Below are 55,970 nucleotides of genomic sequence, written 5' to 3'. Positions count from 1 at the left end.
GTCGTCGACGCCCGGCACCGCGCTGTCGACGTGGGCCGGGCGGGCCTGCCAGCCGGGGTGACCGAGCGGCAGGTCGGCCGCCGCCATCACGACCCCGGCCGTGCCCGCCCACCGGACGGCGGCGAGCTCGGGCGAGAAGTCGGCGAACGGGTAGAACCCGACCGGTCCGTCGTCGTCACCGCCCCTGCGCGGGTCGGCCCCGCGCGCGGCGGCCAGCGCCACGGGCGCGACCGTCTCCGGGTTGGCGAGCCAGGGCAGCCACTCCCCCAGCTCGTCGGGCAGCTCGATCAGCACGAGGTCGGGCTGGTAGGCCTCGAGCAACGCCGGCACGGCGGCCGCCACCACGGGTGAGTGGTGGCGGACGCCGATCAGGTACGGCTCCTCGCAGGCGGCGAGCGCGTCGACCGCCCCGGTCACATCAGGCGTGGAGGGCGTCACGCTGCTCCCACAGCTGCTTCCACATGCGCCCGCCCTCGGTGGCCCGCCGCCGCAGCGGCCCGTCCCAGTACGCCAGCAGGCGGGCCTGGTCGGACTCGTCGTCCTTGCGGACCACGCCGAGCAGGTGACCCGGTAGCAGCGACAGCGGGTCCCTGCCCGGCAGGTAGGCCGTGGCCAGGCCGATGGACGCCGCGACGGCGACGGCCTCGGCCGTACTCATCACCGTGGACGGTCGCTCCACCTGCCAGCCCTCGACGGACCGGCCGGTGCGCAGGTCACGGAACACGGTGACGAGCGTCTCGAGGACGGCGTCGTCGACCTCGAAGGCCGCGCCGACGCGCTCCACGGAGGTGCGGGCCTGCCGGCGGACCAGGGCGATCTCGGCGTCGAGGTCGGCGATGGGCGGTACGACCTCGAAGTTGAACCGGCGCTTGAGCGCCGCGGACATCTCCGAGACGCCCCGGTCGCGCAGGTTGGCCGTGGCGATGACGGTGAACCCGGGCGCGGCGTAGGCGACGGCGTCGTCGATGCCGGCCAGCTCGGGCATGGCCATCCGCCGGTCGGAGAGCACGGAGACCAGCGCGTCCTGCACCTCGGGCAGGCAGCGGGTGACCTCCTCGACGCGGGCCACCGCGCCGGCCGTCATGGCGGCGAGCACCGGGGAGGCGACCAGCGCCTCGCGGCTGGGCCCCTTGGCCAGCAGCAGCGCGTAGTTCCAGCCGTAGCGCAACTGGTCCTCGGTGGTGCCGGCGGTGCCCTGCACGGTCAGGCCGCTGGTGCCGCACACGGCGGCGGCCAGCAGCTCCGACAGCATCGACTTGGCCGTGCCGGGCTCGCCGACGAGCAGCAGGCCGCGCTCGCCCGCGAGCGTCACCACGCACCGCTCGACGAGCGCGCGCTCGCCGACGAACTTCGGCTCGATGACCTGCTTGGCCTTGCCGGCGCCGTCGACCGGCTTGCCCTGCGAGCCGGCGATGAAGGTGACCACCGCGCGCGGGGTGAGCCGCCAGCCCGGCGGGCGCGGCCCGGTGTCGGCCGCCGCCAGGAACTCCAGCTCCTCGGCGAAGCGGTGTTCCGGCGGGTCGATCTGCCGTGCGGTCGTGGTCATCGTGCCTCCGACAGGGAGTGGTAACGCGGGGGATCGCCGGCGACGACCCGGGCCCAGGCGGCCCGGAACAGCTCCGGCACGGTGGTGGTGACGAGGATGCGTCCGCCGGGCAGACTACCGTCGGCGCCCAAGCCGGTCTTCCACGCCTCGATGGGCAGATCGGGAGCCTTGACCGCCAGCCAGCCACCGGGCAGGAACACGCTGCGCCCGGCCCGTTCGCGCCTGGCCCCGACGACCAGGTCGGTGGCGGCCAGGGCCTTACGGGCGGCCGCCAGCCGGGCGGGCTTCCAGCCGTTCCACTCGGCGACGCGCTTGTCGGTCGGGTCGGGAAGAGCGAGGAGCTGCAGATAGTACGCCGCGGCGTCGGTATCCAGGCCGTACCCGGACGCGACGGCCGCCACCAGGTCGGGGACGCTCGCCGTCGGGTCCTGGGGGAACCGCCCGGCTGGCAGCGACTCGTTCCCGAGCGCGGCCATCGTCGCGGCGAACCCGTCGCTCAGCAGCAGCCGTAGGCAGGCGGCCAGCGACGCGTCCACGAACGCCAACGCGGGATCGTCCACTCCGGACAGCGCGGCGGGCCGTAGGTGGTAGTTGGCCTCGTCCTCGTAGCGCTGGCCCTCGACCAGCGCCGCCATGCCGGGCGGGACCTTCTCGCGCTCGTGCTCCTCGGCGCCGACCAGGAGCTTCCCGTTGCGCAGCCGCTCGCGGACGAGTTCGTACGCGGTCGGCAGGAATGCGCGCACCGGGTCGCCGGCCGGCAGCCGGTACGCCAGCCAGGGCAGCGCGACCGCGACGGCGAGGAGGTGTTCCTCCTCGAACGGCGCGCCGGACGGCGCCCTGGTGGTGACGCTCCAGTCGTCGGGCTCGGACACGCCGTCGGTGTGCAGCCAGTCGGCCGGGGTCGGCCGGGCGATGGCGCGGATCGTCGCGGCGCCGTCGTCCAGCATCCGGTCGGCCTCGACGAGCAGCTCGTCGGCGATGGGCGTCACCACGCCGAACCGCTCGATCCACTGCCGGGCGACCCCGTCGGCGTCGGGGCCCGCGCGCCACAGGTCGGCCGGGTCGGCCGGCATGGCCGCGTCGAGCAGCGCCAACCGGTCCGCGGCGGCCAACTGCCGCAGCGCGTCGCGGGCCATCCGCAGGGTGTCCACCTTGAGCCCGAGCCGGGCCCGGTCCTCCGGCGTGAGGAAGTTGTTCTCCCACGTGTTGAGGCCGGGCAGGCCGGCGAGCAGCAGGGCCGCCTCCGAAGGGCTCATGCCGGTAGCCGCCGCGAGCCGGTCGAACGCGTCGGTCGGCAGCGGGGCCGAGCCGTGGCGTTCCAACAGGTCGACGGCGGCGGCCAGCCGGGCCGGGTCGCCCCAGCCGGTGAGCGTCCGCGCGGCCTTCACGACGACCCCGTCCGGCACGGCGAAGGTCCCCGTGGGGCTGAACTCGATGGCGGTGCGCACCAGCTTTTTCTGGTCGCGCTTGGGGCTTGACAGGACGACGAACGTGGACGTTCCGGTGTGCACGACCGCGCCGCGCCTGCCGTCCACCAGGTCGACCGGGCAGGTGACACTGAGGACGCGCAGCCGCGCGTCCGTTCCGGCGTACCCGAAGCCGGCCACGACGCGCAGCACGTCCAGCAGGGCCGTGCGGTCCACGTCCGGCGTGAGCGGCGACGCCGCCCGGACGACGAGGGCACCGGACCACGGCAACGCCCAGGCCCACGCGGTGGCGGCCACCGGCAGGTCATCGCCCGCGCCCGACCCGGCGGTCAGCAGCGCCGCGACCGACGCGGCCTGCTCGGCCATCGTGGCGGTGCCGGTGCGGTGGTGGTGACCCTCGGTCGCGCCGAGGTCGCTGAGGACCCGGATCAGCTCCGATTCGATCACCGGCGGCGCCACGGTCCGACCCGCGACGGTCGCGGGCGAGGTCGCCGGCTCCGCGGACGGATCCGGGCGCTCGGCCAGCAGGTCGGCCAGGCTCTGCTGGACCCGCCGGGTGCGCTCGGCCACGGTCACCGACGCGGCGACCGCCTCGGCCAACTTCCGGTCCGTGATCTCGCCGAGCAGCTCGCCGACGACCTTGCGCGCCGCCTCCGGTACACCCTTGGGCTTCGCCCCGGCGCAGGCGGCCAGCAGTCGCCCGGCCAGGGCGGCGTCGACCCCGCGCAGCGCCTTGGAGCCCGCCTCGTCGACCGGTCGCAGCGCGTGCCAGAACGTGGGCGCCGGCAGGCCGGGACCGATCGGCCAGCGGGCGGCGGGCTGGCGCCCGTCGACGTCCCACAGCGTGACGGTGTTGTCGGCGTAGGTCGCCGGGCGGATCCGGTCGTCGCCGGGCACCTGGAACGCGCCGACGAACTCGTCGTCGTTGTCGACCGGTGCCCACGTCACCGACCGGCCGTCGATCCCGGTGCCCGTGAAGGTGCCGTCGGCGTGCCGGATGACCCGCCAGCCGACCAGGCCGTCGCGCCAGCCCAGCGGGGAGCCGGCGAACGCCTCCGGCGCCGGGCGCAGGTGACTCCACCGAACATGGAGGCTGTCGCCGGCGGCAAGCTCGACGTCGAGGAACGCCGGCAGGCTCCGCCGCCCGGGCGCGCCCGTCGCCGGGTCGTACTCGCGCCAGAACTCGATGTCGTCGTCACCATCATCCAGACGCCAGTACGTGACGCCGTCGCTGACGACGAACTCGTGGTCGGGATCCGTGGCGTCGCCGACGCGCAGCGGACGGGCGCCGAAGGTCCGACCGCCTCCCGGCAGGGGCACGCCGCCGCAACCGGTGACCCACGAGGTGCCCCAGCCGTGGTCGCCGCGCAGGGCCTCGGTGGGCCGACCCGACCAGTAGGAGCCGTCCGACCAGTCGATCCGGAGCTGCCCGTCGACGAACGGACCCGCGCTCAGGCTGTCGTAGGAATCGAGCTTGACCCCCTGTGGCGTCCGGTAGGTGTGGTCGAGCACGACGCCGTCGGGCCCGAGGACGACCGCCCGTGACTTGCCACCGAACACCAGGTACGGCCAGTACGCCAGGTCGTTGCTCCTACCGACCTCGGCGGCGGCCGCGGCGTGCCCGGGCCAGCCCAGCTCGGCCGGCAGGCCGGCGCGCAGCGACCGGGCGAGCGCGTCGGCGGTATCGGCCGAAGCGAGCCCCGCGAAGACGTCCGGCGCGAGCGACAGACCGTCGTACGTCCACAGCGGAGCCAGCTCGTCGAGCGTGTCGGCGAGCGTCAGCACAGTGGGCGCCGACCCGACCCGGCCAGGGATGGCGGCGAGCCACGCCTGGGCGGCCGTCCGCAACCCGGCGGCGTCCAACTTCCAGGTCGCACGCTCGCGCAGAGCCTTCCTGCGGCGCTCGGCACTCCCGTCCCCGCGCTCCGCCTCCAGGTAGTCCCGCAGTCCGCGGACGAGCGCCGGCAGGAACCGCGCGTCGGCGGCGATCGCGGCCAGGTCGCGACGGTCCTTGGCGTCGGTGCCGAACCAGTCGTCGAGGTCGAACCGCAGCTCGCCGTCCTCGTCGTCGAGGGCCGGGTTCTGCACCGGCACGCCCGCGGCGAGGCACAGGTCCAGCAGGTCGAGGTCGACCGACCAGGACGACTCGACGCCGAGCCGCAGCTCCGCACCGCGCGCGAGGAGATCCTCCCGGACGGTGTCGATCAGCTCAGCGAGCAGCGCGTTCCAGCGCGGCGCCGGCCCCTGGCGGCGCCAACTGCGGCCCCGGTTGTCGATGACACGCTGCGCCCACGCGGCCACCCCGCCGGCCGGCGCCGCCACCGAAGGCGCGGACGCCGGCGAGCGCAGGGCGTCCAGCGCGCCCGCCTCGTCGAGGAGCTCCAGCCACGTCTCGGTGGCGCCCTTGCCGTAGCCGGGCGGGTCGGGCAGAAGCCCGAGCAGCCGGCTGCGGGCGGCCGGGTCGCGGCGGGTCAGGCGCAGCAGTGCCGGCCGGTACGACTTCCAGAACCCCTCGTGCGCCCGACCCACGGCCGGGTAGGCGAGCAGGTCGCCGATGACCGACTCGGCCTCCGCGTCGGAGTCGAGGCCCGCCGCCTTCGCCAGCCGCTTGAGGTCGTCGGCCATGCTCACGTACGGCGACTGCCCGGCGGCCACCCGGCGCACCGCGATCGTGCGGACCAGCTCGTACGCCTCGACGGCCGGGCGGCGCAGGGCCACCTGGCGCGCGTAGTCGCTCAACGCCTTCGCGGTCAGCGCGCCGGCGAAGGCGAACTCCAGGTGCACGTCGCGCAGCCGGTCCTCGTCGACCGGCAGGCCGTGGCCCTGCTCGGCCTGCCGGGCGGCGGCGAAACAGGTGCCCGCCAGCTTCGCGTTCTCCGCCGCGAGGAACTCCCGGCCGGCCTGCTCCCAGTACGTCGGCAGGAAGTGCGGCGCGGCCGCGCCGAGGCGCGTGGCGAGCGCGTCGTAGCCCTCCTTGGCGAGGCCGGGCCGGGTCACCGCCGTCCGGGCGAGCCGCTCCATGTCCTTGACCAGGGCGAGCGCGTGCCGGCCGTTGGCCGGGTCGTGGACCAGCGCCCACGCCGGGAAGCCCAACGCCTGCCGGCGGCCGTGCCCGACCGCGACGGGCTCGACGGCCGGGGCGAAGCCGAGGAACTCCAGGCTCAGATCCTCGGCCTGCCCCAGGGTCGCCGGCACCAGCCGCACGACCGTCCGGTCCGCCAGGACCGGATGGCCGTACGACCGGGCCGTGATCGTGTCGAGCGACCGGTCGGCGGTGGGCGGCCCGGGCAGGATCGCCCCCGCCTCCGCGACGGTCGTCACCGCGTCTCCGACAGGGAGTGGTAGCGCGGCAGGTCGCCGGCGACGACCCGGGCCCACGACGCCCGGAACAGCTCCGGCACGGTCGAGGTGACGAGCACCCGCCCGCCGGGCAGGCTGCCGTCGGCGCCCAGGCCGGTCTTCCACGCCTCGATGGGCAGGTCCGGCGCCTTGAGCGCCAGCCAGCCGCCGGGCAGGAACACGCTGCGCCCGGCCCGTTCACGCTTCGCCTCGACCACCAGGTCGGTGCCGAGCAGGGCCTTGCGGGCGGCCGTGAGCCGGGCGGGCTTCCATCCGTTCCACTCCGCGACCCGCTTGTCGGTCGGGTCGGGAAGGGCAAGGAGCTGCAGATAGTACGCCGCGGCGTCGGCGTCGAGCTGGTACTCGGCGGCGACGGCCCCGACCAGGTCGGGCACGCTGACGGTCGGGTCCTGAGCGAACCGCCCGGCCGGCAGCGACTCGCTCTCGATCGCGGCCATGGTCGCGGCGAACTGCTCGCCGAGCACCAGCCGCACGCACGCCCCCAGCCCGCCGTCCATGAACGCCAACGCCGGATCGTCCACGCCCGACAGCGCGGCCGGCCGCAGGTAGTAGTTGGCGTAGGTCTCCCAGTGCTGGCCCTCCACCAACGCCGCCATGCCCGGCGGCACCATCGCGCGCTCGAGGTGCGCCGCGCCGACGAGGAGCTTCTCGTTGCCCAGCCGCTCCCGCACCAACCGGTACGCCTTCGGCAGCGAGGCGCGCACCGGGTCGCCGGCGGGCAGCCGGTACGCCAGCCAGGGCAACGCCGTCGCGGCAACCCGCAGGTGGCTGTCGTTGAACGGCGTGCCCGACGGCGCCTTCGTGGTGACCGACCACCCCTCGGCCTTGGACACCCCGTCGGTGTGCAGCCAGTCGCCGGGGGTCGGCCGGGCGAGGACCCGGACGGTGTCCGCGCCGTCGCGGTCGAGCATCCGGTTCGCCTCGGCGAGCAGCTCGTCGGAGACCGGGGTGGCGACGCCGAACAGCTCGACCCAGCGCCGGGCGACCCCGTCGACGTCGGGCCCGGTGCGCCACAGGTCGGCCGGGTCGGCCGGCATGGCGGCATCCAGCAGGGACAACCGGTCAACGGCCGGCAGCGACCGCAGCGAGTCGCGGGCGGCGCGCAGGGTGTCCGCCCGGAGCCCGAGCAGCCCCCGCTCCTCGGGGGTGAGGAAGTTGGCCTCCCACGAGTTGAGCCGCGGCAGGCCGGCGAGCAGCAGGGCGGCCTCCGACCGGCTGATCCCGGTGGCCGCCGCGAGCCGGTCGAAGGCCTCGGTCGGCAGCGGCGCCACGCCGTCGCGGTCGAGCTGCTCGACGACGGCCGCCAGGCGGGCCGGGTCGCCCCAGCCGGTGAAGGTGCGCGTGGACTTCACCATCACCTTGTCCGGGACGCGGAACGTGCCCGTGGGGCTGAACTCCACCGCCGTGCGCTCCCACTGGTCGCGGTCGCTGTAGTACTGGTTCGGGCCGGCCAGGATGACGAAGGTGGACGTGTCGGTGTGCAGGACCGCCCCGCCGTTGGCGTCCACGAGCGCCGCCGGGCAGGTGACGTTGTGGACCCGCAGCCGCGTGTCGGCGCCGATGTGCCCGAAGTTGGCCAGGATCCGCAGCAGCCCCGTCAACGCCTTGCGGTCGTGTTCGGGCGTGAGCGGTGAGGCGGCCCGGACCACGAAGGCGCCCAGCCGGGGCAGGGCCCACGCCCACGTCGTGGCGGCCACCGGCATCTCGGCGGCCGTGCCCCGCTCCGCCGTCAGCAGCGCCGCGACCCGCGCGATCTGCTCGGCCATCTGGCCGTTGCCGGTGCGGCCGTGGCTGCCGTCGGCCGCACCCAGGTCGGTGACGACCCGGGACAGCTCCGACTCCGACACCGGCAGGCGGACCGGCGCGGCCGACGCCGCGGCCGCCACCGGCCCGGACGGATCCGGGCGCTCGGCCAGCAGGTCGGCCAGCCCGCGCTGGACGCGTCGCGTCCGCTCGGCCACGTTCACCGACCACGCGACCGCCTCGGCGAGGTTCCGGTCCGTGATCTCACCGAGCAGCTCCGCGACGGCCTTGCGGGCCGACGTCAGCACGTCCTTGACGTCCGCGTCGGCGCACGCGGCCAGCAGCCGCGCGGCCAGCGACGCGTCGGCCGACCGCAGCGCCTTGGAGCCCGCCTCGTCGCGCGGTCGCAGCGCGTGCAGGTACGTCGGCGCGGGCAGACCCGGGCCGGTCGACCAGCGGGCGGCGGGCTGGCGCCCGTCGACGTCCCACAGCGTGACGAGCGTGCCGGAGTTGCGGCCGCCGGTGCCGCCGTAGGTCGCCGGGCGGAGCCGGTCGTCGCCGGGCAACCGGTAGACGCCGACGAACTGACCGTACTGGTCGGGGTCGTCGATCGGGGCCCAGCGGGCCGACCGGCCGTCGATCCCGGTGCCGGTGAACGTGCCGTCGGCGTGCTGGATGACCCGCCAGCCGACCAGGCCGTCCCGCCACCCCAGCGGCGAGCCGGCGTACGCCTCCGGCGCGGGCCGCAGGTGGCTCCAGTCCGACCGGAGCCGGTCGCCGGGGGCCAGGTCGACCGCGAAGAACGCCGGCAGGCTGCGCCGGCCGGGCGTGCCCGTCGCCGGGTCGTACTCGCGCCAGTCGGGCGCGTTGTCGTCCGCGGCGGTGGGCTCGTAGCGCCAGTACGCCTCGCCGTCGCTGATGACCTTGAAGACGTGCGGCTCGGTCGCGTCGCCGACGCGCAGCGGCCGTTCGCCGGTGGTCCGCCCGCCCTCGGGCAGCGGCAGGCCGCCGCCGGACCAGGAACCGTAGCCCCAGCCGTGGTGTCCGCCGAGCGTCTCCGTCGGCCGGCCGGACCAGTAGCAGCCGCTCGACCAGTCGACGCGCAGCTCGCCGTCGACGAACGCGCCCGCGCGCAGCTTGTCGTACGAGTGCAGCTTGACGTCGCGGGGCGTGCGGTAGGCGTGGTCGAGCACGACGCCGTCGGGGCCGAGCACGACCGCCCGAGCGGTGGCGCTGAACACCAGGAACGGCCAGGAATCCTGCTCGTTGGCCTGGCCGACATCCGTCGAGGTCGCCTCGTGCTCCGGCCAGCTCAGCTCGGACGGCAGACCGCCGCGCAGCACCCGGGCCAGCGCCTCGGCCGGGTCCGCCGCGGCCAGCCCGGCGAACATGTCGGGCGTGAGCGACAACCCGTCGTACGTCCACAGGGGAGCGAGTTCGTCCAGCGCGTCGGCGAGGGTGAGCACCGTGGGCGTCGAGCCGACCCGCTCGCCCACCGTGGCGAGCCACGTCCGCGCGGCCGTGCGCAGCCCGGCGTGCTCCAGCGTCCACGTGGCCCGCTTACGGAGCGCGTTCGCGCGACGCTCGCCGCTCTCCGCCTCGCGCTTGGCGCCGAGATAGTCGCGCAGCCCGCTGATGAGCGCCGGCAGGAACCGCGGGTCCGCCGCGATCGCGGCCAGGTCGCGGCGACCTGTGTCGGACCCGCCGAACCAGGTGTTCACCTGGAGCCGGTTCCGGTTGACGGCGCCGGGCTCCGGGCCCTTCACCGGCACCCCGGCGGCGAGGCAGAGGTCGAGCAGGTCGAGCTCGGCGAACCAGGAGTTCTCGGCGCCGAGCCGCAGTTCGCCGCCGCTGGCCACCAGCTCGTCGCGGATGGTGTCGACCATTTCGGCGAACAGCAGGGTCCACCGCACCGAGCGGCCCCGCCAGCCCCAGCCGCGGCTGCGGTGGTCGAGGAAGCGCTGCGTCCACACGGCCACGCCACCGGCCGGAGCCGCCGCCGCGGGCGCGGTGGCCGGCGAGCGCAGGGCGTCGAGCGCGCCCGCCTCGTCGAGGAGCTCCAGCCACGTCTCGGTGGCGCCCTTGCCGTAGCCGGGCGGGTCGGGCAGAAGCCCGAGCAGCCGGCTGCGGGCGGCCGGGTCGCGGCGGGTCAGGCGCAGCAGTGCCGGCCGGTACGACTTCCAGAAGCTGTCGTGCGCCTTGCCGACGGCCGGGTAGCCGATCAGCTCGCCGATGACGGACTCGGCCTCCGCGTCGGGCGTGAGTCCGGCCGCCTTGGCCAGGCGCTTGAGGTCGTCGGCCATGCCGACGTAGGGCGGCAGGCCGCCGGCGACGCGGCGCACCGCGATGGTGCGGACCAGGTCGTACGCCTCGGCGGCGGGTCGGCGCTGGGTGACCTGGCGGGCGTACTCGCTCAGGGCCTTCGCGGTGAGCGCGCCGGCGAAGGCGAACTCGAGGTGCACGTCGCGCAGGCGGTCCTCGTCGACGGGCAGGCCGTGCACCTGCTCGGCGAGCCGCGCGGCGGCGAAGCACGTGCCGGCACCCTTGGGGTTCTCGGCGGCGATGAACGCGCGGCCGGCCTGCTCCCAGTACGTCGGGAGGAAGTGCGGGGCGGCGGCGCCGAGGCGCACCGCGAGCGCGTCGTAGCCCTCCTTGGCGTTGCCCGGCTTGGACTTCGCCACCCGGGCCAGCCGCTCCATGTCCTTGACGAGGGCGAGCGCGTGCCGGCCGTTGTCCGGGTCGTTGACCAGCGCCCAGGCCGGGAAACCCAGTGCCTGGCGGCGACCGTGACCGACGGCGACCGGCTCGGCGCCGGCCGCGAAGCCCAGGAACTCCATGCTGAGGTCCTCGGCCTGGCCGAGGGTCCCCGGCACGAGCCGCACGACGGTGCGACCCTCGAGCGCGGGGTGCTCATAGACCCGGGCGGTGATGGCGTCGATGGACCGCTCCGCCGGCGCTGCGCCGGGCAGGATCGCCCCGGCCTCAAGAAGTGCGCTCACTCCGACTCCTCCTTGACGACGCGGCCCGCGTAGAGGCCGGCGGCCATGCGCATGCCCTCGGACCAGGCCACCGGGCCGACCGCCGTGTTGGGCAGGGGCTCGCCCTGCGGGTCGGTGAAGGCGAGATCGCCCGTCTGGGTCTCGTAGCTCGGGTCGTCGGAACCCACCCAGACGGTGGCCGTGACCAGAGCCCCGTTCTCCCAGACTCGGCAGGTGGCGTAGCCGCCCCGGATCGGGTAGCCGAGCTTGGTGGCCCGGCTGGTCAGGTGCCGCAGCTCCGCGAAGTGGCCACCCGCGTACTCACTCTGGGCGCGCGACTGCTCGGCCGGGTCGGTCGGCTTGTGCCAGATCTCGCGGAACAGCTGCGTTGTGCCCTGCGCAACACCCAGCTCGGCGGCGAACTCGCGCAGGTCGTCGAGGTCGGCCAGGCGCACCGGGTGCGGGATGGCGACCTGGGCGGCGTCGAGCCACACCGACTCGCCGTCGAGGTTGACCACGCCGATGCCGCGGGTCACGTCGGCCTCGCGCAGGAACCCGGCGTCGTCGAGGACCCACCCACCCGCCTCGTCGACGGGGACGACGACCGCGTCGGCGAGCGCGGCCCGCCACGCCTCGTCGGCCCAGACCCGACCGAGCACCTCGGCCGGCACCGGCAACGAGCGGATCATCCAGCGCTCGACCTCGGCTCGGCAGCTCGTCTCGTGGCGGGCGAGCCACTCGGCGAGCTGGCGCAGCCCGACGACGACCTCGTCCTCCTTGAGCGCCTTGGGCAGGCTCTTGAGCTGCTTACCTTTGTCGGTGCGGCACACCACCCGACCTCCCTGCAGCGTGACCTCGTACCCGTCCGCTGTCGGCAACCACCCCACGCGCACCCCTCCCCAGAATCGTCAGTCGAGTCACACCTGTCGCACCCGTCCCAGGCGATGCCGGATTCTGCCATCGCCGACCGACATTCGCTTCGCGCGATGCGTCTGCTAAGGTCACTGCTGTCACGAGTGCCAACGTGAAGCCCCGGCTGGTTGGCCGGCAACCCTCCTCCGCGGTGGGGTGCCCCGGGTGATGACACGGCCCGCCCCGACCGGGGCGGCGCAAGCGCGGACCTTTGGGGGTCATTGCCGTGACGGCACCATCCATCGCACCCACCGCCCTGCTCCCCGTCGTCGGCGCCCACGCGCGCGTGCCGCTCGTCGACGGCGGCGAGACCCGCTACACCAACCTCGACTACGCCGCGAGCGCGCCCGCGCTGGCCGCCGTCGCCGGGCACGTCGGCGAGGTGCTGGCCCACTACGCGAGCGTGCACCGGGGCGCCGGCTACCTCTCCCGCGTGTGCACCGCCCTGTACGAGGACGCCCGCGCCGCGGTCAGCGCGTTCGTCGGCGCCCGCCCCGACGACGTGGTCGTGTTCACCCGCAACACCACCGACGCGTTCGGCCTGCTCGCCTCGGCCGCGCCGGTCGAGGCCGTGCTGCTCGACATCGAGCACCACGCCAACCTGCTGCCCTGGCAGCGGCGCGGCGACCGGGTCGTCACCGCGGAACCGACGATCGCGGCCACGCTCGAGGCGCTCGAGGCGGAGCTGATCCGCCGGCCGGCCGCGCTCGTCACCGTCACCGGCGCGTCCAACGTGACCGGCGAACGCCTGCCGTTGGACGTACTCGCCGCGTTGGCTCATAGGCACGGCGCGCGGTTGGCGGTCGACGGCGCGCAACTCGCGCCGCACCGACCGATCGACCTGGCCGCGACGGGCGTGGACTACCTCGCCTTCTCCGGGCACAAGCTGTACGCGCCCTACGGGGCCGGGGTGCTGGTCGGCCGGCGCGACTGGCTCGACGCCGCCGAGCCGTACCTCGCGGGCGGCGGGGCGGTCCGGGAGGTCACCGTCGAGCGCACCGCGTGGGCCCCGGCGCCCGCCCGCCACGAGGCCGGCACGCCGAACGTCGTGGGCGTGGCCGCGCTGGCCAGGGCATGTCGGGAGCTGGCCGCGCTGGCGCCCGGCGCGCTCGAGGCCCACGAGCGCCACCTGCGCGACCGCCTCGTCGACGGCCTCGCCGACCTCTGCATCGCGCCGCTGCGGATCTGGTCGGACAGCGTCGACGCGGTCGGGCTCGTCGCGTTCACCGTGGCCGGTGTGCCCGCCGGCAAGGTGGCCGCCTACCTGTCCGCCGAGCACGGCATCGGCGTGCGCGACGGCCGGTTCTGCGCGCACCCGCTGCTGGACCGCCTCGGCGTCCCGGCGGCCGTGCGGGTGAGCTTCGGCGTCGGCAGCACCACGGAGGACGTCGACCGGCTGCTGTCCGCGCTCAGCTCACTGTCCGAGCAGGGACCCCGATGGGGGTACGCCGATGACGGCGCGGGCTGGGCGCCCGTCCCGGAGACCCGGCGCCTGCCCGACTGGCTCGGCGGCGCGCTCCTGACCGGCGACCAGCGCCCGTGCGAGGAGCCGGGATAACGGTCAGCCCTTCACGTAGGACAGCTTCTCCACGATCAGGCCGGCCTCGAAGCGGATCAGATCCACGCCGCGGACATGCCCGGCGCCCCAGTCGTAACGCCAGCGCTGGATCACCCGGTCACCCGCGACGATGATCTCCTCGAAGTCGAACCGGCCCTCCATGTTCGCGAAGATCGGCTCCCACGCCGCGCGGACCGCGTCCGAACCGACGACCCGACGCCCATCGGGCGCCGGGTCGGTGGTCTCGAAGACGATGTCACGGTGGCACAGTGCCAACGCCGCGTCGAGATCATGGGCGTTCCACGCCGCGTTGAAGACGCCGATGCCCTGGTGCTGGACCAGCTCGTCCACGTCTCAGCCTTCCACGGATGTTGGTAGGCCGCGCCGGACGGGGTTGGTGAGCGTGCCGATCGAGCCGATGGTGATCTGGACCGTGTCGTCGACGTGCAGGGTGAATGGCGCGGGCGGGACGAGGCAGGTGCCGGTGGAGAGCACCACGCCGTCCGGGTGGACGTCGCCGCGCAGCAGGTAGCCGACCAGGTCGTCGAGCCGGCGGTGCAGCTGTGACGTGCTCGCCGTCCCCTGCCACCCGACTCGACCGCCCCGCGTGATGACCAGCTCGATGTCCAGGTCGTAGGGGTCGGCTACCGCCCAGACGGGGGTGATCCACGGGCCGAGGGCGCAGGCGCCGAAGTAGGTCTTCGCCTGGGGCAGGTAGAGCGGGTTCGCGCCCTCGATGCTGCGCGAGGACACGTCGTTGCAGACCGTGTACCCGACGATCTCGCCGTACGCGTTGACGACCAGGGCAAGCTCCGGCTCGGGTACGTCCACTTCGGAGTCCGTACGGATGCCGATGTCGGCGAGCGGGCCGCGCACGCGCCACGCGGGGGACTTGAAGAACAGCTCCGGCCGCGGTGCGTCGTAGACCAGCTGGTACACGTCGGCGGCCCGTTCGCTCTCCTCGACCCGGGCCTCGCGGGAGATCTGGTAGGTGACCCCGGCCGCCCACACCTCGGTCGTGCCGTCGACGGGCGCGAGCAGCTCCACATCCGCGAGGGGCACGGCGTGCCCCGCCGGCACCAACCGCTCACGCAGGGTCGCCAGCGGAAGTCTCCACAGTTCCGACAGTGAGGAAACGTCGCGCAGCCGCGAGACGAATCCGTCGGAGTGCAGCCCGACGAGGGCGTCCGGGGCGCCGGCCATCCGGTACCTGACGATGTTCGGGGGTAGGACCGACATGGCAACTGACCTTACTGTGTCGACCATGAAAGCGACGCGACGCAGTCAACAGTGGTTCGGCGCCGAGGGGCGGTCCGGCATGCTGTACCGGTCCTGGGTGCGCAACCAGGGGCACGGGCCGGAGGTCTTCGACGGCCGGCCGGTGATCGGGATCGCGTCGACCTGGTCGGAGCTGGCGCCGTGCAACGCCCACCTCGACCGGGTCGCCGAGGCGGTCCGGCGCGGGGTGTGGCAGGCCGGCGGGTACCCACTCGTCTTCCCGGTCATGGCCACCGGCGAGACGCTGATGCGGCCCACCGCGATGCTCTACCGCAACCTGGTCGCGCTCGTCGGCGAGGAGCTGATGCGGGCCAACCCGCTCGACGGCGTCGTGCTGCTCGCCGGCTGCGACAAGACCACCCCCGGCCTGCTCATGGCCGCGGCGAGCGTGGACCTCCCGGCGATCATGGTCACCGGCGGGCCGATGCTCAACGGCAAGTACCAGGGCGGCGACGTCGGCTCGGGTACCCACGTCTGGAAGTTCGAGGCGGAGGTGAAGGCGGGCCGGATGACCGAGGCCGAGTGCGCGGTGGCCGAGGGGTGCATGGCCAGGTCCAACGGCCACTGCATGACGATGGGCACGGCCTCGACGATGGCGTGCCTGGCCGAGGCGCTGGGCATGCAGCTGCCCGGGTCGGCGACCTGGCCGGCGGTCGACTCCCGGCGCTACGAGACCGCCCAGTCGGCGGGGCGGCGGATCGTCGAGCTGGTCGAGGACGACATCCGGCCGAGCGCGATCCTCACGCGGGGCGCGTTCGAGAACGCCATCCGGGCCAACGCGGCGATCGGCGGCTCGACCAACGCGGTCATCCACCTGCTCGCGATCGCCGGCCGGGTCGGGGTCGACCTGTCCCTCGACGACTTCGACCACCTGGTCCGGCAGGTACCCACGTTGGTTGACCTGATGCCGTCGGGGCGGTTCCTCATGGAGGACTTCTGCTACGCCGGCGGGCTGCCCGTGGTGCTGCGGCGCCTCGCCGAGGCGGGGCTATTGAACGAGGAGCTGACGGTCACCGGCGAGACCATGGGGCGCAACGTGGCGGGCGCGACCTGCTGGAATGACGAGGTGATCCGCACCTGGGCCGCGCCGCTGCAGCCGGCCGGCAGCGGCACGGCCGTCCTGCGGGGCAACCTCTGCCCGGACGGCGCGGTGCTCAAGCAGTCGGCCGCGTCGGAGCATCTGCTGGTACACGAGGGGCGCGCGGTGGTGTTCGACTCGCCGGAGGAGTACCACGCGGTCTGCGACGACGAGGACCTGGACGTGGCGGCCGACGACGTGATCGTGGTGCGCGGCGCCGGCCCGAAGGGGTACCCGGGCATGCCCGAGGTCGCCAACGTGCCGATCCCCACCCGCCTGCTGAAGCAGGGCGTGACCGACATGGTGCGGATCAGCGACGGACGAATGAGCGGTACGGGGTTCGGCACGGTCGTCCTGCACGTCTCCCCCGAGGCCGCCGTCGGCGGGCCGCTCGCCCTGGTCCGCACCGGCGACCGGATCCGGCTCGACGTGCCGGCGCGGACCCTTGACGTCCTGGTGTCCCACGAGGAGCTGGGCCGACGCACCGCGGGCTGGGCCGCCCAGGCGAGACCGGAGGACCGGTCCGGGTACCGCTGGCTCTACCGCGAGCACGTCCTGCAGGCCGACGCCGGCGCCGACTTCGACTTCCTCGTCGGCTCCCGGGGCGACGCGGTCCCCCGGGACTCCCACTGATGTCCGACGTCCACCTGACCGCACCCTGGCTGCACGTACGCCCGTATCACGGCGAGGGCGTGGTGTGGGACCCGCGCCGCGACGTACTGCTGTTCGTCGACGTCACCGCCGGTCGGGTCTGGCAGTTCGCGTGGGCCACCGGACGCATCACGTCGTTCGAGGTCCCGGGCACGGTCGGCGCGGTGCACCCGGCGGCGGACGGCTCGCTGGTCGTCGCCGACTCCGAGGGCATCGCGCTGTGCCGCGACGGCGTCATCGTCAGACGGTTGGCGTCGCCGTTGGCCGGCGAGCCGGGCCTGCGGATGAACGACGCGAACGTCGACCCGGCCGGCCGGTATTTCGCTGGCAGCATGGCCTTCGACCTGCGCAGCGGGGCGGGCAACCTCTACCGCCTCGACCTGGACGGGTGCCTGACCACGGCCATCGAGGACACCACCATCAGCAACGGCCTCGACTGGAGCCCCGACGGGACCCGCTGCTACTACGTGGACAGCCCGCTGCGCCGCGTGGACGTCCTGGACTACGACGTGGCGACGGGTGCGCTGTCCAACCGCCGGCCCTTCGCCGACGTGTCCCACCTGCCGGGGATCCCGGACGGCCTGACCGTCGACGAGGCCGGCGGCGTCTGGGTGGCGTTCTTCCGCGGTGCGCGGGTCTGCCGCTTCGACCCCGACGGGCGGCTGACGACGACCGTGCACCTGCCGGTCACGCTCGTCACGTCGTGCTGCTTCGGCGGCCCCGATCTCGACCACCTCTTCATCACCACCTCGACGGAGGACATGTCGGCGTCCGACGTCGCCCGCTACCCGGCCGCCGGCGGCGTGTTCGTCGCGCGTACGGGCTGGCGCGGTCGACCGGCTACGCCGTTCGCCACGAGCAGCACGTAGTACGCGTCGTTTCACCCGCATCGAAGAGCGCCACGCGTACGGGACAGGCCCTACCTCGGCAACCTTGCAACGTCCGGCAGTCCGCGGGCCGCCTTAGTTGACAATGAAAAACTTCTAACCATAAATCTGATCGCCATGAGCGAGGTCCTCTCCACCGTCCCCGTCCCCTTCCCGCCCAGCCCATCCGGCCCACCGGCACGACGACGCCGCCGCAGGTTCGTCGCGCTCGCGGCGGCGCTGCTCGCGATAGTCGGCGGTGGTGGGCTGGTCACCACGGCGAGCCCCGCGATGGCGGCCACGAGCTGGGTAGAGATCACCGCCGGCGAGTTCCACACGTGCGGCATCCAATCGGATCTCTCCCTGTGGTGCTGGGGTGACAACGACTACGGCAGGCTCGGCGTGGGCGACACCCTCGCCCGGGTGAGCCCTGCGCTGGTTTCCTCCGCCGATTGGAAGTCGGTCACCCTCGGTGGTTTTCACACCTGCGCGCTCAAGACCGACGGCACCCGGTTCTGCTGGGGCTACAACAACTATGGCCAGCTCGGCATCAACGACACGAACGCCCGCACCGCGCCCCGCACCTGGATTGGGGAGTCCAAGTGGCTGTCGCTGTCAGCCGGCCGCTTCCACACGTGTGGCGTGGCCACCAACCATGGCCTGTACTGCTGGGGCGACAACAATGAGGGACAGCTGGGTGTCGGCGACTACGCGGACCGGATGCTGCCCACCCAGGTCGGCAGCCAGTTCAACTGGTCCAGCGTCTCCGCCGGTTATTCGCACACCTGCGGCTTGAAGACCGACGGCACCCGCTACTGCTGGGGCCACAACGTCGATGGCGAGCTCGGCCTCGGCGACTACAACTTCCGGAACTCCCCGATCAGGCTCATCGACGAGTTCAAGTGGTCATCCGTCGTGACGAGGAGTCGGCACACCTGTGGCATCCGTACCGACAGTAGCCTCTACTGCTGGGGTTCTGGCAGTACCTACGCGCTCGGGCTGGGTGACAACGAGGACCGCAATGTGCCCACCCGGGTCGGCACGTCGACCGGCTGGAGCTCGGTAACACCGGGCAGCAGTTTCACCTGCGGTGTCCGTGCGGGAACCCGGTATTGCTGGGGGAACAACGGGCATGGCCAGCTCGGGTTCAACGACACCACGACCCGCAAGACGCCAGCCGCTGCCGCCGACAGCGGGTGGCAGCGGTTGTCCGCGGGCTTCTGGCACATCTGCGGCATTCACGACCGATCCGTCTACTGCTGGGGCTACAACGATTCAGCGCAACTCGGACTGGGCGACTATGTGAACCGCCTAAAGCCCACCCAGCTCCCCTGACGCAGCTCCAAGCGCTCGCCGGTCCCGAGCTGACCCGCCTCGCGGTCGGGTCAGCTCGGGACCAGGGATCAGACGCTCGCACTCAGGCGCTCGTCGGCTATGCCGACGAATTCCCCGTCCGCGGTTGAGCACCGGGTGTCGCACGGCCGTCAGCCTGGCGATCGTAGGTGGCAGGGTGACCACCTGCCGGCGTTCGGCGGCGCGCTCTCGTCGGCCCTCGTTCAGACGCGGAACCGGGCGACGAGGTCGTCGGTGAGGGCGTCGAGCTTCGCGTCGACCTGCTGGCGAGCGGGATCCTCGTCGTACCAGGCGATGATTTCGCGGGCCCCCTGCTCGAAGGGGATGACCGCCCGGTAGGCGGGGACCACCGAGCGCAGCTTGCTGTTGTCGAAGACCATCGAGTGCGCCTTGTCGCCGAGTAGGCCCGCGCCCCAGTCGGGGTCGACGGCCGCGATCGCGGCCGACGGCACGTGCACGATCCGCGCCTCAACGCCCGCCGCCGCGGCCAGTGTGTCCGCGATCTGGTTCCAGGTGAGTACGTCGTCGGAGGTGATCTGGAACGCCTCGCCGACCGTGCGCGGGTGCCCGAGCAGCGGCACGAAGCCCTGCGCGAAGTCGGTGTGGTGGGTCAGCGTCCACAGCGACGTCCCGTCACCGTGCACGACGATCTCCTTGCCGGCGCGCATGCGGGCGATCGACGTCCACCCGCCCTCCAGCGGAATGAGCGTCCTGTCGTACGTGTGGGACGGCCGCACGATCGTGGCCGGGAAGCCCTTCTCCCGGTACGCGGCCACGAGCAGGTCCTCACAGGCGATCTTGTCCCGGGAGTACTGCCAGAAGGGGTTTCGCAACGGGGTGGACTCGGTGACGGGCAGCCGGGCGGGCGGCGTCTGGTAGGCCGACGCCGAGCTGATGAACACGTACTGCCGGGTGCGGCCCCGGAACAGCTCGATGTCGGTGCGCACGTGGTCGGGGGTGAACGCCACCCAGTCGACGACCGAGTCGAACGCCAGGTCGCCGAGGGCTGACCGCACGGACTCCGGGTCGCGGATGTCGGCGCGCAGCGGGATCGCGCCCTCCGGCAGCGGGCGGTGGGTGCTCGCGCCACGGTTGAGGACGTACAGCTCGATGCCGCTGTCGACGGCCAGCCGGGTGCACGCGGAGCTGATGATGCCGCTGCCGCCGACGAAGAGGACCTTGAGTGCGCTCACGCGTGCCACGCTAACCCACCGGCGATCGAAGTCTTGACGGGCGGATAGCACAACAGCGAAATCGGCCAGTAGGAAACGCCGTCGCAGCGCCGTTGGCCTCCGGGTGGTGGTTGGCGAGCCTCGAATAGATGAAGCATGAACGCCTGATTACGCACAGACAGCCGGACCCGAAAGCCGCGAAGCCGACTGGCCGAACGTCCTCGACGAACCGCACGTTACCCGGTTGCACCATAAGTCGGGTGGAGCACCACCTGGAGTCCGTTGTGTCGATCTTTGTAAGCCCTACGGCGCCCGTTGACACTCCTCGCTAACATTCATAAAAGGACCGCTAGCCGCGTTCGAGAGGAACCCCTAGATGCAGGCCAGCTGGGCGGTGCCCGCAATGGCGTTCATCGGCGGAATACTCCTAACACACTACTTTGAGAGGGCATTTCGGAAACTAGATGAAAAGCTAACCTTTGCCATCAGAACTAGAGCAGCGCGGCAGGCCTACGAGTTGAGTTACCGTGCTTTCGCATTTGACCCTGAGGACCTACTCTTCCTCTGCATTCGGCGATGGAACATTCGGTCAATGCCAGCTGAATCCGAAAACATCGGCCCGACACGGGTTTCGACGACGCGCGCCCGTCCGCAAGACTGGGTGGATAGCCAGGAGATCGATCGCGCACGCCACCAACTCAGAGAACGACACGTAGGAAATCCGTGCGCGAGTCTCGTCACGTATCAAATTGATGACCGCGAATCAGAAGATACGACCAAATTCTTCCTTACCGTGCAAGAAGGCCATTATAGCGATTACGTTGCCGTCAGGGACTATTTCGGCAACCCCGAGCATCTCAACGAACTACAAATGGTCTACCAACGAGTAAAGCTGAACGGCATCCGCTCCGTAGCCGAATCAGCCCCCATGTCAGACATCGTGATTAACGTATCCGTTCTGGACGTATCAGGCGATGTACTAATCCTGCAGCGCTCAGATAGCGTCACGACATATCCGCGCTCGTGGCAAATCGGGGCCCACGAGACAATGAATTGGCGCACCGAACGGTTCGCCGGCGACCTAGAACCTAGTCCTGAGACATGCTTCAGCGCTGCGCGACGCGCCTTGTTAGAGGAAATTGGACTGAAGCCCGAGGACTATGGTGGTCACATCGCATTTTCGTGGTTCGGCCTCTACCTCAGAGATGCAAGCTTCTACTTCTTTGCCCACGTCAAATCTCGTCTCACCAAAGCCGAGATTGAACTGCGAATCAAGCGGGATGCTGAAAGCGAATGGGAATCGAGAGCCATCGGTTGGCTGCCTCTCCAACAGCGATCACTTAAAGAAGTAATTGCCACTTGGAAAGGATTATCGCCCATCGCACCTCAAGGTAGAACCGACAAGCTAGGACGGACCTGGCTGCCACATGCGTCGGTATCGTTAGTCCAATTGTGGCAAGCACGCAACATGCTAAATTAGAAGTATTCGTCACGTAGAAATGGCGGCCGGAAGATAGGCAAAGATGACGCCATCAGCATTGATCCTATGTGGCGGCGAAGGCCGCAGGATGGGCGCGCTTAATCCTAAGGCACTTATCCCGGTTGGGCCCCGGGCCTTGATAATTCAATTGATCGGACATCTCATTAATAATGGCGTAGTAGATATTTGCTTATGTCTTGGCCATTATTCGGATGCAATACTGGACTGCTTAGCCAAGAACGGATGGCTCCGCCAGAAAGGCACCAATTACTATCGACAGCAGCGGCACCTCGGCGCGGTAGGGAGGTCGCCTCGACTACATATCTCAAATGCCGGGGTCAACGCAACGGCGGCTCAGCGGTTACTAGTGGCTCGCAAACTCGTGCAACCACCGACGATCGTCTGTTATGGTGACACGCTAGCGGACATAAGCATCAAAAAGCTGATCTTACGCCACCAAAATTCGTCGGCAGATGCCACGGTAACTGTGGCTCGGAGCCGCTCTCCGTACGGGCATGTCACCATCTCCGATCGCAACATTGTCACCGCTTTCCGCGAGAAACCGATGCTAGGGTCGCCTGTTAACCTGGGTTTTATACTTCTCGGTTCAGATGCGCTAGACCGCCTTACGCCCGAAGGGTTGGAAACTTCACTCCTGCCACAACTCGCAACTGAACGCCGGCTCGCCGCATATGAACATAAAGGGAGCCTTGTTCGCATCACTGACCCGGCCGATGTTGTACACGCTGAGCAGCGATGGAGTTCGGGCGATCTCTCATGGCTTCCATTTTGTTAGTCTCAATGGCCTGAGCCTAAAGGTTTCAGCGAGGCTAGCCATGCCCCCATAAGCTACATCAAGAACTGGGACGATGAATTTCTTTTAGGTCCGCATCCAAAAAGCCAGAGTTTTGCAACTTTTTAACCGAATCTAGCCGCCGAAACATACTCGGGTCACGTTTCAACGGGATCGCGGCCCTTTCGACTTCATAGGCGACACTAGAAAGCGCCTCGGGCAAGGTCCAAACCGGCTGCCATGCCGGAAATTGTTCCCGAAATCGATCGAAGCTGACTCGCTGCCCTATCACATCTTGATCTCGAGTCGGGATCTTTCGAACCTCCACATTAAGTACACTATTGACCATTACCGCCACATCCGCGATTTGGTAATTCTCTTGCGATAAGCCAACGTTAAACACTCTCTGCCGGTCTCGGGCGTCAGGCGCCTCCACCACTGCGATCAGCGCCAAACACAGATCATCTATGTGAACGAATGGCCGCCAAGCCGTTCCTTCCGACCGCATCTCAACGATGCCCGAAGTCACAGCCGTCGTAACGAACTCGTTCACCGCCAGATCCATTCTGAATCTTGGGCTGAATCCAAAGACGCTTGCTGGTCGAAGGATAGTCGTTCGCATCGTACGGGGGGACGCTGCCAAGATAGCTCGCTCCGCATCCAACTTTGATCTTGAGTACACAGTGGCAGGCTGGGGCGATACCGTTTCATCGACAAGCTCGGCACCTCGCCTTCCGTAGACTGCCGTGGATGACACAAAGACCAAATGCTCAACGCCGGCATCCGCTGCGGCCTGGCTCAAGCGTAACGTGCCAGCAACATTAATTGCATTCGTGATGTGAGAATTCCAGCAGCCGAATTGCTCATTACTTAACGCGGCTAGATGGATCACCGCCTGCGCACCCGCTAGGTCCTTGGAGACCACGTCGCGCAGATCCTTTCTAATAGTCATAGGCGGATCACGCACTATCTGCGCCACACATTTGGAGAACCATCCATTATCGAAGCCCGCAACTGTATGGCCGCGCTTTATTAGGCCATCCGTGAGAACCGATCCAATGTAACCTTCGTTTCCCGTTACAATGATCTTCACTGGGCCACCAATCGCCAGAAACCGACCTTAACCACGTACCGCAAGAACTCTTGGAAAAGTGCCGTACGGCCCAAGCTGGCCAAGCGCGAGCTTTAGCGAAAGGGCACCCGAAAGAAGCTTGCCATCAAATACGAGTTGCCCGGCCGGAAAGGCTCTAAAGATGTTCAGCGTTATATGGGGACGATACTGATCACCGAAGGCGCCTAGGGGCGACGCGCCAAGCTTTTGGGCAAACATGAGCGTTATCTTGTGGGCAAGGTCAATCAGCGGCGTTCGCACGATCTCAATGCCTGCGGACACTCCTCCCTCCGGAACATAATAGTCACCAGTCGGAATCTCCTGAAAAAGCAGCCCAGCAAGTGAACAGGAAATGTCAGTCGGTATACGCGACTGGAGCGCATCCCACCATTCAGCCCCATTCTCCTTTTGGAACTCGGCATGGAGTAGGGTGACATGGGGCGGCGCTCCGTCGCCAAGCCGCATTGTCGCCTCACCAGATTGAGCCAGCCGATCCGAGTAGGTAGAAATCCTCTTCGACGTCGCGTCATCGGGAAGAAGAATAATGCCCAGTACCACGTCAGATCCCCTTAGCGCCGGAAGATTTATGAGTCACGGTTATAGTACTCGAGTTGACTCGTGCGTCCGCGAATGCGCCTGCTGCCAGCTTCCGCGCAATGTCTGCCGCGACCTTGGAGCTTAATGTGATCGAATCCCCGATCAACGCAGCGCAACCCTGCGCGACAAGCGAGTGTTGCGCTGTATGCTCATCGAATACAAACATCGGCGAATAGTAGCCCCTAGCCATGTACGCGTAGTGGTAAACATATGTCGTTGAGTCAAAGCAGTAATACGCGTGTGTAGGGTATGCTGTGGAAAGGCCGATGTAAACTTGATTCGGATGCGCTGCGACCAACAGAAGCTTTTGCCTCCACGATTCAAGCCGCGCGACTTCAACGGCCAGTTCCGCCAGTCCGTTTATCCATGCAGTTTCGGTATTTCGCTCGCCCGGCAGGCCATGCGGTTCCTCCTTGTACCGCAACCAGATCGCTGGCGCACGGGGATCACCCATAACAACTGTCACTTTGCCGCCTCGCCGCAACACGGCACACAGCGCCTGTAGATAGTCAGGGTTCTCCGTTAGGTTCAGCTTGAGTTTGACTATTCTGACCTCGCGGGCTGCTTCAATTTCCGGAAGCCAATTCTTGTCGATTGCGTTCGGGTATACCGCCGAAAGTCCGATGACACGCGCCTGATTTAGCAACTGATTGCCGGTGAGTGCATTGTGAACGGCTTGTGGGAGGTTTTTTAGGTCCTTCCGCAACTGGTCCGCTGCTACACGGTCCCGCATCCATCCAACCGCGAAGACGCCGAGGACAAGCAGGGTGGTCGTCAGCACCGTTTTTGTCGAGACGCCATCAACTAGCCCCAGGATCGACACGCCCACTGCAAGGGCCACCGTGATGATCCAGTCAAGTTGCAGTTTGACGGTCGATCCGATGCGGGCTAGCAATTTCATGTCTATGTGTCCCTACTTTAGGACGGCAAGCGTGAGAATCGACGCACCGCGTATTTTGATCTTCGGCCGGGTCCGCATTCCATCAAAGATGGTAATCGTTTTAACGTGCTTTGGCCGCCCTGCGAAAGGTTAGTCATCGGGACCAAGAGTCTTGATGGACGGTCCTACGCACGCCACTCGTCTATGCGCCATATAGGTCGAGCGGCCACGGAGATGTCGCCGAGCATGCCGCGGCGACCTGGCGAAAGTTGCGGGGATACTGCTCAATTGAGGTATGTCGCCACACTCCCGACAACTCCGCTAGGTTGATCGTTCTGACAGTATCTGAGCGCAATTGCCTGGTGGCAGTTGGAACTCTGGCATTGGAACCGCACGACGTGGATCATGTTGTGCTATCTCGAGCTTTACGCGATCGGTTCGGGCATCACGGCTCTAGGTTCGAATGCTCCCGGGTTCGGTAGATAGTAGACGTGAGCTTCACTGTTTCTGGGCCGGTTCTGTCAAGATCCGAGGCCGCAACGCACGACAATCGCGCTCCATGAGACTCGCCCCGTTCACCGACAGGACGAACATCAATTCATTCGCGTGGTCGGTCCCAACCGTCCGGGCATCACGAACGCGGACTCCCAAGCCAGGTCGGGTCGGAAGTCGCAGAACGTGCCGTCGAACCTATAGACGCCGGCTTCGATGAGGGGCACAAACCGCTCGCCCTCGGCCCGCACCGCGAGCTCGTCGTCCACCCAGTAGTGGTCGGGGAACAGTATGAAGATGTCGGGGCCCCACAGCGGGTCAGTCTCAGCTCCGTCGGCCGCTCAACCCCCTCGGCGAACGGCATGTCGCGGATGCCGCGGCCAGCCCACGGCGGCCGGTCCCCCGTTGGCACCACAATCGGTGGCCGCGCTCGTCGTTGCCGACCACCCGCGCCACACGGGCGAACACGAGCATGCCCCGGGCGAAGAACCGGTGCACGGCCCCTGGCGCCGATCGGAGGGGTCATCCGGCCATCGTAGTGACGGTCACCCATCACCATCATCGCCGGCCAGGCCGCGTCCTACGGCACAAGCCGCCTCGTTCCCGCGTACGGTAGTGCCTATGACCAGGCCTTCCGATGCGCGGTCGATGCGTGAGCGGATGCTCGCCGGCGACCTGTACATCGCCGACGACCCGGAGCTCGCCCAAGCCGGCCTGCGCGCGATGGACCTGATGGACCGGTTCAACGCCACGCCGATCCGTGATGTCGACGAGCGTCGCCGCCTGCTGACCGAACTGCTCGGCGAGGTCGCGGAGGGAGTCGAGATCCGCCCGCCGCTGCGGGTCGACTACGGCCGGCACATCCGGATCGCGGCCCGCACGTTCGCCAACTTCGGCCTGGTCGCCCTGGACGTCGCCCCGATCACCATCGGCGCCGACGTGCAGATCGGCACCAACGTGCAGCTGCTCACCCCGACCCACCCCATCGAGCCCGGCCCGCGCCGGGACAAGTGGGAGGCCGCCAAGCCGATCACCATCGGCGACAACGTGTGGCTCGGCTCCGGCGCCATCGTACTGCCCGGCGTCACCATCGGCGAGAACACAGTCGTCGGCGCCGGCTCGGTGGTCACCCGCGACCTGCCCGCCAACGTCGTGGCCGTCGGCAACCCGGCCCGCGTCATCCGCACCATGGACCCGTAGTGGGCGGCGATGTTGTCTGCACCGTCGCCACGCGGCGCGATGCGGACCGGCAGCACTAAGCTGACCGGCGGGAGGCCCGATGAACCGCGACATCCGCGACGTCGAGGACGTGCTGAAACTGCTGGACGGACTGCTCGCGCCCGGTGCCGACCGGTGGACGTCAGGCGCCGGCGCCGACTGGTGGGACGACTTCTACGCGGACCGGGACCAGCCCGTGCCGTTGTTCGCGGATAAGCCCGATGAGAACCTGGTGTCGTACCTCGACCGCGGTTTGGCCACCCCCGGCCGCGCCCTCGACCTCGGTTGCGGTCCTGGCCGCAACGCGCTGCACCTGGCCGCCGCGGGCTTTGAGGTCGATGCCGTCGATCTGTCCTCCGCCGCGATCTCGTGGGCCCGCGATCGGGCCACCGCGGCCGGACTCGACATCGCGTTCCACTGCGTCGACGCGTTCGCCGAGACGGCCCCGGCCGGCCCATACGACCTGATCTACGACTCGGGCTGCTTCCACCACCTGCCACCGCACCGTCGCGTCAGCTATCGCGCGCTGCTTGCCCGGGCGCTGGCCCCCGGCGGCCACTTTGGGCTCAGCTGCTTCGCCTCCGGGGCGATGGGCTCCGAACTGACCGACGCCGACTTCTACCGGCACGGCGGGCTGCAGGGCGGCGTCGCCTATACCCCGGAGGCACTGCGCTGGATCTTCGCCGACCTGACCGAGGTCGAGCTGCGCCGCATGCGCGACGAGCCCGCCGACTCGCCCCGGTTCGGCGAGCAGGTCCTGTGGACAGCCCTGTTCCGCCACGACGGCTGACCCGAACCGCTACAGCCGCTTGACCATGACCTGGCAGAGATGGTTGTCCCCGCTCACGAACGTGATGGGGACGCCATCGCGGCTGGTGACGACGTAGCCCAGTCGGGAGTACAGGGCGATCGCGGCGGCGTTGGTCGTCTCCACCCCGAGGCTGATCGTCCGGGGCAGGTTCGGCCGATCGCGGAGCCAGCCTTCGGCCGCGCGCATCAGGGCGGTGCCTACGCCGGCGCGCTGGTGGGCGGGGTCAACCGACAGCTGCTGGACGGTCGCCGACTCGCCGATGACGTCGCGGCCGGTCGGGCCGCCGCGACGGCTCAGTCGCAGCCCGCCGGTCGCCGTTGCCGCGGGCGTGTGCACCGCCAGGAACCACACGAGGTGGGGGTCGGCCGGCCCAAGAAGGTACTCGACGTACGGCGAAACGACCACGTCGGACGGCGGCCGGCCGTCGTACGTCCGTATCTCGTAGTTCCACATCAGCGCAGTTGGCGGGGCCGGTCCCAACCGTCCGGCAGCACGAACGGGGACTCCCAGGCCAGGTCGGGTCGGAAGTCGCAGAACGTGCCGTCGAACGGATAGACGCCCGCCTCGATGAGCGGCACGAGCCGCTCGCCCTCGGCCCACACCGCCGGCTCGTCGTCCACCCAGTAGTGGTCGGGGAACGCGAGCCGCTCGGCGAGCTCGTCCTCGTCCTTCCACTCCCACGTACGGTCGGGGTAGACGACGACGTCGAGGTCGTGGTCGGTGGTGTCCACGCCCGCGACCTCGCCGTCGCGCCACCATACGTGCGGCGCCTCCAGGTTCACGTACCACCCGTCGAAGACGCCGCGCGCGTCCCAGAACCACCACACCGAGTGGGATCCGTCGGGCGGGAACAGCATGAAGATGTCCGGCCCCTACCAGCGGGTCAGGCTCAGCGCCGTCGGCTGGTCGACCCACTCGGCGAACGGCATGTCGCGGATGCCGCGCCCGTCCGCGGCCAACCGCACGGCGGCCGGTCCCCCGTTGGGCAGCCACAGCCGCAGGCCACGCTCGTCGTTGCCGACGACCCGGGCCACGCGGGCGAACACGAGCGCGTCCCGGGCGAAGAAGCGGTGCACGACCGTGGCGCCGACCGGAGGGGTCATCCCGCCATCGTAGTGACGTCAGGCCGCCGCCCCGAACGCTACGAGGGTGTACGCGTGCCAACCGTGGGCATCCGCTGTCGGCACGGCAGTGGGCGTCCAGTCGGGCGGGAGCAGCCGATCCATCGTGGATCTCGCTATGCCGGCCGGTCCGACCCCGGCCCGACCTCGCGGTGGTGCGGCCCGGACCAGGAGCGTCGCGCCGGGAGCCGCGAGGTGCCGGACCGTGGTCGCCCAGCCTTCCCGCTCGTCGGCGGACAGGCCGTGCAGGCAGCCGTTGTCGAGCACGAGGTCGCATCGACCGGCGAGCTTGCGGCCCGGATCCACCTCGGCCGGCCGTGTGACGTCCGCGACGCGCCATTCGACCGTTCGCTCCGGGTCGCCGCCGGCGGCCAGGGCGATGGCCCGGGGCACGAGGTCGACGGCGGTGACCTGCCACCCGTGGGCGGCGAGATAGCGCGCCTGGTCGCCGGTGCCGCAGCCGAGGTCGACCGCGACGCCGGGCCGGTTCGCGGCGACGAACGCGGCCACCGGCGCCGGTGGCTCGGACGATTCCCACGGCCGCAGTCCCAGCCGGTACAGCAACGCGTATGTCTCTCGCATCATGCGGGGACGGTACGAGCCGACGGGACTCCGTTGTCAAAGAGTGAAGTAGTATCAGGATCTGAACTAATGGGCTTTGACAGGGGAAACTCATGCCGGGTGAGTGCGTCGACGAGAGCTGCCCTGTGGCGCAGGCGGTCGCGGTGCTGGACGGCAAGTGGACGATCCTGATCATCCGGGACCTGCTCGGCGGGGTCCGGCGCTTCTCGGAGCTGCGGGCGTCGCTGGTCGGCATCAGCCCGAAGACGCTCACCGACCGCCTGCGCGCGCTGGAGGCCGACGGGGTCGTCAAGCGCACCATCTACGCCGAGATCCCACCCCGCGTCGAGTACGGGCTCACGGCCACCGGCCGGCAACTGGGCCCGGTGATCGACGCCCTTGCCGCCTGGGGCGCCGGGCGGACCGCCCCGGGCGGGCAGCCCTCGGCCGACGTACTGTAGCCACATGCGACGGTGGCTGCTCCCTATCGGGATCCTGACCGCGGTGCTCGTGGTGGCCGGGGCGTACTGGTTCCAACCCTGGAAGCTGTTCACGAACACCACGGTCCGCGAGAGCGTTCCCGAGATCGTGTCGGCTGCGCCCCCGTCGACCGGCGCCCCGGCCAGCCCGACCACCGCGGGAGCGGCGGCGGTGCTCGTCGCCGAGGGCACGTTCGTCACCCACGAGCACACCACGACCGGGAAGGCGCAGCTGATCCGGCTCCCGGCCGGAACGTACCAGCTGGTCCTGCGCGACCTGGCCACGTCCGACGGGCCCGACCTGCGGGTGTGGCTCACCGACCAGCCGGTCGGCGACGACTGGTTCACCTTCGACGACGGCCGCTACGTGGAGCTCGGTCGCCTCAAGGGCAACCGCGGCACCCAGGTCTACGCCGTGCCCTCGAGCGTCGACATCGCCGGACTGCGCAGCGTCACGGTGTGGTGCAAACGCTTCTCCGTCTCCTTCGGCGCCGCCCCACTGTCGTGACCGGTCACGGGAGGTCGCTGTCGCCGCCCACGTCGGTGGGTACTCCTCGAATGCCAGGTCGTCAACGTTTGGGCAATAACGTTGCGCTAATGCGCGCTGAGTTCCCCACGTAACTGGCCAAACGTCGGCGGGACAGACCTCAGAACGGGAAGGCCGCCGTGCGGCAGCCACAGGCACAGGCCGCGCTCGTCGTTTCGGACGGTCAGGCCACCGTCTCGAACGCTTTGAACAGCGGCTGGATCTCCGGCGCCAGCCGTTCGAACAGCTCGCGGTCCAGGCTCAGCCCCAGGTGGCCGTAGTTGTGGTAGAGCCCGTCGCGGAAGTAGCAGACGCCCAACATCGTGCGCGGCTGGTCGGTGTGGTTGACCGTGCCGCGGTGCATCAGGGCGGGGTCGCGGATGAGCAGGTCGCCGGGATCGAGCACCACGCGCCGTGAGGGAAACAGCGACGCGAGCCACTCGAAGTCGGGATTGCGGCCGTCCTGCACCGTGTCGTCGAAGCCGAGCCGACCGCGCAGCACGTCGTCGCGCCACAGGTGGCTGCCGCCCGGCCACACTTCGAGCGGCCCGTTGTCCAGGCCGCAGCGGCGCAGCGGGATGTTCACGATGTAGCCGCGCGGCTCCCAGGACAGGCCGGGGTCGAGCTCCCGGTGCGGCGACTGGATCTCCGCACCCGCAAGGCAGGTGTCACTGCTGACGAACTTGCAGGTGAACGCCCCCAGCGTCGGCCTCAGCAACTGCATCGCGAACGGATTCGCCAACAACCACGGGCTGTTGAACGCGTCGTCCAACCGGGGAAATACCCGCCAGCGGTGGTTTCTCTCCCAAAAAACCGCCTGAGTACGCCGGGCGACACGGCAGTCGATGCCGGCCATGTGGACGATCTCCCCGTCGGCACTGTCGACGCAGTCGGCGAACACGTCGCCGAACGCCGCGTCGCCCTCCGCCACCACCTCGGCAGGCAGGCCGCCGCGCAGAATCACGTACCCCCGGGTGTGCAGGAGCAGCCCGGCGAGCCGCTCGTTGGCCGCGGACAGCGACCCGTCGCGCAGCTCGTGGGCCGAGACGACGACGTCGACGTCCTGGCCGGGCGTTGCCGGTTCCACTGCGGTGACCTCCTCAGATCCGGACGGGCGCGCCGACACGGGTGGGCGCGTCGGCGTCGACGGCGGCCTCGACGGCGACCGCCTCGATCTCCCGGGCGAGTGCCTCGATGCCGGCGGGGCCGAGGCGGCGCGTGTCGGCGCAGATGTCGATGTCGATCGCATCCGGCGCCGAGTCGAACGTGACGTAGAGGACGCCGTCGAAGGTGTCGAGCTTGCGCAGCACCCAGGTGGTCGCCCGCGGCACCGCCGCCTCGATCTCCTCCCGGGTGGGCGGCTCGGCGGTGGGGGCACGGTCGCCGCGCCGGTCGTTGACGAACGCCGAGATGTCGAACGCGCCGCGTTCGGCGGTCAGGCGTGCCATCAGCTCGCCGTGGGCGTAGGTGTCGAAGTACCCGTGCACGTACGCGTTGGTGGCCGCCTTCCAGGCGCGGCGCACCACCTCGTCGATGGTCGTGTCGGCCACGTCGATGGCGACGATGCTGGGCTGGGTGAGCTGGGTGACCGAGTCGGCGCAGCCGGGCCGGAACCGGTTGCTGACCAGCACCTGCGCCACGCTCGTGGTGATGCCGGTCTGCCGGGCGAGCGCGACCGCGTACGCGGCGAGCAGGACGTGGCCGACCTCGCGGCGGGTGCGGTGGGCGACGGCCCGGCTCGCGAGGTGCAGGGCGGGCGAGCGCCGGATGACGTCCCAGAACCGGGGCTCGCGCGGGTCGTCGGACGTGCCCAGGCGCTGCGCGGGGATGGTCCGCATCACCTCCTCCCAGTACCGCAGCGCCTTGGCGCTCTGGCGCTGGCCGGCGGGCGACGCCTGGCGGGCGGCGAGTTCGAGCGGGGTGAGGCCCGACACGGGGGCGGTGCCCTGACCGGTGGCGGGGTCGAGGTGGGCCAGGTCGCGGGCGACCGCGTCGATGCCGAGGCCGTCGACGGCCAGGTGGCAGTACTGCACGACGAGGTGGGTCAGGCCGCCGTCGCGGCGGATCACGCCCATCCGCACCGGCCACTCGACCGGGTAGTCGAACGGGGTGAACTCGTAGCGCGTCCGCAGCTCCTCGGCGGCGGTGTCCGCGTCGTCGCCCGGGCCGATGTCGACAACGTCGAGGGCGATCTCACCCGACCCGCTGACCACCTGCCGGGGCGGGCCGTCGGGACGTAGCCGCAGCCGGGTGCGCAGGGCCTGGTGGCGACTCACGATATAGCTCAAAAGGGTCGTCATCTCCGACAGCGGCGTGCCGGCCGGCAGCGGCATGGCGCCGCCGATGTTCATGGTCCGGCCGGTGCGCGCCATGGTGAGCCAGATGCCCTGCTGACCCCAGGTCAGCTCGGCCTCCCCCGTGCCCTCGCCGTGGAACGGGACGACGATCCGGCTGGTCACGGTGCCCATCAGCAGGTCCCACGAGTGCGCATATCGATGACCTTAAATCTATTCCGTCACGCTCCGCATCGCCCGTATGGCGTGGCGTACCCGTCAAAAGATTTAGTCGCGATGTATCGCGTCTTCTGGTTACGATGTAACGCGTCATGTTGGAATCCCCTCCGGCACGAATCGAGGAAGCATGGGCACCCCCACCCCTCCCCCGGCGATCACCGCCGCCGGCCTACGTAAGCGCTACGGCGACACGGTCGTCCTCGACGGCGTCGACCTGTCGATCGGCCAGGGCGAGGTCTTCGCGCTGCTGGGCCCGAACGGCGCCGGCAAGACCACCACGGTCCGGATCCTGTCCACGCTCATCCGCGCCGACGGGGGCACGGCCACGGTCGGCGGCGCGGACGTCGCGCGCGACCCCGAGTCCGTGCGCAGGGTGATCGGCGTCACCGGCCAGTTCTCCGCGGTGGACGCCCTGTTCACCGGCGAGGAGAACCTGCTGCTCATGGCCGACCTGTGCCACCTCGACCGGAAGGCCGGGCGGCGGCGGGCGACCGAGCTGCTCGACCGGTTCGACCTGGCGGATGCGGCCCGCAAGCCCGCCGTCACCTACTCGGGCGGCATGCGCCGCCGCCTCGACCTCGCCATGACCCTCGTCGGCAGCCCTCGGGTGATCTTCCTGGACGAGCCGACCACGGGCCTGGACCCGCGCAGCCGCCGCACCATGTGGCAGATCATCCGCGAGCTCGTGTCCGACGGCGTCACCGTCTTCCTCACCACGCAGTACCTGGAGGAGGCCGACCAGCTCGCCGACCGGGTCGCGGTGCTCGACCACGGCCGGATCGTGGCCGAGGGCACACCCGCCGAGCTGAAGCGGCTGATCCCCGGCGGGCACCTGCGGCTCACCTTCACCTCCACCGCCGACCTCGACGCGGCGGCCCGCGCGCTCGACGGGTCGACCCGTGACGACGACGCGCTGGCGCTGCAGGTGCCCAGCGACGGGGGCGTGCGCTCGCTGCGCGCGGTGCTCGACCGCCTCGACGCCGCGTCCGTCGAGGTCGAGAGCCTCGCCGTGCACACGCCCGACCTCGACGACGTCTTCCTCGCCCTCACCTCCACGGAAAGGACCCCTGCGTGATGAGCTACGCCGTCCGCGACTGCCTCACCATGCTGCGGCGCAACCTGCGCTGGGCGCGCCGCTTCCCCGCCATGACCGCCGTGCTCATCGGGCTGCCCGTCATCATCCTGCTGCTGTTCGTGTACGTCTTCGGCGGCACGATGGGCGCCGGCCTGGCCGGCGACCGCGGCGACTACGCCGACTACGTCACCCCCGGCATCCTCATGCTGGCCATCGCCGGCACGGCCCAGGGCACCGCGATCGCGGTGGCGACGGACATGAAGGAGGGCATCATCGCGCGCTACCGGACGATGGCGATCTTCCGCCCGTCCGTCCTCGCCGGGCACGTCCTCGGCAGCCTCAGCCAGACGATGCTGGGCCTGGCCGTCGTCGTCGGCGTGGCGGTCGCCGTGGGCTTCCGGCCCACCGCCGGGGTCGTCGAGTGGTTCGCCACGGCGGGCCTGCTCGCCCTGGTCGCGCTCGCGATGATCTGGCTGTCCGTCGGCCTCGGCCTGTGGGCGAAAACGGTCGAATCGGCCAGCAACCTGCCCATGCCGCTGATGCTCCTGCCGTTCCTCGGCAGCGGCTTCGTGCCCACCGACTCGATGCCCGCCGTGGTGCGCTGGTTCGCCGAGAACCAGCCGTTCACGCCGATGATGGAGACGCTGCGCGGCCTGCTGCTGGGTACGGGCATCGGCAGTTCGGGGCTCGTCGCGGCTGTCTGGTGCGTCGCCATCATCCTCGTCGGCTACCGCTGGTCGGTGCACCTCTACAACCGCGACCCGGCCAACTGACCGGGAACCAACGGGGCCGACGGACAGTCCAAGATGACGCCGTACATCTCGGGGAGGTCGCATGCGCAGGTTCGGCTGGGTGCTCATCGCTGTCGGTGCGCTGGTCGGCGGCTGTGCGCAGCCCGCCACCAGCCCCGGCGCGGGGTCGCCGGACCTCGGGCCGCCGACCGGGACCATGGCGGTGCGTGGGCAGTGGACCGCCTGTGCCGACGTGGAACCGAGCCCGCTGACGAAAGTGGGCGCGGAGGAGCTCGGACTTCCCCGGCTGGGCGACGACTTCACGCCGGTGGCCGCGGTTGTCTGCACCACGGCGCTGGAGAAGCGGCCCGACGGCAGCGAGGTGCTCATGGCGACCGAAGGTCGCGCCGAGGACATCGCGGCCCTCCTGGCCGCGCTGCGACTGCCGGACGAGCCACCCACCACCGGCGCCTGCAGGGCGGACCTGCCGGGCATCGACTGGGTCGCGCTCGTCGACGCCGACAACCGCTGGGGTCGCCCGGGCACGCCGGGCGACCCCTGCGGCAAGATTCGCGTGGAGGTGCGCGACGCCGTCGCCGCCCTGCGGCTCACGGAGGTCTCCAGGCGTCCGCTCCGCGAGGTCGTGTCGTCGGACGCGGCGGCGTCCGGCTGCTCCCAGCAGTGGGCCGACATGGTGTGGGTCGAGACGACGCTGAACCCCGACCGGGTATGGGCCACCACCCCTGGCAGCCCGCTGGCCGGCGGCGACGAGGTTCGCCTGTGCGTCTACCAGGTGCCGGCCACGGAGCGCGGCTCCGGGAAGCCGGCCGGCACGTTCGAGTCGGGGAGCCTGCTCACCGCCGCTCAGTGGACACCGATCGCCGGGGCGCTGCGCGCCGCGAAGAAGGCCCCGACCTGCTCGACGCCGGCCGAACGGTTCGCCCTGCTCCGCCGCGTCGACGACACGCAGGGCGAGATCTACGTGGAGCTGACCGGCTGCCGCCGCATCATGATCATGCCGATCGACGGCAGGCCCTTCCTCGGCCTCGCCGACACCGCCCTGGTCGCGCTGCTCGACTCGGCCACCTGAGCAGGGGCTCACCCTCCGACCCAATGACGGTAGGCGGCCAGGTCGACGTTGCCGCCACAGATGATCGTGACCACGTGGCGGCCGGCGAAGCGGCCCGGGTCCTCCAGCACGGCGGCGACACCCAGCGCCGCGGACGGCTCGACGACCAGACCCGCCTGCTCCAGAAGCAGACGCATGCCCGCGACGATCGACGCCTCACGCACGAGGACGGCGTCATCGGCCACCCGGAGGAGATCGTCCAGGACCTCGGGAATGGGGAACCGGCCCGCCACCCCGTCGGCGATGGTGTCCATCGAGTCGGTGGTGACGACCCTGCGCTCGCGCCAGGACAGCGTCATGGCCGGCGCGCCGAGCGGCTGGACGCAGACCACCTCGACCCCTGGCGCGAGCGCCTTCAGCACGTGGCCCACGCCGGTGGCCATGGCGCCCCCGCCCAGGGCGACCAGGACGACGTCGCCGGCGGACACCGCGCCGACCAGCTCCAGGCCGATGGTCGCCGCTCCCTCGCAGGTCTCGATATCCAGGCTGTCCTCGACCAGCCGGACGCCACGCTCCCGCGCGATGGCAACCGCCCGCTCGCGCGCCGCCTCGAAGTCGCCGTCCACCAGCTCCAGGCGCACGCCCGCGGTACGCATCCGGTCGAGCTTGACCGCGGGCGCCAGGCGCCGCGCCACCACGGTCACGTCCAGGCCCCGGCGACGACCCGACCACGCCAGCGCAAGACCGAGGTTGCCGGCGCTGGCGCACACCACCGCCGGCGTGCCCTGCTCGGCCAGACGGCTCGCGACCAGCTCGGTGCCCCGGCCCTTGAAGCTGCGCACCGGGTTCGCCGTCTCCAGCTTGACGCTCACCGAGCAGCCGAGCGCGCCGCCCAGGGCGTCGCAGGGGTAGCACGGCGAGTCCAGGAAGAGCGGGTCGATCACGTCGCGGGCCGCGCGGATGCGGTCGAGATCGAGCCGGCGGATGTCATACTCGGCGCCCACGCCGACCAGCGTACGGCCCGCTGGTCGCCCCCGATCCGATGCGCGGGCCACAACCAAACCGGGGCGTGCCCCCATCTCAACAGGTAACAGGAATCGCGGGACGGTCAGGAGAACGATCGGGTGCGCACTGAGCAGGAGCTGGAGTACATCGAGTACGTCCGGGCGCGGTCGGTCACGCTGCGTCGCCTGGCGTACCGGCTCTGCGGCGACTGGCACACGGCCGAGGACGTGGTCCAGAAGGCGTTCGTCCTGCTCTACCGGCACTGGCGGCGGGCGAACCAGGCGGCGTCGCTCGACGCCTACGTACGCCGGATGGTGGTCAACGCCTATCTGGAGGACCGGCGGGGCTGGTGGGCGCGCCAGGTGACGACGGTCGCTGACCTGCCCGCGCAGGCCCAACCCGATCAGGGCGCCGACGGGCGGCTGGACCTGCTGGCCGCGCTGGCCCGCATCTCGCCCGGCCAGCGGGCGGTGCTGGTCCTGCGGTACTGGGAGCAGCTCGACATCGCGGAGACCGCCGAGACTCTCGGCTGCAGCGCCGGCACGGTCAAGAGCCAGACCTCGCTGGCGATCGCGGCGTTGCGTCGCCTGATGCCCGACTACGTACGCAGCGGTAGGGAGGAGCGGCAGTGACCGACCCGGACCTGGCGACCCGGTTCGCCGCCATCGAGACCACCGACGAGCCGGCCCTGCCCACCGGCTTCGCCGAGCAGACGCTGCGCCGCGCGCGGCGGTCCCAGCGCCGACGGCGTGCCAGCGGGTGGGCGGCGCTCGCGCTGACCGTGGTCGCGGTGCTCGCGGTCGCGCCCTGGCAGGCGTGGCCGCAGCGCCCGACCCCGGCCGACCAACCGGACCGGCCGAGCCTGCCGGCCGAGTTCGCCGACCTGTCCCGGTTCACGTCCCACGCCACCGACCGGCCGGGCGGGCGGGCGATCGCGCTCTACGAGTTCGGCAGCAGCGAACTCTTCACCACCTGGCAGACCCTCGTCGCCGGCGCGGACCGGGACACCTACCGACGCCTGGACCTGCCCGACAACGCGGCCCCGCCCGTCAGCCTGTCCCCGGACGGCCGGTCCGTGATGTTCTTCGAGGAACGCACCGGCACCGACGAGTTCACCCTGCTCGACCTGACCACCGGACGCACCAGCGTGCGGCACAGCTCCGCGTGGGCCAGCAACGTCGGGGCGAGCATCACCATGCTGGCCTGGTCGCCGGACAGCCGCTACCTCGCGTACGCCGTGCCGGCGCCGTCGCCGAACGACGGCCGGGCGGAGAGTTCGCTGCGCGGCGGGCAGCCACTGCGCGACGTCGCCATCCTCGACGTGGTCACGGACACCACCGTCCGGTACCCCGCTAACAGCCCCATCTTTGCGGCCGCGTTCTCCCCGGACGGCCAGCGCCTGGCCGTACAGTCCGATCAGAACTCGCCCATCCTGTCCCTGCGCGCCGAGAAGGTGGGCGAGTGGCTGCCGCCGACGGGGACCGCGGACTCCGCCCTCGCCTGGTCGCCCGACGGCCGCCTCATGGCCGTCCAGACAAACATGGGAATCCGGTTCGTCGACATGACCGGGTCGGGCGGCACCGTCCCGAACAGCCTGCGGTATGACAGCAGCGTGCTGGGCTGGCGGTCGCCGACGAGCATCGTGGTCGAGGGTTCCGACGACGACGCCGACACCGACACCCTCGTCGAGGTGTCGGTCGTGGACGGCCACCGAACCGTCCTCAGCCGGTTCCCGACAACCAGATCCTGCGAGTACGGCCAGCACCGCTGCAGGCCGTACCGGATCCAGCTCGCCACGAACCTGATCGCGGACGCCACGATCCGGCCGAGCGCCCCCGACCGCGGCCCCTGGGTCCCGGTCGTCCACGCGGCGACAACCCTCGGCGCCGGCGCGCTGGGCGTCGCCCTGGTGCTGCTGATCCTGCGCCGCCGACGCCGCCGGCGCGCGGCCCGTTAGGCTCGCCCGGTGGCCGACCTTGTGCACCTCACCCCGGCGCGCAACGCGCGGCGCGTCGTCCGGACGGGCATCGCCGCGCGCAGCTACGGCCGCTCCGGCGGGCGCGGCGTGTACTGCATGCCGGTGCTGCCGTCGTTCGCCCTGACCTACCAGTGGACGCGCGAGCTGCGCCGCTGGAAGCCGGGCGTGCTCGTCGCCGCGCACCTGCGCATCCCCGACGACGAGCCGGTCACCGTCGGCCGCTACGGCACCGAACCCCGGCAGGTGACAGCGGCCGAGGCGGCCGCGATCGTCCGCGACCTGGCCGACCCGCGCGGGTACGAGGTCTTCGTGCCCCGCGCGGTGACGCCCGCCGAGGTGCGCCGCGTGCGCCAGATCCCGCAGGGCGTTGGCTGGCGCTACCAGCCCGACGCCCACGGCCGCCGGCCCTGCGCCTGCCCCGCGTGCGTGCAGCCCGGCACGCCCGGGTCCGGAAAGCTGCGCCGCGCGTACCCCTACGACAAGCGGCCCACCGGCAAGCCGCAGCTCATGGCCAACCTTCGCGCGGCCACGAAGCCCGGGGAGATCGTCCAGGCTTTGTACGCGCTGTACGGCCGCCGGTGGGGCGGCGCGGAGGAGCTGGCGTACCTCGTCGAGCACCCCGATCAGGAGGTCCGTGAGGTGCTGGCCGACCTGCTGCGGAACTACCGGGGCCACGCGGCCAAGGTGCTGCGGCACCGGCTCGCCGAGACGGGAACCCACGGGGCCGACGAGTAGTCCAAGATGGCGCCGTAACACCTCGGGGAGGTCGCATGCGCCGGTTGGTTCCCGTACTCGCGGGATTGTTGATCCTGACTGGCTGTGAGCAGACCGCGCCCATGCGGATCGAGCCGGGATGGGCCTCCTGCGCCGACGCCATCCCCGACACCACCAAGGCGATGAGCAGCGACTCGCTCGACCTGCCACCGCTGGACGACGGCTTCACCCCGACGGCCGCCGTGGTCTGCGCCACCGCGTTCGAGATGGATCCGGACTTCAGCCAGCGGAACTTCCTGACCGAGGGTCGGACCGACGACATCGCCGGGCTGCTCGCCGCGCTGCGCCTGCCCTCCGAGCACAGATGGGGCGCGTGCACGGCGATCGACCACATCATTCCCTTCGTGGTGCTCCTGGACGCCGACAACCGGTGGGTGCGGCCCGGGACGCCCAGCGACTCGTGCGGCACCATCCGTGAGGAGGTACGCGACGCGGTCACGGCGCTCAAGCTCACCCCGGTGTCCAAGCGTCTGATCCGCGAGGACCTGTCGAGCGGTGCCGGGAAGGCCACCTGCGCCGAGCACTGGGCCGACATGGTCTGGGTCAGGACCACCACCCAGACCGGCGGACCCAACTGGTCCACACCGGGCACGCCACCGCTGCGCGACGGCGACGAGGTGCGGCTGTGTGTCTACACCGTTGCGGACAGCACGCGCGGCAGCCTCATGCCGACGGGCGACCTCGACCACGACGGCGTCCTCACCGCCAGGCAGTGGCGCCCCATCGCCGCGAAGCTGGGCGCCGCCGGGCCCGCACCAACCTGCGACGCCCCGGCGACGCGGTTCGCGCTGCTGCGTCGCGCCGACAACACGGGCGGCGACACCTACGTCGAACTGGACGGCTGCCGCCGCGTGATGTCCCAGCCGGCCGACGGCCCACCTCGGATCAGCACGGCAGGTGAGGACCTGATCGCCCTGATAGCGGCCGCGCGCTAGAGCCGGCCGACGTCCGTGATGCGGATGGCGGCCGCGCCCAGCTCGTCGGAGACGTCGAGGTCGATCTCGGCGGTGATGCCCCAGTCGTGGTCGCCGGCCGGGTCGTCGAGGATCTGCCGGACCGTCCACTTGTCCCGGCCCGCGTCGATGAGCAGCATCTTCGGGCCGCGCGCGGCGGGGCCCGTACCGATGTCATCGTGGTCTTCGTAGTAGGGGGCGAGCGCGTCGGCCCAGGCGTCGGCGTTCCAGCCCGACTCGGCGTCGAGCTCGCCGAGCTCGTCCCAGCGCCGCAGGGCCGCGAGCGTGACGCGCCGGAACAGGGCGTTGCGCACCAGCACCCGGAACGCGCGGGTGTTGCCGCTGACCGCCGGCGGGCGCTCCTCGACGACCGTCTCCTCGCCCGGGTTGCGCAGCTTCTCCCACTCGTCGATGAGGCTCGAGTCGACCTGGCGGACCAGCTCGCCGAGCCACTCGATGAGGTCGGCGAGGTCGTCGGTGCGGGAGTCCTCAGGCACGCTCTGTCGCAGCGCCCGGTAGGCGTCGGCGAGGTAGCGCAACACCAGGCCCTCGGAGCGGGCCAGGCCGTAGAAGCTGACGTACTCGGTGAAGGTCATCGCGCGTTCGTACATGTCGCGGACGACGGCCTTCGGGGACAGCTGGTGGTCAGCGACCCACGGGTGACCTCGCCGGTAGGTCTCGAACGCGGCGCCGAGCAGCTCCTCGAGCGGCTTGGGCCAGGTGACGGCCTCCAGCAGCTCCATCCGGGCGTCGTACTCCAGCCCGTCGGCCTTCATCTGGGCGACCGCCTCGCCCTTGGCCTTGAACTGCTGGGCGCTCAGGACCTGCCGCGGGTCGTCCAGCGTCGCCTCGATGACCGAGACAACATCCAGGTGGTACGCCGGATCGTCCGGGTCGAGCAGCTCCATCGCCGCCAGCGCGAACGGTGACAGGGGCTGGTTGAGCGCGAAGTCGAGCTGCAGGTCGACGGTGAGCCGGATCGAGCGGCCCTCGGCGTCGGGCTCGGGGAGCTTCTCGATCACGCCGCCGGCGAGGAGCGCCCGGTAGATGGCGATGGCGCGGCGGATGTGCCGGCGCTGGGCGGGGCGGTCCTCGTGGTTGTCGGTGAGCAGCTCGCGCATCGCGGCGAACGCGTCGCCCGGACGGCCGATCACGTTGAGCAGCATGGCGTGACTGACGTGGAACACGGACGTCAGCGGCTCGGGGTCGGCCGTGGTGAGCCGGTCGAAGGTCGGCTGACCCCAGCCGACGGACCCCTCCGGCGGCTTGCGCTTGACGACCTTGCGGCGCTTCTTCGGGTCGTCGCCAGCCTTGGCGAGCGCCTTCTCGTTCTCGATGACGTGCTCGGGCGCCTGCACGACGACCGTACCGATGGTGTCGAAGCCGGCCCGCCCGGCGCGCCCGGCGATCTGGTGGAACTCGCGCGCCTTGAGCAGCCTTGTCCGCTGCCCGTCGTACTTGGAGAGCCCGGTGAACAGCACGGTCCGGATGGGCACGTTGATGCCCACGCCGAGGGTGTCCGTCCCGCAGATCACCTTGAGCAGCCCCGCCTGGGCAAGCGTCTCCACGAGCCGGCGGTACTTGGGCAGCATGCCCGCGTGGTGCACGCCGATGCCGTGCCGCACGAGCCGCGACAGCGTCTTGCCAAAGCCCGACGTGAACCGGAAGTTGCCGATCTTCGCGGCGATGGCGTCCTTCTCGGCGCGGGTGCACACGTTCACGCTCATCAGCGCCTGCGCGCGCTCGAGCGCCTCGGCCTGGGTGAAGTGCACGACGTAGACGGGCGCCTGCTTCGTCTGCAGCAGCTCCTCGAGCGTCTCATGCAGGGGCGTCATCGCGTACGTGAAGATCAACGGCACGGGCCGCTCGGCGTTGGCGACTACGGCGGTTGATCTTCCTGTGCGCCGGGAGAGGTCCTCCACGAACCGGGTGACGTCGCCCAGGGTGGCCGACATGAGGATGAACTGGGCCTGCGGCAGCGCGATGAGCGGCACCTGCCACGCCCAGCCCCGGTCCGGCTCGGCGTAGAAATGGAACTCGTCCATGACGACCTGGTCGACCTCGGCGTCCGCGCCGCCGCGCAGCGCGATGTTGGCCAGGATCTCCGCCGTACAGCAGATGATCGGCGCGTCGGCGTTCACGCTCGCGTCGCCGGTGAGCATGCCGACGTTGGCGGGCCCGAACACGTCGCAGAGGGCGAAGAACTTCTCGGACACCAGCGCCTTGATCGGGGCGGTGTAGTACGAGCGCTTGTTGGTGGCCAGGGCGGCGGCGTGCGCGCCGAGCGCGACCAGGCTCTTGCCGGACCCGGTCGGGGTGTTCAGGATCACGTTCGCGCCGGTCACGATCTCGATCAGCGCCTCCTCCTGATGCGGATAGAGGCTGAGCCCACGATCGGACGCCCAGGTCGCGATGGCCTCAAAAAGCTCATCGGGACCGGCGTCGGCGGCGGGCAACTGATCTGTGATCGTCATGGTCGGTCCATCCTGCCCGCCCCGAGCCGCGATCACCAACCCGCCGCTCTCCGTCAGACCATTCCACGAATATCGCCGACGTCAGGACAGCACCTGCCACCTCAAGATCCTCGGCGTTGCTCAGCTTGTCGCTCTGGGCGTGGCGACTGTGACCCGCATAGCGACCCAGATGCGCCACAGCCAGCTCTAGGCCTGTCCCGAAGTCGCGTGCTGGTGTTTGATCATCGCGGCGCGTCCGCCCTCGGGTCGCCGGTCAGGTGTCCTGACCGGCGCATGACAGTAAAGATCGGCGTTTCGTGTACCAGGGTGGAGCTGGGCTACACCCTGGTACACGAAACCGCGATCAACGTGCGCGCACGCTGCACGTTCAGCCACCAAACGCCGATCATGACAGCGTTGCTGCCATCGACTCGGTGGGGTGCACTCCGACGAGCAGCGCGAGCGCGGCGCCCTGTGGCGCACGGGGACGCTGACCGACGTCGGCACGCTCGGCGGCGGGACCACCACCCTGATCGCGGTCAACGACAAGGGTCGGATCCTCGCGACCTCACAGCCGGCGGACGGGTTCACCCGTCCCGCGCTGTGGCACCGCGGGCAGTGGACCGATCTGACGACGCTCGGCGTGGACCCGAGGCGAACCTCGTGGACCTCAACAACAAGGGCCAGTTCGCCGGGACCGTCCGGCCCGTCTGGGGCATCTCGCACGCGGTCATCTACAGGTAGCGGTCGTACTGCGGCGGGAAAGTGCCCTCAGCGGGGCACTTTGCCGCCGCACCTTCGCGTCGGCCGAAGTTCAGACCGGTTGCCAGGCGCCGTCGGGGAGTTGGCGGACCGTCAGGGGGGTGCGGAACATGCGGCGGCCGTCGCCGGCGAACGGGTCAGGCAGGAACCGGCGGACGGTCAGGTCGGGCCGGTCGGGGTAGCCGGCCGCGACGGCCGGGCCGCCGACGTGCAGCCGACCCGCCTCTCCCGGTCGTACCGGATCAAGGTTTTCGTCCAGAGCGTAGAGCGTCGCTCCGGGCAGAGGGTGACCACCGGTTTTGTCGACCTTGAACGTCAGCACACCGGCCTCGGGGAAGCCGACCAGGTCGAGCGTCTGGTCGTCGTCGGGCGTGGCGGCCCGCGCCCACAGCGCGCCGCGGTCCTGCCAGCCGGTCACACCGTCCGGCGGGTCCTCGGTTGTGGCGACGACCGGCTGGAGCGCGTCGCCCGTCAGCAGCGCGCGCACCGCTCCCGCAAGCGACAACGCGTCGTCGGACCGTCGGGACGCAGGCACGGCGGACAGGGGCGGCAGCTGGGTGAGACGCACGAGGTTCCGCTGGGTGAGCAGGACGCCGGCGTCGTCGCCCGCGGCGACGATGACCCCACTGCCGGGCGCGATCGAGGCGGAAACGGCAGGTGGCCGGACGAGACCCGAAGCGGCTTCCAGCACGTACGCGGCCTCGTCGGAGCGCGCGGGCGCGGCCACTCCCCCGGCCCGCAGTGCGGCCAGCAGGCCCGCGACGGCCTCGGCCCGCCCGGACGCGTGGACGACGACTCCGTCGCCGACCCGCAGCCCGGCCGCGCGCAGCGCCTCGGCGAGACCGTCGACCCAGGCGCGCAACTCCCCGTAGGACAGGTGGGCGGCACCCTCGCGGATGGCGGTGGCGTCGGGGTGACGCTCGGCCACGGCGGCGAACCGGTCGTCCGCGTCGCGGGCGGCGCCGGCCCCGCGAGCCGGGGCGTAGCGGACCGCGGCGAGCGCGGTGACGTGCCGCTCGCACGCGCCGGCCGTGCCGTGGAAGGAGTCGAACCGCCAGCCTGTCGGCGGCTTGCGGCCGACCGGCCAGCGGCCGTGGTCTCCGTCGTCATTGACGACGACGGAGTAGTACTGCTCTCCGGGGTGTCCAGACATGGCGGGTACCTCTGGGGACGGATGTGCACCGCCCCTGGGTGGGCGGAGCAATCACGCTATTCCCCACCGGTTACGCGCCGGTCATGTACCCATATCAGCGGAACGAGTCGGGCAGCGGCACGCTGACCTCGACGGTGGTGCCGGAGCCGACCTGGCTGGTCATCGTGATGCGGCCGTTGAGCAGCTGGGCGCGCTCCTGCATGGACGGCAGGCCGCCGCCGAAGCGGTCCCGGTCGGTCGGGTCGAAGCCCGCCCCGTCGTCGGTGACGGTGGCGTTGACCACGGCGTTGTCGACGTCGACGCGCAGGACCAGGTTGGTCGGGTCGGCGTGCTTGACCGCGTTGCGGGCGGCCTCGCGGACGATCAGGTACAGCTCCTCGGCGATGTCGGCGGGCAGGCCCTTGCAGTCGCCGCGCACCGTGAGCGTGACGGTGATCCGGTCGGGCACGTTCTCCCGCATGTACGCGCGCAGGGCGGGCTCCAGGCCCCCGTTGCCGATCGAGCGACGCAGCTCGGCGGTGAGCTGCTGGACGGAGCGCACCGCCTCGGCCAGCGACCCGATCGCCGCGTCGATCTTCGCGAGGTTGGGCTGCCCGTTCAGCGCGGCGTGCCGGTAGAGATCGAGTTGCTGCAGCGTGAGGCCCATGCTGTGCAGGACGCGGTCGTGCAGCTCCCGGGCGATGCGCACGCGCTCCTCGCGGCGCGAGGCCTGCAGCTTGTCCAGCAGCAGCTTCACGTACGACAGGGACGCGAGCGCGACCCGATCCATGATCGACTCGTGGAGGATGCGGCTGATCCGCATGGCCCCGAGGCCGTCGTTCGGCGCGAACCGGCGGATCAGCACCGGCAGGGTCGTCTCGAACAGCGTGGTGGCGGCGCGCAGGGACTCCACGGGGTGGATGCCGCGCTGCGCCCGGCTCGTACCGATGTCGAACGCCAGCAGGCGCGACGTGCCCGCGGGTTCCATGGAGTCGGGACCCTCGGCCGCGAGGATGCGGCCCACCACGTCGTCGAGGACCGAGTTGACCTGCGCGATGAGCTCCTCGACCACGCCGGACGCGGTCAGCACGCTGTTGTCCAGCCGGAGCGCGGCCAGGTAGGCGTCCATGATCTCGGCGCGCTCGGCGGAGAACTCCACGCCGGGCGCCGGCACACCGATGGTCACGAACACTCCCCCTGGTGCCCTACGGGCGGAGGCCGGCACAGCCCCCGTCGCCGAAAGTGAAGTAACTCTATCTGCGATCGGGCCATCACGCACAGCACCCGGTCGTACTACCGACGTCGTAGTTGGACCTACGCCCTCGGTCCACACTTGCCCCCCGCCAGGCATCGCTACCTGTCGACGCGCACCTGCCCGTTCATACGGTCGTGCCAACACCGCCGGACACCCGGTCCGGCACCGGCACACAGGAGGACCCATGTCGGGCGAGGCGGTCGCACAGGTGCTCGGCGGCTTCCGGTTGACCGTGGCCGGTCAGCCGGTGACGGCCTGGGGGGCTGGTCGGGCACGTGCCCTGTTCCAGTACCTGCTGTTGCACCGCGACCGGGTGGTCTCGCGCGAGGAGCTCGGCGACGCGCTCTGGCCGCGGGTGGGCGCCACCTCCGTCAAGGTCGCGGTGCACGCCGTGCGCCGTGTCCTGGGCGACGCCTCGATCGTCACCACCGAACGTGGTTACCAGCTCAACGGCGAGCGGGTCACCACCGACCTCGCGCGGTTCGAGTCCTCGATGCGGGCGGGCACGGAGGCCGCCCGCGTCGGTGACCGCGACGCGGTCGTCGCACACCTGACGACCGCGATGGCGCACTACGCCGGGCCGCTGCTGCCCGACGAGGACAGCCTCTGGTTGCTCGACCAGCGCGAGTGGCTGCACACCCAGGCCCTGCGGGGCGCGCACGAACTGTGCCGGGCCGCGCTCGACGCCGGCGACGACTGGACGGTCATCCAGTGGGCCCGCCGCGCCAGCCTCATCGACCCCTACGACTTCGACGCGTACGAGCTGATCGTCGCCGCGCACCACCGGCTGGGCCTACGGGGACAGGCCCGCCGGTGGACCGACGTGGCGGCGCGGGCCAACGCGGAACTGATCCAGGCCTGACTGAAGGGAGACCACGATGACCAACCTGATCAGCCTCGACGACTGCGAGCAGTTGTCGGTCAAGCAGGTGCACCAGCTGTACCGCGACCACGTCAACGCCAGCCAGGTCAAGCTCATGACCTCGTTCGGCTTCGGCCAGGAGCTGGTCGACCACGCCGAGGGCGCGGTCATCACCACCCGCGACGGCCGGCGCATCCTCGACTTCACGGGCGGGGTGGGCGTGCTCAACCACGGCCACAACCACCCGCGGATCATCGCCGCGCGGGAGCGCTTCGCCCGGCAGGGTCGCATGGAGGTGCACAAGACCTACTTCTCGCCGTACGTCGGGGCGCTCGGTCACAACCTCGCGGCCGTCCTGCCGGGTGACCTGAACATGTCGTTCCTGCCCAACTCCGGTGCGGAGGCGGTGGAGGGCGCGGTCAAGCTGGCGTACAAGTACCACGGCGGCAAGCGGAACACGATCCTGCGGGCCGACATCAGCTTCCACGGCAAGCTGCTCGGTTCGGGCAGCCTGACGGGCAGCTCGCAGAACCACTTCGCGTTCCCCGGCATCCCCGGCGTGGTCGTCTTCCCGTACGGCGACCTCGAGGCGGTCAGGCAGCTGATCGCCGAGCACCGCCGGGACGACGGCAGCAGCGACGTGTACGCGCTGTTCATCGAGCCGTTCAGTGCCTCGACGATGCGGCACTGCTCGGAGGAGTTCCTGCGCGGGCTGCGCGAGCTGTGCACGGCCGAGGACATCGTGCTGGTGTTCGACGAGATCTACACCGGCTGGGGCAAGACCGGGACGATGTTCTACTTCATGCGCTACCCGGGCCTGATCCCGGACGTGGTGACGACGTCGAAGTCGTTCGGCGGCGGCAAGTCGTCCATCTCGGCGTACGTGGCGCGGGAGCCGATCTTCCGCAAGGCGTACGACAGCATGAAGGACGCCCTGCTGCAGTCGACCTCCACGACGTACTACGGCTTCGGCGAGGAGTGCGCCACCGCGATCGAGGCGATCAACGTCGCGGTCGAGGAGGACTTCCCCGCGCGCGCCCGCGCGATCGAGCGGATCCTCGGCCCGGGCCTGGCCCGCATCGCCAAGGAGCACGAGGACGAGGTCGTCGAGGTGCGGGGCGCCGGCGCCCTGTGGGGCGTGTTCCTGCGCCCGAACAAGGTCCTGGACCTGATCGGCAAGCTCGCCCCCGGCGGCATCGCCCGCGACCCCCAGTTCGGCACGAAGCTCGTGACCTGCGCGGTGATCGACGACCTCTACCGCCGGCACGACATCTACGCCTACTACACGCTCAACGGCAAGAACCCGCTGGTGGTGGGTCCGCCGTTGGTCACCGACCCGGCCGACGTCGAGCGGTTCCTCGACGCGCTCGACGCCACCCTGGCCGTCGGCCTGCCCCGCCTCGTCACCCGTTTCGTTCGAGAGAAGGTGTCGTCACTGTGGTGAAGTCCGTCCTTGTCACCGGTGGTTCCGGGATGCTCGGCGGCGCCGTCGTGCGCTCGCTGGCCGACTCCGGTCTCCACGTGCGCAGCGTCGACCTGCGCGAGCCGCTCGAGCCCGTGCCCGGCGTCGACTACAAGATCGGCGACGTGCGCGACCGGGCCGCCGTCCAGTCGGCCGTCGCCGGGGTGGACGCCGTCGTCCACACGGCCGCGGCGCTGCCCACCTACAGCGCCGCCGAGATCGACTCGATCATCGTCGGCGGCACCCGCAACGTGCTCGACGCGGCCCTGCTCGCCCACACCCCCCGCGTCGTGCACATCTCGTCCACCGCCGTGTACGGCCTGCCCGACGTGGTCCCGACCACGGAGGACTACCCCCGCTCCCCCGTCGACCCCTACAGCCGGGCGAAGGCCCGCGCCGAGGAGGTCGGCGAGGAGTTCCGCCGGTACGGCCTGTGCGTGCCGATGCTGCGGCCCAAGACGTTCCTCGGGCCGGGCCGGATGGGCCTGTTCGCGATGCTCTTCGAGTGGGCCGAGGAGGGCCACAACTTCCCCGTCCTCGGCAAGGGCGACGTGAGGATCCAGATGTTCGCCATCGACGACCTCGTCGACGCCGTGCGGACCGCCCTGGACGCGCCGGCGGACATCGCGAACGACACGTTCAACCTGGCGGCGGCCGAGTTCGGCACGATCCGGCAGGACTTCCAGGCCGTGCTCGACGCGGCCGGGCACGGCAAGCGGGTCATCTCGGTGCCCGCGAAGCCCGCCCTGGCCACGCTGCGGCTGCTGGAACGCACCAAGTTGTCCCCCGTGTACGGCCGCCTGCTGCACAAGCTGATGGCCGACTCGTACGTGAGCATCGACAAGGCCCGGGAGGTGCTCGGCTTCGCGCCGAAGCTGTCCAACCGCGACGCCATCCTGCGCACGTACGACTGGTGGCGGTGCAACCGGACCGCCACCAGCAAGTCCTCGACTGGCCGCACCAGTCGTGAGCCCTGGCGTCAGGGCGCGCTCTCCCTCGCCAAGGCGGTCTTCTAACCGTCCTTATTGGAGGTACAGCCATGACCATTATCGACGAAGCGATCAGCACGTCACCGCCTCTCACCATAACGGCGCCCACGCGCCCGGTCGGGCTGGTGCGGGACCTGATCGCGCTGATCCGGCCGTACCAATGGGTTAAGAATCTGCTGGTCGTGCCGCTCGCGCTGCTCGATCCGGCGGCACTGCGCGCGGGCCCGCTGTTCGCGGTGGGCTGGGCCGTGCTGGGCTTCATCCTCGCCTCCTCGGCCGTGTACATCATCAACGACATCGCCGACCGGCACCGCGACCGGGTGCACCCGAAGAAGCGGCTGCGCCCGATCGCCTCGGGCCGGGTCCCGGTCCCCCTGGCGTACGCCTACGGCGCCCTGGTCTCGGCCGCGTTGGTGGCCGTGGTGCTGGGCGGGCCGGCCATCGCCTGGTGGCCGCTCGGGGTGTACCTGGTGCTCAACGTCGCCTACACCCGCGGGCTCAAGCACGTGCCGCTGGTGGACGTGTTCGTCGTGGCCCTCGGCTTCGTGCTGCGGGTCGTCCAGGGCTACCTGGCCGCCGAGGTGCCGGTGCAGAGCTGGCTGCTCATCGCGGTCTTCGCGGTGTGCCTGCTGATGATCCTCGGCAAGCGGCGTCACGAGGTCGGCGCGGGTGGCCTGGCCCACCGGCCGTCCCTGCGGGGGTACTCCTCGCAGTACCTCGAGTACCTGATCGTGCTGTGCGCCGTGCTGGCGATCAGCGCCTTCCTGTTCCACCTCAACACCGCGGTCCCGCCGCCGTACACGACGGTCGCGCTGCTCGGCTCCGTGCCGTTCGCGCTCTTCGGGCTGGCCCGCTACCTGCAGGTCGTGGTCGTGGAGACCAGCGGCGGCGAGCCCGTCCGGGTCCTGCTCCGCGACCGCGCCATGTTGATCAACTCAACCCTGTGGGCCGCGCTCATCGGCTCCACCCTGTTCGCCGCGCACTAGAAAGGGCGACGACACATGAACACGCCGACCGTGTCGGTCATCATTCCCAACTACAACTACGCCAAGACGCTGGATCTGTGCCTGGCCGCCGTCAACGGCCAGGACTACCCCGCCATCGAAGTCATCGTCATCGACGACAACAGCACCGACAACTCTGTGGAGATCGCCCGGTCGCGGGGGGCGCGCGTGCTCCGCACCGGCACGAATATCGGCGCCCCGGCGGCCCGCAACCTGGGCGCCGAGGTGGCCACCGGGGAGATCCTGTTCTTCCTGGACTCCGACGTCGCCCTGCGCCCGGACGCGGTGACCAACGCGGTGCGCCTCATGCTCACCGAGCCGAACATCGGTGCGGTGTGCGGCACCTACACGCCCAAACCGCTCGTCCGCGACAGCCTCGTCGAGGAGTACCGGTCGCTGCAGCTGTACTCGTGGTGGATCGGCGACCTCGGCGACACCAGCACGGTGTTCACGGCCATCTTCGCCATCAAGGCGTCGGTGTTCGCCGAGGTCGGCGGGTTCAACCCGGCGCTGCGGCACAGCGAGAACGCCGACTACGGCCACCGGCTCACCCAGCGGTACCGGATCCTGCTCACCGACGAGGTCGTCGGCGCGCACGACCACGACGACAGGTTCGGCGTGCTGCTCAACAAGTTCTTCCACCGGGCGCGGCTGCACGTACCGCTGTTCCTCAACCGCCCCGACTTCTCCGGCGGCCCGACCAACGGGTCGCGGGGGTGGGGCAGCATCGCCGCGCTGGGCGCCGTACTCGCCATGGTTCTGCCGTTCGTGTTGGGCGCGGCCTGGACCCTGGTCCCGGTCGCCCTGTTCGCGGCGTTCGTCGCCGCGGACATCCCGATGTACCGCGAGGTGCGTAAGCACGTGTCGCCGTGGTTCCTCGTCTACTACACCGCGGTGCACTTCGTCGTGAACGTCACCGTCGGCCTGGCCGTCGGGGCGGGCCTGTTCCAGTGCCTGTTCTCGCGGGACTTCCGCACCACCTACAGCCTGTCGATGCAGGGGGCCTGAGCCGTGTCGCAACCGCTCGTGTCGGTCATCGTGCCGAACTACAACTACGCCGCGTCGCTGCGGCTGTGCCTGGGCTCCATCCAGGCGCAGACCTACCGGAACATCGAACTGATCATGGTGGACGACGGCAGCACCGACGACTCCATCGCGATCGCGGAGAGCATGGGGGTGCGCGTCCTGCGCACGCCGTACAACTCCGGCTGCGCCGGCGCCCGCAACCTGGGCGTCGCGGCGAGCTCCGGCGAGATCCTCATGTTCGTCGACTCGGACGTGGCGCTCGACCCCGAGGCGATCTCGCGGTCGGTGGCGCTCCTTGAGGCCGACGCCAAACTCGCGGCCGTGTGCGGCGTGCACGACCCGGTGCCACTCATCCGCGACAGCATGGTCGAGGAGTACCGGGCCCTGCAGTACCACTACTGGTCCGTGACCTCGGTGGGGCTGATCTCGTTCATGTTCCCGGCGGTGTGCGCGCTGCGCCGCTCGGCGTTCGACGAGGTCGGACCGTTCAACACCAAGCTGCGCCAGACCGAGGAGGTCGACTACGGCCACCGCCTCACCCAGCGCTACGACATGCTGCTGACCGAGGAGGTGCGCGCCCGCCACGACCACGACGACCAGCTGGTCCCGTTGCTGCGCAAGCTGTTCAAGCGGGCGCGGGCCCGGGTGCCGCTCTACGCGCGCCGCAAGGCGTTCGCGCGCGGGTTTGAGACGTCGTCACGTGCGGGCGGCAGCGTGGCCGCCCTCGGGGCCGTCGTCTCCCTGCCGCTGGCGCTGCTGTTCGGGCCGTTGGCCCTGCTGGTGCCGGCGGCGGCGCTGGCCGCGTCGCTCGGCGCGGACCTGGGCATGTACCGGTTCGTCGCCCGCCAGCGCGGGGTCGCCTTCCTCGCGTACTTCACGGCGGTGCACTTCATCGTCAACGTGACGATCGCGTCCGGGGTGGCGGTCGGGGCGGCCCAGTGGCTGGTGTCGGACTCGTTCCGGCGCCTCTACGACCCGCTGCTCGCTGAGACGGCGCCGGCATGACCTCGTTGTTGGGGCCCGCGCGGCCGGAGGTGGTGGCGGTTTCCCCGCCACCGGCTCCGGCCGCTCCGGCCGACTCGGTGACGCGGCCGCCGCGGTGGCGGCGGGCCGCGGGGCGCGTCACCCTCGTCGCCACCGGCCTCTGGCTGGGGTACGTCGTGACGCACCCGTTCCTGTCGGGGCGGTTCTGGTGGATGCTGTTGCCGGACCTGGCGCCGCCGTTCCTGTTCGTGGCCATGCCGCTGGTCCTGGCGGCGCTCGTGCCGCTCGCCTCGTGCCGGCGGGTCCGGGCGGTGACCGCGCTCCTGGCGACGGTCGCGCTCCTGGCCGGGGTCCCGCAGGCCGGCCTGCGGCTGCCGGGCGGCGCACCCACGGTGCCGGCCGGCGCGATCAAGGTGGTGTCCTGGAACACCCAGTTCTGGGAGCAGGACGAGGACCCGGCCGCGTTCTACGACTATCTTCGCCGCTTCGACGCGGACGTCTACCTGTTGCAGGAGTACCTGTACTTCACCGACGCGCCGCGCCCGATCGACAAGCTCGCGGAGATCAAACGCGAGTTCCCGGGCTACGAGATCGTGGCGAACAGCGAGCTGATCACGCTGTCCCGGCTCCCGATCGTGAGCAGCCGGGCCCTGGACGGCTCGGCGTGGCTGTCGGCCGAGCGGGGCAGCGCGCCGCCGCCCGGCACCGACTTCCTGCCGTACTGGACGACGAAGACGCTGCGCACCGACATCGTGGTCGGGGGTGGGACCGTCGCGTTCTACAACGTGCACATCCCGGTGCAGCTCGACGGCGGGCGCAGCCCGTTCACCGGCCGGTTCTACTCGGTCATCCGGGAGCAGTCGGCCCGCCGCGAGGCGAGCTGGCGGGCACTCACCGCCGACCTGGACACGGTGTCCGGTCCGGCGCTGGTGTCCGGCGACTTCAACAGCACCAGCGCCATGGGCGAGCTGGACGTCCTGCGTGACCGCCTGCGTCAGCAGGAGGTCACGAGCGGCGGGCTCTATCCGTCGACATGGGACGCGCGGGGGCACGGATGGTGGCGCCTCGACCACGTCTTCGCGGGCGGGTCGTTGGACGTCTACACGTACGACATCCGCGACAGCGCGGGCCTGTCGGACCACAAGGCCCAGGAACTGAAGGTTGGTTTGCGCCACTAGGCGTATTTGGGTACTTCTATAGAAGCGGTCGGTGCCGCACCGGCCACGGAGAGTTGGGGAGAAACATGCAGCAGCGAGTCATCGCCGGCCCGCAGGGCGGCATCACGGTCAGCGCCCTGGCCCTGGGCACGATGTACTTCGGCACGTACACCGAGGAGAAAGTCGCGTTCGACCTGCTCGACCGCTTCCACGCGGCGGGCGGCACGTTCCTCGACAGCGCCGACTGCTACAACCAGTGGCTCGGCAAGGGCGGCGAGAGCGAGGAGGTCATCGGCCGCTGGGTGCGCTCGCGCGGCGTCCGCGACGAGGTCGTGCTCGCGACCAAGCTGGGTGCCCAGACGACCGACCCGGAGAAGCCCTGGCCGGACTTCTTCGAGGGCCTGCGCGGCGACACCATCCGGGCGGCGTTCGAGAAGAGCCTGCGGCGCTTCGACGTCGACCACGTCGACCTGCTCTACGCCCACTGGGACGACCGGTCGGCCCCGCTGGAGGAGCGCGTCGACGCGCTCGCCGAGATCGCCGAGTCGGGCAGGGCCCGCGCCCTGGGCGCGTCCAACATCGCGGCGTGGCGGCTCGAGCAGGCCCGCTCCCTGGCGCGGGCGGCGGGCCGGCCCGGGTTCACGGCGGTGCAGCAGAAGTACACGTACCTGTGGACGCGGCAGCTGCCCCGCCAGACCGACCAGGCCAGCGACGAGCTGCTCGACTACGCGGCCGAGAACGACATCACGGTGATGGCGTACACGCCGCTGCTCAAGGGCGCCTACCAGCGCTCGGACGTCGAGCTGCCGCTCACCTACGACCACCCGTCGAACGCCGTGCGGCTCGCCGAGCTGAAGGCGGTGGCCGCGGAGCTCGGCGCCACGCCCAACCAGGTCGTCCTCGCGTGGCTCATGGGCGGCGAGGTCCCGGTCATCCCGATCATCGGCGCGAGCAACGTCGCCCAGCTGGAGGAGTCGCTCGGCGCGGTCGAGCTGACCCTGGACGACGAGACCCGGGCCCGCCTGGACGCCGCCGGCCAGGGCATCGACGCCGGACAGCGCGTCAGCGTCTGACCGCAGCACGGGAGGGGCGGCGAGAGCCGCCCCTCCCGTGTGCGCAGCGGGCAGCTGGGCGGCTCTGATAGAACTGCTTCGTGGCCAGCGTCGAGGACCTGCCAGCGTAGACCGCGGCGGCACTGGCTGCCGACCTGCTCGACACTGTGCTACGCCACATCGATGGAGGCAGCAGCGGGGGCTGACACGCCACCTGGCCAACCGGAGCCGGGAAGTTCGCGGCGGGTCCGGCAGTTCCGCGCCGGCCGCGGACGCCGCGTGGGCGACGCCATCATCAGTTGCGATAGCCGCCATGGCAGCCGCGCCTCGATCCCCGCCAGCCGGGCGGCATCGGCGCTGAGCTGCTCCTCCAGTTGTGCGCGCCGCAGCCGGAGCATGCCGTGCAGCTCCTCGACGGTGACCTTGTCATCGACGATGTCGGCGACCTGCGCGAGCGTGAGCCCAGATCCTTCAGAGCGACGATCCGGTTGAGCCGGCGCAACTGGTCGGCTCGGTAGTAGCGGTACCCGCTGGCCGGATCCGTGGCGGCGGGCCGCATCAGGCCGATCGCGTCGTAGTGGCGCAGCATACGCACCGGCACGCGGCCGAGTGCTGCGAAATCTCCGATGCTGAACACCGCCTCATCGTGCGGCCTGACACGGTGTCAGGGTCAACACCGCCTCGACGGTCCCAGTACGATTCGCCGATGCCCGACCTGCTCAGCCGCGAGTGTCACTGCCTGCTCTGTGAGGGCGATGGCGAGCCGCGTCGATGGTGGCGGTCGGCCGAACGGTCTTGGCCCGATCGCGAACGCCGCAACGCCCGACTGGTCCGTGAGTACGGATGGGGCGTCACCGGCGTCCTGGGCACAACCTTGCCCGACTGGGCCTACTCCATCGGCCTCTGGCACAGCTACGGCAGCGTCGAGGTCTGCCTACTCGGCGTCCCCCAGCAGCGCGCCATGGTCATCGTGAACACCGTTGGACAATTTGTCCGTGACGGGCTCACGCTGACACCAGACCTTACATTGATGGGCGTCGTCGACGAGTACGACCTCCGCTTGGCTCCGGTGCACGACAGTTGGTACGAAGCGTTGTTCGGCGCTGCCATCGACTACTACCAGCGCCCACCGTTCCCGGTGGTGCAACTCCTGTGGCCCGACACGTCCGGCCGCTACCCGGGCGACCCGGAGCGCGAGCGCGATGCGGATGACGCCCAGCCGGCGCTGTGGCTGCCGATGAACGAGCACCCACGCAGCATGTGGACGGAAGCGCCGACGGCATAGGACCGGCGCACGCGTCCGCTTTCCGAAGCCGCCGTTCTGATCATCGGCGTGGTACCTACTCGCTCACAGCATTGACGACCGCGGCGGCTTCACTGCTCGTCACCACGGGCACGACCTCGAAGTCGATCAGATCGCCCCATCGGCCGATCCAGGTCATCAGCAAGCTCAGATCGTCGCACTCCATGAGCTGAAAGCATCGACTCAAGTTGGCTTCGACCCAGCTGTCGACATAGCGCAGCCCGTCGGGCATCATCCGTCCGCGCTCACGTGCCCGCTCATACACAGCGCCCGCGCCGCCGTCACGGAAACGCTCCACCACCATGAAAAGCATGGCGGTCATGCTACGAACAATGATGCAGCAGTTCGACGTCGCCGTTCTCGCGCAGGCGGTAGGTGACTCCCTCGTGGCCGTCACGGGCCGGGTCGGTGGCCCCGCTGGACCCGGGTGATGTCGGCCA

48 protein-coding genes, 2 pseudogenes and 1 riboswitch (1 of these 51 running past the window's edge) are annotated in these 55,970 nt (G+C 70.5%); of the genes and pseudogenes, 26 read left to right on the top strand and 24 right to left on the bottom strand.

The features are described from left to right. The 5 genes from ABD211_RS11090 to ABD211_RS11070 all read right to left on the bottom strand — a co-directional run. On the bottom strand, positions 1-438 hold a 438-nt coding region (locus tag ABD211_RS11090), incomplete at its 3' end, for a DUF5682 family protein (protein WP_344129028.1). Continuing rightward, complete coding sequence (locus ABD211_RS11085) at positions 419-1,546, bottom strand: ATP-binding protein (protein WP_344129026.1); 1,128 nt, start codon at positions 1,544-1,546, stop codon at positions 419-421. The genes ABD211_RS11085 and ABD211_RS11090, both read right to left, overlap by 20 nt. Further along, positions 1,543-6,294, bottom strand: a complete 4,752-nt coding sequence (locus tag ABD211_RS11080) for a hypothetical protein (RefSeq protein WP_344129024.1) — start codon at positions 6,292-6,294, stop codon at positions 1,543-1,545. Before ABD211_RS11080 ends, ABD211_RS11085 begins: the two co-directional genes overlap by 4 nt. Next, on the bottom strand, positions 6,291-11,075 hold the full coding sequence (locus ABD211_RS11075) for a hypothetical protein (protein ID WP_344129022.1): 4,785 nt from the start codon (positions 11,073-11,075) through the stop codon (positions 6,291-6,293). The genes ABD211_RS11080 and ABD211_RS11075 overlap by 4 nt, the downstream gene beginning before the upstream one ends. Further along, on the bottom strand, positions 11,072-11,941 hold the full coding sequence (locus ABD211_RS11070) for a DUF4132 domain-containing protein (protein WP_344129020.1): 870 nt from the start codon (positions 11,939-11,941) through the stop codon (positions 11,072-11,074). Before ABD211_RS11070 ends, ABD211_RS11075 begins: the two co-directional genes overlap by 4 nt. Before the next feature lie 121 nt (positions 11,942-12,062). Beyond that, a riboswitch (SAM riboswitch) is annotated at positions 12,063-12,176 on the top strand. Positions 12,177-12,192: 16 nt separating this feature from the next. Here ABD211_RS11070 and ABD211_RS11065 point away from each other — a divergent pair. After that, complete coding sequence (locus ABD211_RS11065) at positions 12,193-13,524, top strand: aminotransferase class V-fold PLP-dependent enzyme (protein ID WP_344129018.1); 1,332 nt, start codon at positions 12,193-12,195, stop codon at positions 13,522-13,524. Between the two features lie 3 nt (positions 13,525-13,527). Here the strand turns inward: ABD211_RS11065 and ABD211_RS11060 are convergent, their stop codons facing one another. Then, entirely contained in the window at positions 13,528-13,875 is a 348-nt protein-coding gene (locus tag ABD211_RS11060; RefSeq protein ID WP_344129016.1) for a nuclear transport factor 2 family protein, read from the bottom strand. A gap of 3 nt (positions 13,876-13,878) precedes the next feature. Then, positions 13,879-14,763, bottom strand: a complete 885-nt coding sequence (locus tag ABD211_RS11055) for a fumarylacetoacetate hydrolase family protein (RefSeq protein WP_344129015.1) — start codon at positions 14,761-14,763, stop codon at positions 13,879-13,881. Positions 14,764-14,788: 25 nt separating this feature from the next. Between ABD211_RS11055 and ABD211_RS11050 the strand changes: the two genes are divergently transcribed. From ABD211_RS11050 to ABD211_RS11040, 3 genes are all read left to right on the top strand, one after another. Further along, on the top strand, positions 14,789-16,513 hold the full coding sequence (locus ABD211_RS11050) for an IlvD/Edd family dehydratase (RefSeq protein ID WP_344129013.1): 1,725 nt from the start codon (positions 14,789-14,791) through the stop codon (positions 16,511-16,513). After that, positions 16,513-17,400, top strand: a complete 888-nt coding sequence (locus tag ABD211_RS11045; protein WP_344129011.1) for an SMP-30/gluconolactonase/LRE family protein — start codon at positions 16,513-16,515, stop codon at positions 17,398-17,400. The genes ABD211_RS11050 and ABD211_RS11045 overlap by 1 nt, the downstream gene beginning before the upstream one ends. A 135-nt stretch (positions 17,401-17,535) precedes the next feature. Next, the gene (locus tag ABD211_RS11040) at positions 17,536-18,732 is read left to right on the top strand and encodes an RCC1 domain-containing protein (protein WP_344129009.1); all 1,197 of its coding nucleotides are present in this window, start codon (positions 17,536-17,538) and stop codon (positions 18,730-18,732) included. A gap of 221 nt (positions 18,733-18,953) precedes the next feature. Here the strand turns inward: ABD211_RS11040 and ABD211_RS11035 are convergent, their stop codons facing one another. Next, the gene (locus tag ABD211_RS11035) at positions 18,954-19,943 is read right to left on the bottom strand and encodes an SDR family oxidoreductase (protein WP_344129007.1); all 990 of its coding nucleotides are present in this window, start codon (positions 19,941-19,943) and stop codon (positions 18,954-18,956) included. A 355-nt stretch (positions 19,944-20,298) separates the two neighbouring features. On the opposite strand from ABD211_RS11035, the gene ABD211_RS11030 reads away from it, so the two are divergent. After that, positions 20,299-21,402 carry an NUDIX hydrolase gene (locus ABD211_RS11030; RefSeq protein WP_344129005.1) on the top strand — a complete coding sequence of 368 codons (1,104 nt, stop codon included), beginning with the start codon at positions 20,299-20,301 and terminating at the stop codon, positions 21,400-21,402. A gap of 43 nt (positions 21,403-21,445) precedes the next feature. After that, positions 21,446-22,198 carry a nucleotidyltransferase family protein gene (locus ABD211_RS33875; protein WP_425560392.1) on the top strand — a complete coding sequence of 251 codons (753 nt, stop codon included), beginning with the start codon at positions 21,446-21,448 and terminating at the stop codon, positions 22,196-22,198. Positions 22,199-22,256: 58 nt separating this feature from the next. Here the strand turns inward: ABD211_RS33875 and ABD211_RS11025 are convergent, their stop codons facing one another. From ABD211_RS11025 to ABD211_RS11010, 4 genes are all read right to left on the bottom strand, one after another. Continuing rightward, the gene (locus tag ABD211_RS11025; RefSeq protein ID WP_344129003.1) at positions 22,257-23,288 is read right to left on the bottom strand and encodes an NAD-dependent epimerase/dehydratase family protein; all 1,032 of its coding nucleotides are present in this window, start codon (positions 23,286-23,288) and stop codon (positions 22,257-22,259) included. Positions 23,289-23,315: 27 nt separating this feature from the next. Continuing rightward, positions 23,316-23,864: a hypothetical protein gene (locus ABD211_RS11020; protein ID WP_344129001.1), complete on the bottom strand. Its 549-nt coding sequence runs from the start codon at positions 23,862-23,864 to the stop codon at positions 23,316-23,318. 1 nt (position 23,865) lies between these two features. Next, positions 23,866-24,804 (bottom strand): hypothetical protein, encoded by a 939-nt coding sequence (locus tag ABD211_RS11015; protein ID WP_344128999.1) that lies wholly within the window; start codon positions 24,802-24,804, stop codon positions 23,866-23,868. Positions 24,805-25,376: 572 nt separating this feature from the next. Further along, positions 25,377-25,544, bottom strand: a complete 168-nt coding sequence (locus ABD211_RS11010) for a hypothetical protein (RefSeq protein WP_344128997.1) — start codon at positions 25,542-25,544, stop codon at positions 25,377-25,379. A 352-nt stretch (positions 25,545-25,896) separates the two neighbouring features. On the opposite strand from ABD211_RS11010, the gene ABD211_RS11005 reads away from it, so the two are divergent. Further along, on the top strand, positions 25,897-26,475 hold the full coding sequence (locus tag ABD211_RS11005; RefSeq protein WP_344128995.1) for a sugar O-acetyltransferase: 579 nt from the start codon (positions 25,897-25,899) through the stop codon (positions 26,473-26,475). Positions 26,476-26,554: 79 nt separating this feature from the next. After that, positions 26,555-27,283 (top strand): class I SAM-dependent methyltransferase, encoded by a 729-nt coding sequence (locus ABD211_RS11000; protein WP_344128993.1) that lies wholly within the window; start codon positions 26,555-26,557, stop codon positions 27,281-27,283. A 9-nt stretch (positions 27,284-27,292) separates the two neighbouring features. On the opposite strand, the gene ABD211_RS10995 is transcribed toward ABD211_RS11000, so the two are convergent. From ABD211_RS10995 to ABD211_RS10985, 3 genes and pseudogenes are all read right to left on the bottom strand, one after another. Further along, positions 27,293-27,757: a GNAT family N-acetyltransferase gene (locus tag ABD211_RS10995; RefSeq protein WP_344128991.1), complete on the bottom strand. Its 465-nt coding sequence runs from the start codon at positions 27,755-27,757 to the stop codon at positions 27,293-27,295. After that, positions 27,757-28,407 (bottom strand): annotated as a pseudogene (locus ABD211_RS10990) (ribonuclease FAU-1 family protein). Before ABD211_RS10990 ends, ABD211_RS10995 begins: the two are co-directional and overlap by 1 nt. An 18-nt stretch (positions 28,408-28,425) precedes the next feature. Beyond that, positions 28,426-29,010 carry a class I SAM-dependent methyltransferase gene (locus ABD211_RS10985; protein ID WP_344128989.1) on the bottom strand — a complete coding sequence of 195 codons (585 nt, stop codon included), beginning with the start codon at positions 29,008-29,010 and terminating at the stop codon, positions 28,426-28,428. Positions 29,011-29,099: 89 nt separating this feature from the next. Between ABD211_RS10985 and ABD211_RS10980 the strand changes: the two genes are divergently transcribed. Both ABD211_RS10980 and ABD211_RS10975 read left to right on the top strand, forming a co-directional pair. Beyond that, complete coding sequence (locus ABD211_RS10980) at positions 29,100-29,447, top strand: winged helix-turn-helix transcriptional regulator (protein ID WP_344128987.1); 348 nt, start codon at positions 29,100-29,102, stop codon at positions 29,445-29,447. Between the two features lie 4 nt (positions 29,448-29,451). Then, positions 29,452-29,973: a DM13 domain-containing protein gene (locus ABD211_RS10975; RefSeq protein WP_344128985.1), complete on the top strand. Its 522-nt coding sequence runs from the start codon at positions 29,452-29,454 to the stop codon at positions 29,971-29,973. 202 nt (positions 29,974-30,175) lie between these two features. Here ABD211_RS10975 and ABD211_RS10970 read toward each other — a convergent pair whose 3' ends face one another. Further along, complete coding sequence (locus ABD211_RS10970) at positions 30,176-31,078, bottom strand: phytanoyl-CoA dioxygenase family protein (RefSeq protein WP_344128983.1); 903 nt, start codon at positions 31,076-31,078, stop codon at positions 30,176-30,178. Between the two features lie 13 nt (positions 31,079-31,091). Further along, positions 31,092-32,459: a condensation domain-containing protein gene (locus ABD211_RS10965; RefSeq protein ID WP_344128981.1), complete on the bottom strand. Its 1,368-nt coding sequence runs from the start codon at positions 32,457-32,459 to the stop codon at positions 31,092-31,094. A gap of 172 nt (positions 32,460-32,631) precedes the next feature. Here ABD211_RS10965 and ABD211_RS10960 point away from each other — a divergent pair, with 172 nt between their 5' ends. The 3 genes from ABD211_RS10960 to ABD211_RS10950 all read left to right on the top strand — a co-directional run bounded on the left by ABD211_RS10960 (position 32,632) and on the right by ABD211_RS10950 (position 35,400). Further along, complete coding sequence (locus ABD211_RS10960; protein WP_344128979.1) at positions 32,632-33,579, top strand: ATP-binding cassette domain-containing protein; 948 nt, start codon at positions 32,632-32,634, stop codon at positions 33,577-33,579. Further along, complete coding sequence (locus tag ABD211_RS10955) at positions 33,579-34,352, top strand: ABC transporter permease (RefSeq protein WP_344129036.1); 774 nt, start codon at positions 33,579-33,581, stop codon at positions 34,350-34,352. Before ABD211_RS10960 ends, ABD211_RS10955 begins: the two co-directional genes overlap by 1 nt. A gap of 61 nt (positions 34,353-34,413) precedes the next feature. Next, entirely contained in the window at positions 34,414-35,400 is a 987-nt protein-coding gene (locus ABD211_RS10950; RefSeq protein WP_344128977.1) for a hypothetical protein, read from the top strand. An 8-nt stretch (positions 35,401-35,408) separates the two neighbouring features. Here the strand turns inward: ABD211_RS10950 and ABD211_RS10945 are convergent, their stop codons facing one another. Continuing rightward, on the bottom strand, positions 35,409-36,383 hold the full coding sequence (locus ABD211_RS10945) for a threonine ammonia-lyase (protein ID WP_344128975.1): 975 nt from the start codon (positions 36,381-36,383) through the stop codon (positions 35,409-35,411). Between the two features lie 120 nt (positions 36,384-36,503). Between ABD211_RS10945 and ABD211_RS10940 the strand changes: the two genes are divergently transcribed. The 4 genes from ABD211_RS10940 to ABD211_RS10925 are packed head-to-tail and all read left to right on the top strand — an operon-like array spanning position 36,504 to position 40,071. Next, the gene (locus tag ABD211_RS10940; protein WP_344128973.1) at positions 36,504-37,016 is read left to right on the top strand and encodes a SigE family RNA polymerase sigma factor; all 513 of its coding nucleotides are present in this window, start codon (positions 36,504-36,506) and stop codon (positions 37,014-37,016) included. Beyond that, positions 37,013-38,341, top strand: a complete 1,329-nt coding sequence (locus ABD211_RS10935; protein ID WP_344128971.1) for a WD40 repeat domain-containing protein — start codon at positions 37,013-37,015, stop codon at positions 38,339-38,341. The genes ABD211_RS10940 and ABD211_RS10935 overlap by 4 nt, the downstream gene beginning before the upstream one ends. 9 nt (positions 38,342-38,350) lie before the next feature. Next, positions 38,351-39,097: a HEAT repeat domain-containing protein gene (locus ABD211_RS10930; RefSeq protein ID WP_344128969.1), complete on the top strand. Its 747-nt coding sequence runs from the start codon at positions 38,351-38,353 to the stop codon at positions 39,095-39,097. 35 nt (positions 39,098-39,132) lie between these two features. Then, positions 39,133-40,071 carry a hypothetical protein gene (locus ABD211_RS10925; RefSeq protein ID WP_344128967.1) on the top strand — a complete coding sequence of 313 codons (939 nt, stop codon included), beginning with the start codon at positions 39,133-39,135 and terminating at the stop codon, positions 40,069-40,071. Here the strand turns inward: ABD211_RS10925 and ABD211_RS10920 are convergent. The 3 genes from ABD211_RS10920 to ABD211_RS10910 form a co-directional block, all read right to left on the bottom strand. Next, positions 40,068-42,563, bottom strand: coding sequence for a DEAD/DEAH box helicase (locus ABD211_RS10920; RefSeq protein ID WP_344128965.1), 2,496 nt, complete (start codon positions 42,561-42,563; stop codon positions 40,068-40,070). The two genes, ABD211_RS10925 and ABD211_RS10920, sit on opposite strands and share 4 nt — an antisense overlap. Before the next feature lie 793 nt (positions 42,564-43,356). After that, on the bottom strand, positions 43,357-44,457 hold the full coding sequence (locus tag ABD211_RS10915) for an AMP-binding protein (RefSeq protein ID WP_344128963.1): 1,101 nt from the start codon (positions 44,455-44,457) through the stop codon (positions 43,357-43,359). Between the two features lie 94 nt (positions 44,458-44,551). Continuing rightward, positions 44,552-45,622, bottom strand: coding sequence for a sensor histidine kinase (locus tag ABD211_RS10910; RefSeq protein WP_344128961.1), 1,071 nt, complete (start codon positions 45,620-45,622; stop codon positions 44,552-44,554). Positions 45,623-45,875: 253 nt separating this feature from the next. Between ABD211_RS10910 and ABD211_RS10905 the strand changes: the two genes are divergently transcribed. The 8 genes from ABD211_RS10905 to ABD211_RS10870 all read left to right on the top strand — a co-directional run bounded on the left by ABD211_RS10905 (position 45,876) and on the right by ABD211_RS10870 (position 54,248). Then, positions 45,876-46,553, top strand: coding sequence for an AfsR/SARP family transcriptional regulator (locus ABD211_RS10905; RefSeq protein ID WP_344128959.1), 678 nt, complete (start codon positions 45,876-45,878; stop codon positions 46,551-46,553). Between the two features lie 115 nt (positions 46,554-46,668). Further along, on the top strand, positions 46,669-47,997 hold the full coding sequence (locus tag ABD211_RS10900; RefSeq protein WP_344129034.1) for an aspartate aminotransferase family protein: 1,329 nt from the start codon (positions 46,669-46,671) through the stop codon (positions 47,995-47,997). Continuing rightward, positions 47,991-49,031 carry an NAD-dependent epimerase/dehydratase family protein gene (locus tag ABD211_RS10895; RefSeq protein ID WP_344128957.1) on the top strand — a complete coding sequence of 347 codons (1,041 nt, stop codon included), beginning with the start codon at positions 47,991-47,993 and terminating at the stop codon, positions 49,029-49,031. Before ABD211_RS10900 ends, ABD211_RS10895 begins: the two co-directional genes overlap by 7 nt. Positions 49,032-49,054: 23 nt before the next feature. Next, positions 49,055-49,990: a UbiA prenyltransferase family protein gene (locus ABD211_RS10890; protein ID WP_344128955.1), complete on the top strand. Its 936-nt coding sequence runs from the start codon at positions 49,055-49,057 to the stop codon at positions 49,988-49,990. A 15-nt stretch (positions 49,991-50,005) separates the two neighbouring features. Then, entirely contained in the window at positions 50,006-51,016 is a 1,011-nt protein-coding gene (locus ABD211_RS10885; RefSeq protein ID WP_344128953.1) for a glycosyltransferase family 2 protein, read from the top strand. 3 nt (positions 51,017-51,019) lie between these two features. Next, complete coding sequence (locus ABD211_RS10880; protein ID WP_344128951.1) at positions 51,020-52,039, top strand: glycosyltransferase family 2 protein; 1,020 nt, start codon at positions 51,020-51,022, stop codon at positions 52,037-52,039. Next, positions 52,036-53,196, top strand: a complete 1,161-nt coding sequence (locus ABD211_RS10875) for an endonuclease/exonuclease/phosphatase family protein (protein WP_344128949.1) — start codon at positions 52,036-52,038, stop codon at positions 53,194-53,196. The genes ABD211_RS10880 and ABD211_RS10875 overlap by 4 nt, the downstream gene beginning before the upstream one ends. Positions 53,197-53,261: 65 nt before the next feature. Beyond that, positions 53,262-54,248, top strand: a complete 987-nt coding sequence (locus tag ABD211_RS10870; protein WP_344128947.1) for an aldo/keto reductase — start codon at positions 53,262-53,264, stop codon at positions 54,246-54,248. Between the two features lie 296 nt (positions 54,249-54,544). Here ABD211_RS10870 and ABD211_RS10865 read toward each other — a convergent pair. Continuing rightward, positions 54,545-54,864: pseudogene (locus tag ABD211_RS10865) on the bottom strand (MerR family transcriptional regulator); the annotation flags it as partial. Between the two features lie 69 nt (positions 54,865-54,933). Between ABD211_RS10865 and ABD211_RS10860 the strand changes: the two are divergent. After that, complete coding sequence (locus tag ABD211_RS10860; protein WP_344128946.1) at positions 54,934-55,512, top strand: DUF4262 domain-containing protein; 579 nt, start codon at positions 54,934-54,936, stop codon at positions 55,510-55,512. A gap of 55 nt (positions 55,513-55,567) precedes the next feature. On the opposite strand, the gene ABD211_RS10855 is transcribed toward ABD211_RS10860, so the two are convergent. After that, the gene (locus tag ABD211_RS10855) at positions 55,568-55,852 is read right to left on the bottom strand and encodes a DUF3303 domain-containing protein (protein WP_344128944.1); all 285 of its coding nucleotides are present in this window, start codon (positions 55,850-55,852) and stop codon (positions 55,568-55,570) included. 71 nt (positions 55,853-55,923) lie between these two features. After that, positions 55,924-55,970, bottom strand: partial view of a MarR family winged helix-turn-helix transcriptional regulator gene (locus tag ABD211_RS10850; protein ID WP_344128942.1) — the 3' end only. The gene runs 415 nt beyond the window's last position; the window shows 47 of its 462 coding nt (coding positions 416-462); the start codon falls outside the window, past its right edge; it ends in the stop codon at positions 55,924-55,926.

Origin of the sequence: Luedemannella flava (assembly GCF_039528515.1) — a bacterium.
Taxonomy (GTDB): domain Bacteria; phylum Actinomycetota; class Actinomycetes; order Mycobacteriales; family Micromonosporaceae; genus Luedemannella; species Luedemannella flava.
The sequence above is the reverse complement of the archived record's forward strand: the minus strand, read 5'-3'. Positions and strand labels throughout refer to the sequence as shown.

Coding starts and splice junctions, on each gene's coding strand:
- ABD211_RS11045 (WP_344129011.1), top strand. CDS start 16,513: ATGTCCGACGTCCACCTGACCGCACCCTGGCTGCACGTACGCCCGTAT.
- ABD211_RS11030 (WP_344129005.1), top strand. CDS start 20,299: ATGCAGGCCAGCTGGGCGGTGCCCGCAATGGCGTTCATCGGCGGAATA.
- ABD211_RS10915 (WP_344128963.1), bottom strand. CDS start 44,457: ATGTCTGGACACCCCGGAGAGCAGTACTACTCCGTCGTCGTCAATGAC.
- ABD211_RS10900 (WP_344129034.1), top strand. CDS start 46,669: ATGACCTCGTTCGGCTTCGGCCAGGAGCTGGTCGACCACGCCGAGGGC.
- ABD211_RS10870 (WP_344128947.1), top strand. CDS start 53,262: ATGCAGCAGCGAGTCATCGCCGGCCCGCAGGGCGGCATCACGGTCAGC.
- ABD211_RS11040 (WP_344129009.1), top strand. CDS start 17,536: ATGAGCGAGGTCCTCTCCACCGTCCCCGTCCCCTTCCCGCCCAGCCCA.
- ABD211_RS10860 (WP_344128946.1), top strand. CDS start 54,934: ATGCCCGACCTGCTCAGCCGCGAGTGTCACTGCCTGCTCTGTGAGGGC.
- ABD211_RS10960 (WP_344128979.1), top strand. CDS start 32,632: ATGGGCACCCCCACCCCTCCCCCGGCGATCACCGCCGCCGGCCTACGT.
- ABD211_RS11050 (WP_344129013.1), top strand. CDS start 14,789: ATGAAAGCGACGCGACGCAGTCAACAGTGGTTCGGCGCCGAGGGGCGG.
- ABD211_RS10905 (WP_344128959.1), top strand. CDS start 45,876: ATGTCGGGCGAGGCGGTCGCACAGGTGCTCGGCGGCTTCCGGTTGACC.
- ABD211_RS10975 (WP_344128985.1), top strand. CDS start 29,452: ATGCGACGGTGGCTGCTCCCTATCGGGATCCTGACCGCGGTGCTCGTG.
- ABD211_RS11015 (WP_344128999.1), bottom strand. CDS start 24,804: ATGAAATTGCTAGCCCGCATCGGATCGACCGTCAAACTGCAACTTGAC.
- ABD211_RS33875 (WP_425560392.1), top strand. CDS start 21,446: ATGACGCCATCAGCATTGATCCTATGTGGCGGCGAAGGCCGCAGGATG.
- ABD211_RS11000 (WP_344128993.1), top strand. CDS start 26,555: ATGAACCGCGACATCCGCGACGTCGAGGACGTGCTGAAACTGCTGGAC.
- ABD211_RS10875 (WP_344128949.1), top strand. CDS start 52,036: ATGACCTCGTTGTTGGGGCCCGCGCGGCCGGAGGTGGTGGCGGTTTCC.
- ABD211_RS11005 (WP_344128995.1), top strand. CDS start 25,897: ATGACCAGGCCTTCCGATGCGCGGTCGATGCGTGAGCGGATGCTCGCC.
- ABD211_RS10920 (WP_344128965.1), bottom strand. CDS start 42,563: ATGACGATCACAGATCAGTTGCCCGCCGCCGACGCCGGTCCCGATGAG.
- ABD211_RS10985 (WP_344128989.1), bottom strand. CDS start 29,010: ATGATGCGAGAGACATACGCGTTGCTGTACCGGCTGGGACTGCGGCCG.
- ABD211_RS11085 (WP_344129026.1), bottom strand. CDS start 1,546: ATGACCACGACCGCACGGCAGATCGACCCGCCGGAACACCGCTTCGCC.
- ABD211_RS10855 (WP_344128944.1), bottom strand. CDS start 55,852: ATGACCGCCATGCTTTTCATGGTGGTGGAGCGTTTCCGTGACGGCGGC.
- ABD211_RS10890 (WP_344128955.1), top strand. CDS start 49,055: ATGACCATTATCGACGAAGCGATCAGCACGTCACCGCCTCTCACCATA.
- ABD211_RS10925 (WP_344128967.1), top strand. CDS start 39,133: ATGCGCCGGTTGGTTCCCGTACTCGCGGGATTGTTGATCCTGACTGGC.
- ABD211_RS10950 (WP_344128977.1), top strand. CDS start 34,414: ATGCGCAGGTTCGGCTGGGTGCTCATCGCTGTCGGTGCGCTGGTCGGC.
- ABD211_RS10885 (WP_344128953.1), top strand. CDS start 50,006: ATGAACACGCCGACCGTGTCGGTCATCATTCCCAACTACAACTACGCC.
- ABD211_RS10980 (WP_344128987.1), top strand. CDS start 29,100: ATGCCGGGTGAGTGCGTCGACGAGAGCTGCCCTGTGGCGCAGGCGGTC.
- ABD211_RS10995 (WP_344128991.1), bottom strand. CDS start 27,757: ATGTGGAACTACGAGATACGGACGTACGACGGCCGGCCGCCGTCCGAC.
- ABD211_RS10955 (WP_344129036.1), top strand. CDS start 33,579: ATGAGCTACGCCGTCCGCGACTGCCTCACCATGCTGCGGCGCAACCTG.
- ABD211_RS11055 (WP_344129015.1), bottom strand. CDS start 14,763: ATGTCGGTCCTACCCCCGAACATCGTCAGGTACCGGATGGCCGGCGCC.
- ABD211_RS10965 (WP_344128981.1), bottom strand. CDS start 32,459: ATGGGCACCGTGACCAGCCGGATCGTCGTCCCGTTCCACGGCGAGGGC.